General features: G+C 71.2%; 56 protein-coding genes (1 of these 56 cut by a window edge). 49 read left to right on the forward strand and 7 right to left on the reverse strand.

Annotated features, from left to right (window positions below):
* From ABH940_RS26780 to ABH940_RS26945, 34 genes are all read left to right on the forward strand, one after another.
* Positions 1–409: the 3' end of a methyltransferase domain-containing protein gene (locus tag ABH940_RS26780; RefSeq protein WP_370106418.1), read on the forward strand. Its footprint begins 701 nt before the window's first position; only the last 409 of its 1,110 coding nucleotides appear in the window; its start codon lies beyond the left edge, outside the window; its stop codon occupies positions 407–409.
* Between the two features lie 112 nt (positions 410–521).
* Positions 522–692 (forward strand): hypothetical protein, encoded by a 171-nt coding sequence (locus ABH940_RS26785; RefSeq protein WP_370106360.1) that lies wholly within the window; start codon positions 522–524, stop codon positions 690–692.
* Entirely contained in the window at positions 689–1,234 is a 546-nt protein-coding gene (locus ABH940_RS26790) for an ATP-binding protein (RefSeq protein ID WP_370106361.1), read from the forward strand. Before ABH940_RS26785 ends, ABH940_RS26790 begins: the two co-directional genes overlap by 4 nt.
* A 58-nt stretch (positions 1,235–1,292) precedes the next feature.
* The gene (locus ABH940_RS26795) at positions 1,293–2,162 is read left to right on the forward strand and encodes an endonuclease/exonuclease/phosphatase family protein (protein ID WP_370106362.1); all 870 of its coding nucleotides are present in this window, start codon (positions 1,293–1,295) and stop codon (positions 2,160–2,162) included.
* 105 nt (positions 2,163–2,267) lie between these two features.
* Entirely contained in the window at positions 2,268–3,101 is an 834-nt protein-coding gene (locus ABH940_RS26800; protein WP_370106363.1) for a hypothetical protein, read from the forward strand.
* Positions 3,058–4,560, forward strand: coding sequence for a radical SAM protein (locus ABH940_RS26805; RefSeq protein ID WP_370106364.1), 1,503 nt, complete (start codon positions 3,058–3,060; stop codon positions 4,558–4,560). Before ABH940_RS26800 ends, ABH940_RS26805 begins: the two co-directional genes overlap by 44 nt.
* Complete coding sequence (gene tmk / locus ABH940_RS26810; RefSeq protein ID WP_370106365.1) at positions 4,557–5,177, forward strand: dTMP kinase; 621 nt, start codon at positions 4,557–4,559, stop codon at positions 5,175–5,177. Before ABH940_RS26805 ends, tmk begins: the two co-directional genes overlap by 4 nt.
* 32 nt (positions 5,178–5,209) lie before the next feature.
* Positions 5,210–5,539 (forward strand): MazG-like family protein, encoded by a 330-nt coding sequence (locus tag ABH940_RS26815; protein WP_370106366.1) that lies wholly within the window; start codon positions 5,210–5,212, stop codon positions 5,537–5,539.
* 185 nt (positions 5,540–5,724) lie between these two features.
* The gene (murC, locus tag ABH940_RS26820; RefSeq protein WP_370106367.1) at positions 5,725–7,167 is read left to right on the forward strand and encodes a UDP-N-acetylmuramate--L-alanine ligase; all 1,443 of its coding nucleotides are present in this window, start codon (positions 5,725–5,727) and stop codon (positions 7,165–7,167) included.
* Between the two features lie 65 nt (positions 7,168–7,232).
* Positions 7,233–7,934: a hypothetical protein gene (locus ABH940_RS26825; RefSeq protein ID WP_370106368.1), complete on the forward strand. Its 702-nt coding sequence runs from the start codon at positions 7,233–7,235 to the stop codon at positions 7,932–7,934.
* A complete protein-coding gene (locus ABH940_RS26830; protein ID WP_370106369.1) occupies positions 7,931–8,590 on the forward strand; it encodes a LuxR C-terminal-related transcriptional regulator in 660 nt (219 codons plus the stop codon). Before ABH940_RS26825 ends, ABH940_RS26830 begins: the two co-directional genes overlap by 4 nt.
* On the forward strand, positions 8,587–9,099 hold the full coding sequence (locus ABH940_RS26835; RefSeq protein ID WP_370106370.1) for a GNAT family N-acetyltransferase: 513 nt from the start codon (positions 8,587–8,589) through the stop codon (positions 9,097–9,099). The genes ABH940_RS26830 and ABH940_RS26835 overlap by 4 nt, the downstream gene beginning before the upstream one ends.
* A gap of 56 nt (positions 9,100–9,155) precedes the next feature.
* Positions 9,156–9,758: an NUDIX domain-containing protein gene (locus tag ABH940_RS26840; RefSeq protein ID WP_370106372.1), complete on the forward strand. Its 603-nt coding sequence runs from the start codon at positions 9,156–9,158 to the stop codon at positions 9,756–9,758.
* Between the two features lie 6 nt (positions 9,759–9,764).
* The gene (locus tag ABH940_RS26845) at positions 9,765–10,181 is read left to right on the forward strand and encodes a hypothetical protein (protein ID WP_370106373.1); all 417 of its coding nucleotides are present in this window, start codon (positions 9,765–9,767) and stop codon (positions 10,179–10,181) included.
* Position 10,182: 1 nt separating this feature from the next.
* Positions 10,183–10,383 (forward strand): DUF5999 family protein, encoded by a 201-nt coding sequence (locus tag ABH940_RS26850; protein ID WP_370106374.1) that lies wholly within the window; start codon positions 10,183–10,185, stop codon positions 10,381–10,383.
* 256 nt (positions 10,384–10,639) lie between these two features.
* Complete coding sequence (gene fxlM, locus ABH940_RS26855) at positions 10,640–11,842, forward strand: methyltransferase, FxLD system (RefSeq protein WP_370106375.1); 1,203 nt, start codon at positions 10,640–10,642, stop codon at positions 11,840–11,842.
* A 35-nt stretch (positions 11,843–11,877) separates the two neighbouring features.
* The gene (locus ABH940_RS26860) at positions 11,878–12,483 is read left to right on the forward strand and encodes an NUDIX domain-containing protein (protein ID WP_370106376.1); all 606 of its coding nucleotides are present in this window, start codon (positions 11,878–11,880) and stop codon (positions 12,481–12,483) included.
* The gene (locus ABH940_RS26865; RefSeq protein WP_370106377.1) at positions 12,480–14,465 is read left to right on the forward strand and encodes an ABC transporter ATP-binding protein; all 1,986 of its coding nucleotides are present in this window, start codon (positions 12,480–12,482) and stop codon (positions 14,463–14,465) included. Before ABH940_RS26860 ends, ABH940_RS26865 begins: the two co-directional genes overlap by 4 nt.
* Before the next feature lie 41 nt (positions 14,466–14,506).
* Positions 14,507–15,076 carry an NUDIX domain-containing protein gene (locus ABH940_RS26870; protein WP_370106378.1) on the forward strand — a complete coding sequence of 190 codons (570 nt, stop codon included), beginning with the start codon at positions 14,507–14,509 and terminating at the stop codon, positions 15,074–15,076.
* 3 nt (positions 15,077–15,079) lie between these two features.
* On the forward strand, positions 15,080–15,715 hold the full coding sequence (locus tag ABH940_RS26875) for a kinase (protein ID WP_370106379.1): 636 nt from the start codon (positions 15,080–15,082) through the stop codon (positions 15,713–15,715).
* Positions 15,702–16,268, forward strand: coding sequence for an AAA family ATPase (locus tag ABH940_RS26880; protein ID WP_370106380.1), 567 nt, complete (start codon positions 15,702–15,704; stop codon positions 16,266–16,268). The genes ABH940_RS26875 and ABH940_RS26880 overlap by 14 nt, the downstream gene beginning before the upstream one ends.
* A 79-nt stretch (positions 16,269–16,347) precedes the next feature.
* The gene (locus tag ABH940_RS26885) at positions 16,348–18,006 is read left to right on the forward strand and encodes an NUDIX domain-containing protein (RefSeq protein ID WP_370106381.1); all 1,659 of its coding nucleotides are present in this window, start codon (positions 16,348–16,350) and stop codon (positions 18,004–18,006) included.
* Positions 18,003–18,605 (forward strand): NUDIX domain-containing protein, encoded by a 603-nt coding sequence (locus ABH940_RS26890; RefSeq protein ID WP_370106382.1) that lies wholly within the window; start codon positions 18,003–18,005, stop codon positions 18,603–18,605. The genes ABH940_RS26885 and ABH940_RS26890 overlap by 4 nt, the downstream gene beginning before the upstream one ends.
* Before the next feature lie 74 nt (positions 18,606–18,679).
* Positions 18,680–20,041, forward strand: a complete 1,362-nt coding sequence (locus ABH940_RS26895) for a helix-turn-helix domain-containing protein (RefSeq protein WP_370106383.1) — start codon at positions 18,680–18,682, stop codon at positions 20,039–20,041.
* A 4-nt stretch (positions 20,042–20,045) separates the two neighbouring features.
* Positions 20,046–20,759: an SDR family NAD(P)-dependent oxidoreductase gene (locus ABH940_RS26900; RefSeq protein WP_370106384.1), complete on the forward strand. Its 714-nt coding sequence runs from the start codon at positions 20,046–20,048 to the stop codon at positions 20,757–20,759.
* Between the two features lie 235 nt (positions 20,760–20,994).
* Positions 20,995–21,885, forward strand: a complete 891-nt coding sequence (locus ABH940_RS26905; protein WP_370106385.1) for an SAM-dependent methyltransferase — start codon at positions 20,995–20,997, stop codon at positions 21,883–21,885.
* Positions 21,882–23,174: a hypothetical protein gene (locus tag ABH940_RS26910; RefSeq protein WP_370106386.1), complete on the forward strand. Its 1,293-nt coding sequence runs from the start codon at positions 21,882–21,884 to the stop codon at positions 23,172–23,174. The genes ABH940_RS26905 and ABH940_RS26910 overlap by 4 nt, the downstream gene beginning before the upstream one ends.
* Positions 23,171–23,590, forward strand: a complete 420-nt coding sequence (locus ABH940_RS26915) for a roadblock/LC7 domain-containing protein (protein WP_370106387.1) — start codon at positions 23,171–23,173, stop codon at positions 23,588–23,590. The genes ABH940_RS26910 and ABH940_RS26915 overlap by 4 nt, the downstream gene beginning before the upstream one ends.
* Entirely contained in the window at positions 23,587–23,955 is a 369-nt protein-coding gene (locus ABH940_RS26920; protein WP_370106388.1) for a DUF742 domain-containing protein, read from the forward strand. Before ABH940_RS26915 ends, ABH940_RS26920 begins: the two co-directional genes overlap by 4 nt.
* Positions 23,936–24,538, forward strand: a complete 603-nt coding sequence (locus tag ABH940_RS26925) for an ATP/GTP-binding protein (RefSeq protein ID WP_370106389.1) — start codon at positions 23,936–23,938, stop codon at positions 24,536–24,538. Before ABH940_RS26920 ends, ABH940_RS26925 begins: the two co-directional genes overlap by 20 nt.
* On the forward strand, positions 24,535–25,737 hold the full coding sequence (locus ABH940_RS26930; RefSeq protein WP_370106390.1) for a cytochrome P450: 1,203 nt from the start codon (positions 24,535–24,537) through the stop codon (positions 25,735–25,737). Before ABH940_RS26925 ends, ABH940_RS26930 begins: the two co-directional genes overlap by 4 nt.
* A 54-nt stretch (positions 25,738–25,791) precedes the next feature.
* Positions 25,792–27,018, forward strand: a complete 1,227-nt coding sequence (locus ABH940_RS26935; protein WP_370106391.1) for a cytochrome P450 — start codon at positions 25,792–25,794, stop codon at positions 27,016–27,018.
* A 166-nt stretch (positions 27,019–27,184) separates the two neighbouring features.
* On the forward strand, positions 27,185–27,421 hold the full coding sequence (locus ABH940_RS26940; RefSeq protein WP_370106392.1) for a hypothetical protein: 237 nt from the start codon (positions 27,185–27,187) through the stop codon (positions 27,419–27,421).
* 18 nt (positions 27,422–27,439) lie between these two features.
* Positions 27,440–27,562: a hypothetical protein gene (locus ABH940_RS26945; RefSeq protein WP_370106393.1), complete on the forward strand. Its 123-nt coding sequence runs from the start codon at positions 27,440–27,442 to the stop codon at positions 27,560–27,562.
* Positions 27,563–27,819: 257 nt separating this feature from the next.
* On the opposite strand, the gene ABH940_RS26950 is transcribed toward ABH940_RS26945, so the two are convergent.
* A complete protein-coding gene (locus ABH940_RS26950; RefSeq protein WP_370106394.1) occupies positions 27,820–28,317 on the reverse strand; it encodes a GNAT family N-acetyltransferase in 498 nt (165 codons plus the stop codon).
* Positions 28,318–28,320: 3 nt separating this feature from the next.
* Positions 28,321–29,709 (reverse strand): hypothetical protein, encoded by a 1,389-nt coding sequence (locus tag ABH940_RS26955; protein ID WP_370106395.1) that lies wholly within the window; start codon positions 29,707–29,709, stop codon positions 28,321–28,323.
* A gap of 215 nt (positions 29,710–29,924) precedes the next feature.
* On the opposite strand from ABH940_RS26955, the gene ABH940_RS26960 reads away from it, so the two are divergent.
* Genes ABH940_RS26960 through ABH940_RS26985 form a run of 6 tightly spaced genes read left to right on the forward strand, consistent with a single transcriptional unit; the run spans position 29,925 to position 34,954 of the window.
* Positions 29,925–31,055 carry a hypothetical protein gene (locus ABH940_RS26960; protein ID WP_370106396.1) on the forward strand — a complete coding sequence of 377 codons (1,131 nt, stop codon included), beginning with the start codon at positions 29,925–29,927 and terminating at the stop codon, positions 31,053–31,055.
* A 17-nt stretch (positions 31,056–31,072) separates the two neighbouring features.
* Positions 31,073–31,930 carry an isocitrate lyase/phosphoenolpyruvate mutase family protein gene (locus ABH940_RS26965; RefSeq protein ID WP_370106397.1) on the forward strand — a complete coding sequence of 286 codons (858 nt, stop codon included), beginning with the start codon at positions 31,073–31,075 and terminating at the stop codon, positions 31,928–31,930.
* Positions 31,931–31,939: 9 nt separating this feature from the next.
* Positions 31,940–32,419, forward strand: a complete 480-nt coding sequence (locus ABH940_RS26970) for a thiamine pyrophosphate-binding protein (RefSeq protein ID WP_370106398.1) — start codon at positions 31,940–31,942, stop codon at positions 32,417–32,419.
* Positions 32,416–33,000 (forward strand): thiamine pyrophosphate-dependent enzyme, encoded by a 585-nt coding sequence (locus ABH940_RS26975; protein ID WP_370106399.1) that lies wholly within the window; start codon positions 32,416–32,418, stop codon positions 32,998–33,000. The genes ABH940_RS26970 and ABH940_RS26975 overlap by 4 nt, the downstream gene beginning before the upstream one ends.
* Positions 32,997–34,079: a hypothetical protein gene (locus tag ABH940_RS26980; protein ID WP_370106400.1), complete on the forward strand. Its 1,083-nt coding sequence runs from the start codon at positions 32,997–32,999 to the stop codon at positions 34,077–34,079. The genes ABH940_RS26975 and ABH940_RS26980 overlap by 4 nt, the downstream gene beginning before the upstream one ends.
* A gap of 2 nt (positions 34,080–34,081) precedes the next feature.
* The gene (locus tag ABH940_RS26985; RefSeq protein WP_370106401.1) at positions 34,082–34,954 is read left to right on the forward strand and encodes a TauD/TfdA family dioxygenase; all 873 of its coding nucleotides are present in this window, start codon (positions 34,082–34,084) and stop codon (positions 34,952–34,954) included.
* Between the two features lie 205 nt (positions 34,955–35,159).
* Here the strand turns inward: ABH940_RS26985 and murF are convergent, their stop codons facing one another.
* Positions 35,160–36,536: a UDP-N-acetylmuramoyl-tripeptide--D-alanyl-D-alanine ligase gene (gene murF / locus ABH940_RS26990; protein ID WP_370106402.1), complete on the reverse strand. Its 1,377-nt coding sequence runs from the start codon at positions 36,534–36,536 to the stop codon at positions 35,160–35,162.
* Positions 36,537–36,977: 441 nt separating this feature from the next.
* Between murF and ABH940_RS26995 the strand changes: the two genes are divergently transcribed.
* From ABH940_RS26995 to ABH940_RS27010, 4 genes are all read left to right on the forward strand, one after another.
* Positions 36,978–37,715: a hypothetical protein gene (locus tag ABH940_RS26995; protein ID WP_370106403.1), complete on the forward strand. Its 738-nt coding sequence runs from the start codon at positions 36,978–36,980 to the stop codon at positions 37,713–37,715.
* A gap of 65 nt (positions 37,716–37,780) precedes the next feature.
* Positions 37,781–37,975, forward strand: a complete 195-nt coding sequence (locus tag ABH940_RS27000; RefSeq protein WP_370106404.1) for a hypothetical protein — start codon at positions 37,781–37,783, stop codon at positions 37,973–37,975.
* A 230-nt stretch (positions 37,976–38,205) separates the two neighbouring features.
* Entirely contained in the window at positions 38,206–39,303 is a 1,098-nt protein-coding gene (locus ABH940_RS27005) for a hypothetical protein (RefSeq protein WP_370106405.1), read from the forward strand.
* Between the two features lie 296 nt (positions 39,304–39,599).
* Positions 39,600–40,529 carry a hypothetical protein gene (locus ABH940_RS27010; RefSeq protein WP_370106406.1) on the forward strand — a complete coding sequence of 310 codons (930 nt, stop codon included), beginning with the start codon at positions 39,600–39,602 and terminating at the stop codon, positions 40,527–40,529.
* Between the two features lie 60 nt (positions 40,530–40,589).
* Here the strand turns inward: ABH940_RS27010 and ABH940_RS27015 are convergent, their stop codons facing one another.
* From ABH940_RS27015 to ABH940_RS27030, 4 genes are all read right to left on the reverse strand, one after another.
* Complete coding sequence (locus tag ABH940_RS27015) at positions 40,590–41,750, reverse strand: cytochrome P450 (protein ID WP_370106407.1); 1,161 nt, start codon at positions 41,748–41,750, stop codon at positions 40,590–40,592.
* A gap of 22 nt (positions 41,751–41,772) precedes the next feature.
* Positions 41,773–42,993, reverse strand: a complete 1,221-nt coding sequence (locus tag ABH940_RS27020; RefSeq protein WP_370106408.1) for an MAB_1171c family putative transporter — start codon at positions 42,991–42,993, stop codon at positions 41,773–41,775.
* Positions 42,990–43,523 (reverse strand): regulator component, encoded by a 534-nt coding sequence (locus ABH940_RS27025; RefSeq protein WP_370106409.1) that lies wholly within the window; start codon positions 43,521–43,523, stop codon positions 42,990–42,992. The genes ABH940_RS27020 and ABH940_RS27025 overlap by 4 nt, the downstream gene beginning before the upstream one ends.
* Before the next feature lie 370 nt (positions 43,524–43,893).
* Positions 43,894–44,328, reverse strand: coding sequence for a helix-turn-helix transcriptional regulator (locus tag ABH940_RS27030; RefSeq protein WP_370106410.1), 435 nt, complete (start codon positions 44,326–44,328; stop codon positions 43,894–43,896).
* 350 nt (positions 44,329–44,678) lie between these two features.
* Between ABH940_RS27030 and ABH940_RS27035 the strand changes: the two genes are divergently transcribed.
* The 5 genes from ABH940_RS27035 to ABH940_RS27055 form a co-directional block, all read left to right on the forward strand.
* Positions 44,679–45,011, forward strand: a complete 333-nt coding sequence (locus tag ABH940_RS27035) for a hypothetical protein (protein WP_370106411.1) — start codon at positions 44,679–44,681, stop codon at positions 45,009–45,011.
* A gap of 87 nt (positions 45,012–45,098) precedes the next feature.
* Complete coding sequence (locus tag ABH940_RS27040; protein WP_370106412.1) at positions 45,099–46,097, forward strand: hypothetical protein; 999 nt, start codon at positions 45,099–45,101, stop codon at positions 46,095–46,097.
* A gap of 5 nt (positions 46,098–46,102) precedes the next feature.
* The gene (locus ABH940_RS27045; protein WP_370106413.1) at positions 46,103–46,813 is read left to right on the forward strand and encodes an ATP-binding protein; all 711 of its coding nucleotides are present in this window, start codon (positions 46,103–46,105) and stop codon (positions 46,811–46,813) included.
* 80 nt (positions 46,814–46,893) lie between these two features.
* Positions 46,894–47,475, forward strand: a complete 582-nt coding sequence (locus tag ABH940_RS27050) for a WhiB family transcriptional regulator (RefSeq protein WP_370106414.1) — start codon at positions 46,894–46,896, stop codon at positions 47,473–47,475.
* Between the two features lie 23 nt (positions 47,476–47,498).
* Positions 47,499–48,630, forward strand: a 1,132-nt coding sequence (locus ABH940_RS27055; RefSeq protein WP_370106415.1) for a DUF2637 domain-containing protein, incomplete at its 3' end; no start/stop codon positions are given.

Raw genomic sequence — 48,630 nt, forward strand, 5'->3', positions numbered from 1 at the left:
CCAGGGGACCTTCAACGTTCCCAAGGGCATTGAGTATTCGCCCTCAGCCGTCGACCCAACAAAGGCGCTAGGGGCACACGTCGCGACCTTCGCGGCGGGCTTGATCTTGCCCGGCGTACGGACTGCCGATGCATGGTACGACCCGATCAAGTGGGGGACCGCGCGGACCGAGGTGTGGGACGGAACCAGCTATGCGCACTGCCGCTGGGCCGACTGGGAGGCTCCCCATGCTGTGGCCTCGGCAGGACCCCGGCGTTTGTGGGACGAAGTCAGCGCCGTGCATGGCTGGTGGGAGGCTCAGGGCCAGCCGAGCATCGAACAATTCGGTCTAACCGTCACCCCTGACGGAGAACACCAGCTTTGGCTGGACGACCCGGTGAACCCATTGCCTGGCCGCACGCCCGGATAGCGGCTCTGAGTCAGGTCCCGTCCAGACGCCCCATAGCCCCGCTGCCCGGCCGGTGGAACCCCGTCCCCGGCTGGGCAGCGGCTCCACCCCCTTCTTCCGCCAGGAGAAAGCCATGACCCCCACTCCGTACTTCCCTCCAAAGTCCTTCGGCCAGGAACCTGTTCGCGCCGAAGTCACGGCCGCCGACGAGACCAACGCCGTGCCCCCCGGCGCATCTCACTCCGAGCCGGAGCCAGCACCGCCCGCCCTCCAGGAGGCCACCGACACGGCGGTGCAGCGATGACGGGCACGACATCGACCGAGGAGCGCTGGAAGCTCTCCAGGGATGCCTCCGAGGTAGGCGCTGCCCGCCAACGCGTGAGAGACCTTCTCGCCTCGTGGGGGTACGACGCCAGCCGCCAGGGAGCTGGCGGGGACTTCGAGCTGCTGGTCAGCGAGACCGTCACCAATGCCATCCGGCACGGAGGCTCAGATGGTGATCTGCAGGCCGTGCTGAGCGCCGGTGGCGATGCGGTCACCTTCGCCGTCATGGACGGCAACTCCCGCGGGCCAGCCCGACCGGTCGAGACCACCGGGTCGCTGTCGCTCGGAGGGCGCGGGATGTTCCTCATCGAGACGCTGGCCGACGCATCCGGCTGGTACCCCATCCCCGGCGGCAAGATCGTCTGGTTCCAGCTGACCCTCGGCCGCCGGGCACACCCGGCACCAGCCTGCGAGCAAGTCAGCCGCGACGGCAGCCCCCACCTCCATCTGCGCGACCTGGCCACTCGGCTGCGCGCGATGCGACCGCGACCACTCATCACCCCCCTGGCTGCTGCCAGCTGATCCGGGGTGCCCGGCTCCTGGCGGACCGGGCACCCCAACCCCAACGGAGGTGAACGAGATGAGCGAGCTGCGCATCGGCACCTACAACGTCATGAACGGTGGCGGAGCTGAGCTTTTCACCAGCATCAGCTCGATGTTGGACGAGCAAAGACTCGACCTGCTGGCAGTACAGGAGGCCAAACACTGGGACGCCGAGGACGGTTACCGGATGTGGACGCTTGGCCGTCTGCTGGGCATGGTGCCGCTGCTGGCACCTTCGTCCAGCCACGGCTGCCACGTCGTCGTGTACTACCGCCCGTCGCGGCTGTCCTGTCTTGGCTGGAAGCCGGACGCGGCCGAACACACGTTCCACCATACGTTGGCACGAGGCCAGTTCGAGGCTCCGGGCGGCCAGCCGTTCACGGTGCTGGCCACCCATCTCGCGCCCTTCGACGGTGGCAAGCGGCTGCAGGAGGCGGGGTGGTTCACCGAGTACGCGGGCTCGACCCAGCCAGCACTGGCGCTCGGTGACCTGAACACCCCGGGCCTCGGCGACGAGGACCCCGACTGGGGCACCGTTCCAGCCCACCTGCACTCCCGTCACCGCTTGGCCAACCCCGACGGCACGCCTGGTGACTCGGACCGCCGGGCCATGCAGTTGCTGCTGCACGCCGGCTGGATCGACGCCGCCGCCCCGGCCGCTGGAGCGGGGCCCGGCGCGCCCACGGTCGGGCACTGGCCCGGCTCCGAGCGCTGGCTGCACCGCTCCGACTTCATCCTGGCCAACGCCGCCGTACGTGCGGACCGTGCCTGGGTCATCGACAACGATCTCACCCGCACCGCCAGCGATCACCTGCCCCAACTGGCCGAGGTCACCCTGGCGCCGATGAGGTCGCCATGGACGGCCTCGGCCAGCCCGAATCACGACGCACAAGGCGGTGACGCATGACGCCGGGCTGCCCGTTCGGCGGAATCACCGCCGACTACCCGCGCCGCACCGAGACCAGCCCCTACGCTCCTGACTCTGTGCCACCGGGAGTTACAGGAGATCAGCATGGCCGCCACCTCACTGACCGTCGAGCATCCCGCCTGGGTCGAGCACCCCGGCGGACGCGCCCGTCTCATGAAGACCGGTTCCGGGACCTGGCTGGCGGCCTGGAGCCCGAAGCAGGGACTGGGCCTGACCTGCGTGGCCGGCAGCGAGGACGTGAAGCCGCATGTCGACAGCGTCAGCTGCGAGCAGCTTCCCGCGGCCACGGAACCGGCCCTCGTCCGGGAGCTTGCAGGGCTGGGAACTGTGCAGCGCGTCTCGAACCCCTCGCTGTGGGACGCGGTCAGCACCGCGATCCTGCGCCAGGTGGTCCGCGCCGCCCAGGCCAAGATCGTTTATGCGCGTTGGTGCTCGCTGCACGGCGAGACTCTGGACACCACCGTCGGACGGCTGTCGACCGTCCCGCAGCCGCAGCGCGTCCTGGAGCTGCCGGAGGAGGAGTTCAAGGCCGCCGGTGCCGCGTTCCACCGCACCGCCCTTCTGGCTGCCGCCCGCGCCTACCTGGAGCACGGCGTCACCTGGGCGGCCCTGCCGGCGGCCGAACTCGTCGAGGCGCTGGACGCCATCCCCCGGATCGGCCCGTGGACCGCCAAGGCTGCAGCCGCCGACTTCACCGGCGACTTCTCGGTCTACCCGCACGGGGACCTGGCCGTCCGCACCTGGGCGGCCAAGGCCGCCCCGGAAGCCGACTGGCCTAGCACTGACAAGACGTTCGAAGCCGCCTGGCGGGCTACCGCCGGCGGCCCTCGCCAACTGCACGCACTGACCCTTCTGACACTCTCCTGGGGGAGCCATGTCCGCACCGAGCACCACGGAGGCACGGCACCACGCACCTGACCTGATCCGCGGCCACGACCCGGCGCACCCGCTGGACCTGCTGTGCGTCAACGCCCCGCTGCGGGACTACTCCCTGCGGGCGCGCACCACGGACTACACGCTGCCCGTCCTGGGCATGGCCTACATCGCCACCCACGCCGACCAGGCGGGCTTCAACGTCGGTCTCCTCGACGCCGAGGCTGCGGGCCTGGGCATCGAGGAAACCGCCGCGCTGATCAACCGGGCCCGGCCGCGCTGGGTGGGGATGAACCTGCTGGCCCCCACCTACGCCCTGTCCGCCCGCATCGCCTCCCTGCTGGACCCCGGCATCCTGCTGATGGTCGGCGGCCACCACGCCAAGGCCATGCCCCACCAGGTCCTGGCCGACCCGAGGTTCGCCAACCTGCACGCCCTGGTGATCGGGGAGGGCGAACTGCGCGCCACCGCCCTGCTCGGCGACGCGGACCGGCGCGTGGAACTGCCCGGGGTGATGTGGCGCGACCGCTTACTCGGCACCCCGGCCGTCGGCATCGCCCGCGGCCGGCAGGAGGTGAACTGGCTGGCACCGGGAATCGACGACCTGCCGATGGTGGACCGCCGCTTCCTGCCCCAGGACCCCTACCTGGCGTCCAGCGGGCGCCGCAAGGCCCACATCGTCGGCAGCCGGGGCTGCCCGTACGACTGCTCGTTCTGCGGGGCCGCGGTCAGCGCGAACCCGGACATCAAGATCCGCACCCGCTCGCCGGAGGGCATCCTGGCGGAACTGGACTACCTGTCCGCCGCCCACCAGGTGACCGAGTTCCGCTTCGTCGACGACCTGTTCCTCGGGGTGGAGCGCTTCATCCGCGCAGCGAACGAGGTCTTCACCGCCGAGAAGGTCGGCGAGCGCTACCTCTGGGACGCCACTGGGCGCATCAACGTCCTGCACCGCGCCGACGACGCCCTGCTGGACACGCTGAAGGCCAACGGCCTGGGCGAGGTGGCCCTGGGCATCGAGTCGGGCAGCGACCGGATGCTCCAGGCGATGGACAAGCGGATCACCGCGCAGATGACGCTCTCGGTCGCCCGGCGGCTGATGGAACGCGGCATCAACGTCAAGGGGTACCTCATCCTCGGCCACCCCGGGGAGCGCACCGAGGACCTCGAGGCCACCGTCCGGCACGTCCGGGCGCTGTGGGACCTCGACGACGCACTCGAAGGCTCGTTCCGGGCCAGCGCGTTCGAGTTCCGGCCCTACCCCGGCAGCCCGATCTACGACCAGCTGGTCGCCGAGGGCCACGACCCGGCCGCGATGATGGACTACGCGGCCGTGGACCTGACCGAGGACGGCGCAGACGAGGCGATGCGCCAGCGCGACGAGTTCGCGTTCTCCGTCGGAATCCAGTTCAGCCAGACCCCCCTGCCGGACCTGCGCCGGCACCTGGCCGACCTCGCCCGCGAGCAGCACGCCCGCCGCCACCCCGCCGGGGCCGCGGCATGAACGCCACCCGGGGGACGCTGGTCACCATCGACGGGCCCAACGGCGTAGGCAAGTCCACCGTGGCCACCGCCCTGACCGAACTGCTCACTGACCGGGACGTGCCGGTGCACCACACCAGTGAGCCCTCCAAGCACCCGATCGGGGCGTTCATCCGCTCGGTCGTCGAGGGGGTCAGCGGCTACGCCCTGGCGTGCCTGGTGGCCGCGGACCGGTACGACCACCTGGACGCCGAGATCCGACCCAAGCTCGCCCGCGGCTTCACCGTGGTCTGCGACCGCTACCTGGCCTCCTCGCTGGTCCTGCAGCAGCTCGACGGCGTGGATCCCGACTTCGTCCTCGACTTGCACGCCGAGGCCGACCTGCCGGACCTGGCGGTCATCGCGACCGCCGACCCGGAGGAGATAACCAGGCGGATCGCGGCCCGCGGCATGCACGACCGCTTCGACCGCGACCCGCTCGCCCCGACCCGCGAGAGCGACCTCTACACCGGCGCCGCCGACCTGCTGCGCGAGATGAAGATCCCCGTCCTGGTCCTGGACCTCGGGCAGCTGACTCCCGCGCAAGCCGCCGAAGCCATCGCCTGCGCCCTCGCCCAACAGACCACCTCAGCAGCGTGATTGATCCGCGCAACCCGAAAGGCAGCACCAGCATGGACACCGAAACCTGGGACACCATCGGCGAACTCGTCGCCTGGCTGGACGACCACAGCCAGCTCGACCCCTCCACCGAGCGCCTGATGCGCCTCATGAAGCTCAGCGAGGAAGTCGGCGAGGTCGCCCAGGCCGTCAGCGGCGCGATGGGCACCAACCCGCGCAAGGGCCAGACCAACGACTGGGACCACGTCGAGAACGAGCTGTGCGACGTCATCCTCACCGCCATGGTCGCCCTGCAGACCGTCAACCCCAACGCCGGCAAGGTCTTCGCCACCCGGCTGGGCTACGTCGCCGACCGCTCCCTGAACCGACCCCCGAACACCTGACCATCCGCGCCGGCCACGGCCGGACGGTGCGGTGCCCGGCCATCGTCGACCGGGCACCGCCCCACCCGGCCTCCACACCGAAACCTGCCCCGCCAGCGACCAGAAGGCCGGACCGGCCGACGCGCCCCCCAGGCCCACGCCGACAGCCAGCACGTCCCCGCAGCACCCCACACCCAAGGAGCCCGATGACCGACGCCGTCTACCGTCCCGTCCCTCCTGCCGAGGAGGACGCGGACCTGTCGAGCCCGTACTTCATAGGCATCGGCGGCACGGGTATGTCCGCGCTGGCCATCGCGCTGGACGAGCGCGGATCCGCCGTCCGCGGCTCGGACATCGCCGAGAGCACCTTCGCCGAGGATCTGAGGGACCTCGGCATCCCCGTCGAGATCGGGCACTGCCCCAGCAACCTGGTGCCCACCCCTTCGGTCGTGGTCTACTCCAGCGCCATCGCCGACACCAACCCCGAGCTGCGCGCGGCCCGGGCCGTCGGCATCCCCACCGCCCACCGCTCCCACATCCTGGGCCAGCTCCTGGATGCCGCCGGGCAGTCCGTCCTGGTCACCGGCACCCACGGCAAGTCCACCGTCACCGCCATGCTCGCCACCACCCTGGGCGGCGGCACCGCCTGGATGGGCGGGGGCGCGATCCTGGGCGGATACAACGCCTCCGGCGGCAGCCGGGACGCAAAGGTCCTGGTCGCCGAGGGCGACGAGAGTGACCGCAGCCTGGAGAACCTGTCCGCCGACACGGTGGTCGTGCTCAACCTGGACGACGACCACCCCGAGGCGTACGTCGACCGCAACGACCTCCTCAGCGTGGTCGAACCGCTGTGCCGCCGCAGCCACCTGCTGATCGTCTCCGCCGACGACCCCGGAGCCCGCCAGCTGACCGCCCGCCTGCACGAGCGGCCCCAACCGGGCCAGCGCATCGTCACCTACGGAGACGACCCCTCGGCGGACCTGCGCATCGCCCAGGTCCGAACCCGCACGAACGGCAGCAGCGTCGTCGCCGTCCACGACCTGGACGAGACCACGGGCCAGATCACCTTCGAGGTCGCCGTCCCCGGTGTGCACAATGTCGCCAATGCCGTCGCCGCCTACGCCGCCGCCCGCGCCCTGGGCGCCCCGGCCGTGCCAGTGGCCGACGCCCTGTCCGCCTTCCCCGGCATTGAGCGCCGCCTGTCGGTCACCGGCCAGGCCGCCGGCGTCACCGTCGTCGACTCCTACGCCCACCACCCCACCGCCATCGCAGCCGACCTCGCCGCGGTGCGCCCGCTCACCGCCGTGCGCCTGATCGTGGTCTTCGAGCCCTCCGGCTGGGCCCGCACCGCGATCCTGGGGGCCGCCATGGGACACGCGCTGGCGGCTGCCGACGACGTCCTGCTGCTGGAACCGCACTCCACCAACACCAGTGCGCTGACAGGGGTGAGCAGCCAGGGCATCGCCGAGCGCATCAACGCCTGCCGGGGCCGGGCCCGCCTGGTCGCCGACCGAGACGAGGTGCCTGCGTTGGTGGCCGCGCTGGCCAAGCCCGGCGACCTCGTCCTGACCATGGGCACCGGACCGGTCTCCGCGCTGGGCCCGCCCATCCTGGAGCACCTCGCCCACAGCAGCGACCGGGCCAGGTAGCCGAGCCTCCAGCAACTCACCATCCGCCGCGAAGACATGCTCCTTCGCATCCGCCAGGGGGACCCTTGACCAGCACCACACCGCCGCGCACCCGCAGGGACCTGCGGGACGTGCAGGCGGCCGTGCCCTACATCACGGCCTGGAGCCGCGAGGTAGAGCTCGCTCCCAAACTGCTGGTGCTGCCCGGGGACGGGTTCACCTTCGAGGGAGCCGTCCGTGGCGACCGGGACGCTGGCGGTGCGCTCTACCGTCGGCAGGCCATCATCAGCAGCGGTGACCGCGGCGTGCCGGACCTGGGGAAAGTCCACTCGCGCCGACAGCGCCGCTGCATGACCCGGCTGCTGTGCCAGGTCTGCGCCGGCCCGCCCTCGGTCACCAGCGAGGGCGTCCTGTTCCTGGACCAGAACCGCCGCAGCGACTGGAAGGGCTGGCCCGAGACCCTGGGCACGGTCCACCCGCCCCTGTGCCTGCCCTGCGCCGAGGTATCGGTGCAGCGCTGCCCCCATCTGCGCCGGTCGAGCACCGCCATCCGTGTCCGTGATCCCCAGCCCTGGGGAGTCTTCGGAATGCAGTACACCCTGGACCCCGACAACTCCCTGCAGCCCGACAAGCCAGTCGAGCTGGAGTACGGCGACCCCCGCCTCGGCTGGACCATCGCCTCGCAGATGATCATGCGCCTGATCGGCTGCACCATCGTCGACCTGGAGGCCGAACTCGACCGCCACCGGGCGCTGCCGGCGGGCGCTGACGGCGAGGGGTCCCGATGAGCGCGCACGCCGCGCCGCAGGCGCACCGCGGTCACGCCCACAGGCCGCAGCAGGCGGTGCTGGCAACGGCTTTGACCGACCGGCCGCTGGTGCTGCCCGGCCAGCACCAGCTGTCCGGCACCGACCGCAATCTGCTCTGCCCGCTGTCCATGGGCCTGCCCAACCTCGCGCTAGCCCGGCTGGTCCACCTGTCGGAGCACACCGTCAAGACACACTTGGTCCGCATCTACCGCACGCTGCGCGTCAACGGTCGCGTCCAGGCAGCCAGCGCGGTCAGCGCCGCCGGTCTGCTGTGCCCGGCCCACGTCGAGCCCCTGCTGAACCGGGGCGTACCGGAGCTGAACGACCGGCAGAAGCAGATCATTCGGCTGCTGGTACGCGGTGAGAGTGACCAGGCCATCGCCGACCAGCTGCACTTCTCCCTGGACGGTGTGAAGTGGCACCAGATGGCCCTGCGCCGAAGGCTCGACACGAGCGACCGCACCACCCTGGCCACCCTGGTGGTGACGCACCGGCTGGTCGAGCCCGGCGACATCACCCCCCTGTGGCGGGGCCGCCGCTGGCCTCGGCAGCACACCTTCGACGGGTGGGCCCGCGACCGGGTCCACCAGTGCGCCGAGGCGGTCGTGCAAGCCAGTCAGCAGGTGCGCCGATGACCCCGAACCCCGGCCCCGGTCCCGGTCCCGGTGACGCTTCCGCACGGTGCCGCCGCGCTACCGCGGCCGACGCCGCGGACCTCGCCCGCCTGCGCGTGATCATGCTGAGCGCGGAGCACCCCGTCACGGACAGCACCTGGAAGCAGTCGGCCGTCGCCTGGTTCCGCGACCAGCTCCTCGGCAACGCGGGCTTCGCCGCGTTCGTGGTCCCCGGCGAGCAGCACCTGGTCAGCTGCGCGGTGGGACTGCTGCACCACCACCCGCCGCGGCCGGGAGCCGACCCGTGGCGCGGACTGATCGTCTCGGTGGCCACCGACCCGCTGCACCGTCGCCGCGGGCACGCCCGGTCCTGCGTCACCGCCGTACGGGACTGGCTGGTCGAGCAGGGTGCCGCCGCGGTGGCCTTGACGCCCTCGCCCGACAGCCGGGCCCTGTACCTGGACCTGGGCTTCACCGACGACCGCGACCCGAACATGCTCTGGCGCCCCCCGCCGCCCCCGCGGCGATGAAGAGGCACCAGAGCCACCGACCGTCCCACACCGACCCTCGTCCCCAGGAGAGTTCAGTGACCGATCCCGAACCGGGCCCCGTGCGCGAGGCCACCGCCAGTGCGCTGCTGCTGCACCGCAGCCACGGCCAGTGGCTGGTGGGCCTGATCCTTCACCCGCGCTACGGGGTATGGATGGCCAGCGGCGGCCACATCGAAAGTGCGGAGCCGCCGTCCGACGCGGTACTGCGCGAGGTCCGCGAGGAGACGGGGCTGCGCGTGCGGCTCATTCCCGGCCCTGCCCTGCTCGCCCCCGCGGGCTGGCCGCACCCCAGCGAGCCGGCCCCGTGGCTGACCGCGAGCGTGCGCGTCGACCCGGACTCGCACACCGCCGAGCCCCACATCCACATCGACCACATGTACCTCGCCGTGGCCACCGACGTGCACGAGGGCCTGGGCGAGCAGGGCGAGGCCGACCACCCGCTGGGCTGGTTCGGTGCCGCGCGGCTGCAGACCACCCCCGGCATCGGCCCCGACTTCCGCGCGCTGGCCCTGGATGTCCTGCACCGCCTGGGCACCTGCACCGCCAGCGACCCCGAGGCCCTGGCCGCGCACCTGGCCGACAGCACCGCCCCGGAACCGGCGGGCGACGGCGCCCCCGCCGGAAGCTGCGAGAGGTAGGCGACCGTGGCCATCGAACCAGTCGCCCTCGACGACATCGACGCGATACCCGACTGGGTGCCTCGCGCACTGCCGCTGCCGGTGCCGTGCGGCGTCCACTTCGATGCCATCCGCCTGCCCGCGGACCTCGGCGTCCTGGTCGTGGACCGGATGGCCCGCGCGTGCGGACCGGTGGTGGTCAACACCTACGCCGGGTTCTGGGCCGTCCTCATCGCGCCCGGCAGCGCCCCGCACTGGCGGGTGCACCGCACCCGCCTCCTGCGACCGGGCACGCTGCTGGCGCTGCCGCCGCTGCACGCCCCCGAGGGCCGCGACATCCACTGGGCCGTCCCGCCGACCACCGGCTGGCCCGACCCGGACGAGATCCGCCACACCCTCACCGCCCCCATGTCGAACACCCTGACGACCCGCCTTGGAGCCTGAGATGTGCCAGCACCGGCCGGACTGCCCGCACTACGACGCGCCCGACCGGGAGGCGGCCGTCGTCGTGGCGAGCTGCCCCGCGCAGGGGTTCAGCCTGCTGTGCAACGGGGTGGTGCTGTTCGAGGACCTCGGGGCGATCCTGCCCGACGGCCGGGTCCTGGAGCCGCGCCGACAGGTCCTGGCCGAGGCCGGCGCGGCATGACGGCCATGGCGGCCTGCCTGGGCCGGGGCATGGCGGGGCCGGGCCTGGTGTCCACCAACTCGCCGGACGCGCCACGAGTTTGCTCACATCGGGTGAGGGTCGCTCCGACACGCCGAAGGTCGCCGCGTGGTGCTGCCAGGATCGTCGGCACCACCCCCGGCAGCGCCTCCTCCACCGCCCTGTCCGCCCGATCCGCGGATTCGAACAGGGCCTGGTTCCGTGCGCCCGAGCAGCCGACCACCGGAAGGACCCGCCGATGAACACCCCTGTGCAGACCGCCCCCGCCGAGGAGCTGCGCCGGCGCATGGTCGCCGACCTGTCGAGGCAGGGCTGGATCCGCAGCGCACCGGTCCGCGCGGCGATGTCCGCTCTTGCCCGGGAGGCGTTCCTGCCGGACACCGACCTTGACCTGGTCTACGCCCCGCACGAGGTGGTGCGCCTTCGGGCCGACCAGCAGGGGCGGACGACCAGCTGCACCACCGCGCCGTGGCTGGTGGCCGCTGGCCTGGAGCAGAGCCGGATCCGTCCCGGGGACACGGTCCTGGAGATCGGCACCGCTATCGGCCTGAACGCCGCCTACCTCAGCAGCCTGGTCGGCCCGCACGGGCGGGTGGTCAGCGTGGAGATCGACAGCAGCCTGGTCGAGGGCGCCCGCAGGGTGCTGGCCCAGGTCGGCGCGGACAACGTCGAGGTCCGCCAGGGGGACGGCGAGCACGGCGCGGCCGACCGGGGACCGTTCGACGTGGTGATCGCCACCGTGCAGGCCGCGGACCTGCCCTGGATGGACCAGGTCGCCGAGGACGGGCGGATCGTGGCCGCGGTGCGGCTGCGCAGCCTGGTGCGCCAGTTCGTCTTCGAGCGCGAGGGCGACCACTGGATCGCCACCGACCAGCTGTTCTGCGGCTACGTGTCGATGCAGGGCGCCGGTGCCCGCCCGCAGCAGGTGGTGCAGGTGCGCCCGGACGTCGTCCTGCGCGTGGACGGCGACCCGGTCGACGCCGACACCATGACCGCGCTGGTGGAGCAGGAGCCCGTCCAGGTGTGGACCGGGGTGACGGTCGGCAACCAGGAGCCGGTCCTGCCGCACATGGACTTCTACCTGGCCGCCGTGCTCGACGACTACGGCCGGTTCCACGCCACTAAGGACGCCGCGGCCGACGGCCGGATCACGTGGACGCTGGGCGTGGGCCACTCCGCGACCTGGTCGGCGACCGGCTTTGCCGTCGTCGCGCTGCGGCGCCTGGACGAGGAGAACCACGAGATCGGAGCCTTCGGCCACGGACCGGACGGGCAACGGCTGGCCGACGACCTGGCCCAGCACATCCGGGACTGGGACACGCGCCACCGCGGCGGCCCCGAACCGGTCGTGCGCGCCTACCGCGCCGGCACCCCGGACGACGCCCTCGCGCTGGGGCGCGTCGTGGACCGCACCCACGCGCGCTTCACCATCAGTTTCTGACCCCGCCCCGTTCCATGCCGCCAGGAGCTGCCGCCGTGTCCAACCCGCCCCCCACACCGCCGCCGCCGACCTCCGGGGCACCCGCTGACGACTGGGTGCCGGTCGAGCAGTACGTCGAGCTGATCCCGCACGCCACGATGTTCGCCTGCCTGTACGTCACCGACGCCCAGGGCCACCCGCTGCAGCTGCACACGGCCAAGCCGCAGCACCCCCAGGCGTGGCAGTACCCGGGCGGCAACGTCGAGCACGGCCAGACCCCCTTCCAGACCGCGGTCAGGGAGATGGAGGAGGAGATGGGGCTGACGTTCAGGGGCGAGCCGAGGCTGCTGGCGATGCACTTCATGCTGCCCAGCACGGCCTGGCCGTTGGCGAAGATCGGGGTGGTCTTCGACGGCGGCGTCCTGGACGCCGAGGAACTGGCGCAGGTGCGCCTGGACCCCCGGGAGCACTCGCACTGGCAGGTCCTGCCGCTGGAGCAGTGGCAGCCCCTGATGGGAACCCGGTACTGGCGGCGCCTGCAGGCTAGCCACCAGGCCCGAGCCACGGGCACCGCCGTCTACTTCAGCGAAGCCGACCACACCCCCGCCCACCGGCACGAGCAGGACGGCACCGCCGCACCTCACACGGGCAGTGGCCGGTGAGGCGGCTTCGGCGCACGACCGCGGCACCGGGGCCCACGGACAGCGAGGACCTGCTGTTCGGCGGCCCGCTGCGCTACGACTACGGGTTCAGCCGGCACGAGCTGGCGCTGGCCGGGCTCTCGTTCCCGGCGATGGCCCGCCGCATCCCGCAGATGTTGCTCCTGGCGATGCGGCTGGCCTGGCGGGCCGACCGCGGCGCCCTGGTTGCGGTGTGCGTCGCCGAGGTGGGCATGGGTCTGGCGCGCGGCTTCGGACTGGTGGCCACCAACCGGGTGCTGCTGCAGCTGTTCGCCAGCGGAGCCACCCCGGACCGGATCCGGGCCGCCCTGCCGGCCCTGGTCTGGGTCGGGCTCCTGAGCGGTGTCTCGGTGGTGCTCGCGGCCGTGTCCACGGCGGCCACCGGGCGGCTGGAACCGCGGATCGAGGGCGTGGCCACGGTCGAGTTCCTGCGCCGTGCGGTACGGGTCGAGCTGTCCGCCATCGAGGACGACGAGTTCCACCGGCTGCTGGACAGCGCCCAGTTCGGTGCCGCCGAGGCCCGGCGCACCATCGGTGAGGCGGTGGCGGTGGCCAACGCGGCGATCAACCTGGCGGCCTCCGGCAGCGTGCTCACCGTCCTGGCGCCGGTCCTGTTCCCGCTGCTGGTGTTGATCGCCGTCCCCAGGGCGTGGGGCGCGGTACGCACCGCCCGGCGCCGGTACGCCTCCGTGCAGGCATGGCTGGGCCACATCCGCGCCTCCCGGCTGATCACCAGCCTGCTCACCAGCCAGCAGGCCGCCGCCGAGGTGCGAGTGCACGGGGTGGGGGCGTGGCTGCTGAAGCACTTCACCGTGATGACCCGCGCCTCGGAGACCGAGCAGACCCGGCTGGCCCGGCAGCGGGCCGGCACCGACCTGGTGTCCTCGGCCCTGTCGGGCCTGGCGGCACTGGCCACCTACGGGGTGCTGTACGAGCTGCTGCGCGACGGGCAGCTGCCGCTGGCCGTGGCCGGGACCGCGGTGCTGGGCATCCGCAGCGGGGTCGCCAGCATCACCGCGATGGTCAGCCAGCTCAACTCCCTGTACGAGTCCGCGCTCTACGTCGGAGACCTGGACCAGCTGTGCCGGGTCGGCGACCAGCTGGCCATCCCGACCGGCGGCACCGACCTGCCCGAGCGCGCCGGCGCGTTGGAACTCAAGGACCTGACCTTCACCTACCCCGGCCGCACCCGACCCGCGGTGGACCACGTCAGCCTGACCATCGCGCCGGGCTCCGTCGTCGCCCTGGTCGGTGCGAACGGCTCGGGCAAGACCACCTTGGCCAAGCTGATCAGCGGCCTGCTGAGAGCCGACAGCGGAACCCTGACCTGGGACGGTGTGGAGGTCGGCCAGGCGGACCGGGACCAGTGGCAGGGTCGGGTCGGCCTGCTCGCCCAGGATTTCCAGAGGTGGCCGTTCACCGCGCTGGCGAACCTGGTCATGGGACGGCCCGCAGACGAAGTCGACCAGGACCGCGTCGACCAGGCAGCCCGCTTCGCCGACGCCGACGACGTGGTCGCCTCCCTGCCCAACGGCTGGAAGACGATCGTCGCCCGGGGCTACCGCAACAGCGTGGAGATCTCCGGCGGCCAGTGGCAGAAGCTCGGAGCCGCGCGCGTGGCCTACCGCGACCCGGTCCTGCTGATCGCCGACGAGCCCACCTCGGCCCTGGACGCCCGCGCGGAGGTCGAGGCGTTCCAGCGGATCCGGGGCCTGACCGCCGGAGGCACGACCGTCGTGCTGATCACCCACCGGCTGGCCGCCAGCGCAGGCGCCGACACGATCTTCGTCCTGAACCGGGGCCGCCTGGTCGAACAGGGCACCCACCACGACCTCATGGCCGCCGGCGACGCCACCGGGCCGGACGGATACGCCGCGCTGTACCGCTTGCAGGCCGCCCAGTACAGCGCCGAGGCCCGCATCGGGGCGCAGCGCGACGCCGCCGAACAAGCCGAGCCGGCATGACCACCATGCCCCAGCTGCCTGCCCTACCGACCGGAGGCGTGATGACCACCAGTTCCCCCTCGCAGCCGCAGGACCGCATCCCGGAACCCGCGCACCCGAAGGACCGGCCCCACCCGGTCGCCGACGCGGCACCGGCCCGCGCGCGGCGGGCGCTCTTCCCTGCCGTCTCGACGGTTCTGATCCTGCACCCCGAGCAGCCCGACCGGTTCCTGCTGGTGCGCCAGGCTGCATCCGGTGCGACCGTCCTTCCCGGGGGCAAGGCGGAGTGGGGCGAGTCGCCCAGGCAGACCGCTCGGCGCGAGGCGGCCGAAGAGACCGGCGTCGAGGTCGAGGTCCTGGACCTGCTGGTCCTGAACTGGCTGAGCGAAGCAGCAGGCAAGTCGCTGGGCGGGACGGCGTACCCCTGCTTCCTGTCCACGTTCGCCGGCGTCCTCCGCCCCGACCAGGTCGGGCAGCTCGTCGTGCCGGACGGCGAACTGCGCGACCACCTCTGGCTGACCTACGACCAGGCCGCCCAGCCCGGACGGATGGAGCCGCTGGTCCTGAACCACCTGCGCACCGCCCTGAACGCGCGGGCCGACGGCCGCGGCGCCCACTACCTGGAGTCGTAGACCATGGCCACGACCGAACACCCCGCCGCCACAGGGCCTGTGCCGATCGACCAGCCCCAGCCGCAGCGCACCACACTGCCCGCGGACGACCGGGTCCTGATCGTCCTGCGGGGGCCCAGCGCGGTCGGCAAGACGACCATCGCCAAGGCGATCCGCACCGCCTACGCCCACCGGCACCTGGCGCTGGTGCACCAGGACGTGCTGCGGCGAGAAGTGCTGCGCGAACGGGACGTCCCCGGGGGCCACAACATCGAACTGATCCGGCAGACCGCAATGTTCGCCCTCGGGCACGGATTCCACACGGTGGTCGAGGGCATCCTCGACGCCGGCCGGTACGGACACATGCTCGGCGAACTGAGCGCCGCTCACACCGGCCCCCAGCACTGGTTCTACCTGCACGCCCCCTTGGAGGTCACGGTCGCGCGCCATGCCACCAAGGCCCAGGCTGCCGAATACGGGGACGTGCAACTGCGCGAGTGGTACAGGGAGCTCGACCTGCTGCCGGACGGGCGGGAAACCGTCATCGGACCCGACAGTACCGCTGAGCAGACCCTCGACCGGATTCTGCAGGCCACCGGGCTACTCGACCTCAAGGCACCGCCGGTGCCGTCGGAGGGTGGGCACGATGTCCGCAGGTGAGCCTCCAGCGGCGGTCCTGGTCAACGGCCTTCCGGGCGCCGGGAAGACCACGGTGGCCACCGAACTGTCCCGGGAGCTGCGGCTGCCGCTGTTCAGTAAGGACGTGATCAAGGAGATCCACGCCGAACTGCTGGGCAGCCACGCGATCGGCTACTCCCAACGGGGGTGGAATTCGGCCCTGGGTGCCGCCGCCAGCACGACCATGTGGGCGCTCCTCGCCCAAGCCCCGGCCGGAGCAGTGCTGGAGTCCAGCTGGCGGGCGGACGTACGGGAGCTGGTAGTGCAGGGCCTGGCAGGTGCCCCGCGTCTGCGGGCGGTCGAGGTCTGGTGCGAGGTGCCGCTGCAGGTGGCACGGGACCGGCTCGAAGCGCGCCTGCCGCGGCATCCGATCCACGGCGAGCTGCCCGGCGACACCGAATGGCAGAGCTGGCGCGAACTGGCTCGGCCCCTCGCGGTCGGACCGGTCCTGCGCGTGGACACCACGGCGCCGGTGGACATCGCCGTCATCGCCGCCTGGGTCCGGGAGCAAGCCCGCGCAGGCCCCCCGGGATAGGGCCGTCCGCGTGCCCCCGCTGCTGCCGGCGCGCCTCGGCACCTCGCGTCCGCCACCGACAACGATCCTGGAGGTTCCCGTGCCACCGATCAGCACCGCCCAGCACGGCGATGCGCACTACTGGTCCACCGTGTACGACAAGGGCGAGCACTTCATCCAGCTCACCGACGACGAGCGGCACGTGCTCGCCGCCCTTGCGCCCGCGCCCGGCGCCAGGGCTCTGGACCTGGCGTGCGGCACCGGGGCCGTCACGCGCTATCTGGCCGAACTGGGCTACCAGGCAACCGGCCTGGACTTCTCCGAGACGGCGGTGCGCCGCGCCCGGGGCGAGACCGCGCCGGGCACCGCGGCCACCTACGTGTGCGCGGACCTGCAGGACGTGCCCGACTTGGCGCCGCCGGGAGCGGTGGACCTGGTGGTGTGCCGTCTGGCCGCCTCGTTCCTGGACCAGACGCTGCTCATCGACCGGGTCCGCCACTGGCTCACCCCGCAGGGGCGCTTCGTGGTCGTGGTGCCTGACCCGCAGTACCTCAATCCGGCCCGGCGCAGCATCTATCTGGACGAAGCCCAGCTGGCGGAGCTGTCCCGCGGTTGGCGCAGCATCGAGCAGCACCGCAGCGGGCAGCTGCTGGTCCTGGTTCTGGGCGACTGGGCGCCCTCCCACGCCTCGGCCGAGAAGCGCACCCCGACCCCGAACGCCCTGTTCGGGGTCGGCATCGTGGTGCAGCACCCGCAGACTGGGAAGATCCTGCTCGGCCGCTCCGCCCGCTTCGAGGGACTGCTGGAGGCGGTCGGCGGCAAGCTGGAGACCGGCACCGTGGTGGAGGAGCTGCGGCACACCGCCGCCAGGGAACTGTGGGAGGAGACCGGCCTGAAGGCCGACCCCGCCGACGTGCAGCTGCGGTCGGTGCTCATCGACCAGCGCGGCGTGCCCCGCATCACCATCGCCGCCTACGTCAACGCGTTCAGCGGTGAACCGAGGGCAACCGAGCCCCACCTGATCGAAGCCTGGGACTGGTACACGCTCGGGGAGCCGCTGCCCGGACAGATCTTCAAACCGACGCTGGACGTGCTGGCGGTCGTCTTCCCCGAGCACTTCCACGCCGCCGGGCCTGCGCGCCGCTACGACCTGCACCGCGCCTTCACCGCGCTGCCCGCCGCGCGCACCCCGGCGGCGCCGGGGACCTTGAGTCCGCAGGACTACGCCGCCAGCCGCGCGGCGACCTGGTCCTCGGCCGCCGTGCTGTTCACCGACCGGCGCGGCCGGGTGCTGGTGCTGGAGCCGACCTACCGCGATTCGTGGGTGCTGCCCGGAGGCGGCGTCGAACTGGGCGAGCACCCCGACCAGGCGGCCCGCCGCGAGGTGGGCGAGGAGCTGGGCCTGGACCAAACCTTTACCCGGCTGCTGGTCATGGACACCGTCCTGCACAACACCCCCGAGGCCGACCCGCGCTGGGGATTCCCCGGCGCCACCCACACCGTCTGGGACGGCGGGGAGCTGACCGACCAGCAGATCGCCGACCTGCGGATGAGCGGCGAGCACACGGCGCCGCGGCTGCTGGCACCCGATGACCTGCACGAGCGGATGACGCCCGGCGAGACCCGCCGCACCCTGGCCGCGCTCCAGGCCCGCCGCCACGGCACCGCCACCGTCCTGCGCGACGGCCACCCGCTGGCACCCGGCGCACCTGCCTGCAGCCCGGCCGCGCCGACCAGCCCCAAGGCAGGAACGGTATGACGGGGAACGGCGCGGACCGGCAGCGGGCGGCCCGGCTCGACCTCCAGCTCCTGCTGGAGCGCATCACGCCGTTCGACGTCGTCGAGGAGCAGGACCTGGCCACCGTGCGGCTGTGGGTGGCCAGCGGGGCTCCGCTGTGGCGCACCGCCGCCCCGGACGAACCTCCGATGCACCTGGTCAGCTACGTCGTGCCGGTCGACCGGCGCACCGGGGCGATGCTGCTGGTCGACCACCGCAGGGCCCGGCTGCGGCTGCCGCCGGGCGGTCACGTCGAGCCGCTGGAACACCCGTGGACGGCAGCGGCCCGGGAGACCAGGGAGGAACTGGCGGTCGAGGCCGTCCCCTCACCGATCACCGGCCGCGACCCGCTGTTCGCCACGGTCACCGTCACCCGAGGGCCGGGCGTCCATACCGACGTCTCCTTGTGGCACGTGCTGGCCGTGGACCGCGACTGCATCACCGACCCGGACCGAGGCGAGTTCTCCGCTGTCCACTGGCTCACCCCGGAACAGGTACTGGCCAGCGACCCGGCCGGCCTGGACCCGCGGATGCACGCCTTCACCCGCAAGCTCCAGGCCCTCTGGGACCTGGGCGCCTGAGCACCCTGTCCACGGCCAGCCCCGGCCGCGCGCCCCGCAGCAATCCGACACACGGCGAAGAGGAGGACGAACCGGTGGGCCGAGACCTTGAGGTGTTCGCGCACCCGCTGGCCTGGGTGCGCTGGCAGCGCGACTGGTCCCAGCGCGACCTGATCAACCGGCTGGCCCGGCGCCTGGGCATTCCCCCGGACCGCAAGCAGCCGAGCAGGTGGGAGGCCCGCGGCGTTACACCCCGGGAGGACGTCCAGCGCGCTCTGGCGGCCGAGCTGGAGATCGACGTCGCCCAACTCAAAGCGCGGCCGTGGCCCCAGTGGCTGATCCCCAGGGGTGACGATCTCGCGCTGCGGGCACCGTGGACCGTGGAAGGACTGCAGTCCGTCCTGGACCACACGGCCGAGGGGGCGCCCATGGACCGCCGGGGATTCCTGGTACTGCTCACCGACGCAGCCGCCGCCTCGCTCGTGGGCACCTGGGCGCGGACCCCCGCTCCCGCCCCGTTACCGGCGGCCGGGGACGGGGCCGGAGGGATGGGCGCCGACCTGTTGGGGTCCATGGAGGATCGGCTGGCCCTGCTGCGCGCACGCGACGACGTGGTCGGCGGCGGCCGGACCTGGCAGCTGGTGGAGAACGAACTGCGCGGGGCCCGCGCACTGCTGCGCACCGGGGAGTTCACTGGTGCGCTGCGCACCCGCCTGCTGGCCCTGATCGGCGAACAGGCCCGCGTCGCCGGATGGTCCTGCGTGGACGCCGGCAGGCTGGCTGCCGGGGAGGTCTACCTGGTGCAGGCGCTTCGGGCTGCGCACGCCGCCGGTGACGCCGCCGCCGGTGCCAACGTGATCAAATCGCTGTCCCTGGTGGTCCTGGAAGACGGTCGACCGTGGGAGGCACTCGAGATGGTCCAGTGGGCCCGCGCCGTCACCCGCACCGCTCCGGCGCGCGTCCGCGCCATGCTCGCCGTCCGCGAGGCGAGGATCCGGGCCACCATGCGCGACACAGCCAGCCACACCCGGATCGTCAACGAGGCAGCAGCGCTGATGACGCAGGCCGACCGCGAGGCGCCAGAGGAACTGCCCGTCTGGGCGCGGTACTTCGACGCCGCGGAGTTCGCCGCCCAGGTCGCCGCCGGACACCTGGCCGCCCGCCAGCTCGACCCCGCCCAGCACCACCTGGACCACGCCCTGCAGGCCCAGCCCGGCGAGCGGCGGCGCGACGCGGTGACCTACGGCCTGTGGGGAGCGGAGATCGCCGCCCGCCGCGGCGACGCCGACCAGGCGGTCGATCGCCTCGGCGACCTCCTGCCGGACGTCGGCTCCTCCAACTCCGGCCGCAACCGGGCCCATGTGGCCCGCGTGCAGGCGCTGCTGAAGCAGGGGGGCTTCGCGGCCCTGCCGCAGGTGCGCGGACTGGACGAACAGGTCCGCACTCTGCTCGCATAGAGCCATGAGCACACCGCGCGTCGCCCTGGTCACCGGTGCCACCTCCGGGCTGGGGCTGGCGCTGAGCGGCGCCCTGGCCGACGCCGGCCTGGCCGTGGCGCTGACCGGCCGCAGCCGCCAGGACGCCGAGGCCGCAGCAGAAGCCCTGCGGCAGCGCGGGCACCAGGACGTGGCCGGCTTCGCCCTGGACGTCACCGACCCGCTGTCGGTCTCCCGCGCCGTCACCGAGACCCGCCGCCGCTTCGGCACGGTGGACGCTCTGGTCAACAACGCCGCCGTGGCCGCCGACCCCCGCGCCACCGCCTCCACCGTGTCCCTGGAGGTCTTCGAGGCCACCCTGGCGGTGAACACCACCGGCCCGCTGCGCGTGGCCCAGGAGGTGCTGCCGCTGATGCGCGAGGCCGGGGCGGGGCGGATCGTCAACATCGTGTCCCACATGGCCAGCCTGGGCGCGATGACCACCCCCACCAGCCCCGCGTACACCGTTTCCAAGACGGCGCTGCTGGCCGTCACCCGCAAGCTTGCCGCGGAACTGGAAGCCGACGGCACCGGCATCACCGTCAACGCCGTCTCGCCCGGGCAGGTCGACACCAGGATGTCCTACCGCCCCGGAGCCCAGAGCCCGCAGCAGGCGGCCGAGACGATGCTCTGGCTCCTGCTGGAGGAGCAGGTGCCGACCGGAGGGTTCTTCCACGGCCGCGAACCGCTGCCCTGGTAACACCCCGGCGGTACGCCCGAATCATGCCCGCAACCAACGCTTTGCGGTGATTCAAAATACGACACGAATACCCCACCTGCGGCGTAGCGGTCCGGGTGCGACCGATGGTGCGATAGAGGCATCGAACAGAGCACCGAAAGGTGCCCCCTTCCTCGTCCGGGGCCCGACTGGTCGCCCCGCACGGCCGACCAGGGCGCGGCCCGACGCATCCTGCCCCACCCATCGGGGGACCGCTATGCCCGAAAACGACGACCCGCCCGCGCCCGGCTTCACCGACGCCCCTTCCACGAAGCTGCTCACCGACCAGCCGCAGCCGGCCCGGGTCTACAACGCTCTGCTCGGTGGCAAGGACAACTTCCCCGCCGACCGGGAAGCCGCCAAGGAGGCCCTGGCTGCGTTCCCCACCGTGATGACCGGTGTGCGGGAGAACCGCGACTTCCTGCGCCGGGCCGTGCGCTACTGCGCCGAGCAGGGCGTGCGCCAGTTCCTGGACATCGGAACCGGCGTCCCTGACGAAGGCAGCACCCACGAGGTCGCCCAGGCCGCCGCCGGCGAGGACCCGACGACGGTGGTCTACGTCGACAACGACCCGATCGTCCTGGTGCACGCCCGGGCGCTGCTGCAGGGGACCGGCCCCTGCCGCACGTTCTACCTCGACGCAGACCTGCGCGACCCGCAGCTGATCCTGGAGCAGGCGCGCAGGCACCTGGACTTCGAGCGGCCCCTCGCCCTGATGCTGGTGGCCGTCCTGCACTTCCTGGAAGACAGCGACGACCCGTACGGCATCGTGGCCCACCTGCTCGCCGCCCTGCCCGCCGGGAGCCTGCTGGTGATCAGCCACGTCACCGCCGACTACCGCCCGGCCGAGATCAAGCGCCTGATCGCCACCTACCGCGAACGCGGGATGAGCGCGCAGGCCCGCAGCCGCGAGGAGATCGACCGGTTCGTCGAGGGCCTGGAGCTGGTCGCGCCCGGGGTGCAGTCCGTCGCCCGCTGGAACCCCGATCCGGATCCCGACCGGGTGCTGCCGGACGCAGCCGCCGTGTCCTGCTTCGGCGTCGTCGCCCGCAAGCCCGGCGCTGCGCCGTCGACCGCCCCCGCCAGCGCCGCCGGGGGACTGACGTGACCACCATCTCCGACGTCGCCGCGCTGTGCCTGCTCCCAACCGTCCTGGTCCTGGCAGCCGTGCTGGTCGCCACCGTGCGTCGGCTGCGCCGCGCCCGCGCCCAGGCCGGGGACCTGGGCGAGCGGGTCGCACGGATGGACGCCGAGCACCAGGCACTGGTGGAGCAGTGGTCGATGGAGAGCGAGGAGTTCGGCTTCTTCGTCGACGTGCGCCTGCCGGCGTGGGCCAGGGCACTGGAGCACCCGCGGCTCGCGGTCCCCGGGCTGCGCGACCCCCGCCTGGCCGGGTCCGCCGTCGACCAGCGCTTCGAGCGGGTCCAGCAGCAGCTCGCCGACTCGGTCAGCACGGCGCGCAGCCGGGTCGAATCGGCGGCCGAGACCGTGGTGCGCGAGGCCGCGCGCAGCGTCCAGACGCTCGGCTACCAGGTGCAGGAGAACCTCGCCGGACTCCAGGAGAAGGTGGACGACCCCTGGCTGGCGGGGCAGCTCCTGGCCCTGGACCAGCTCAACGAGCAGCAGTTGCAGCGGCTGCAGACCCTGGCCGTGCTCTGCGACACCTGGCCGGGACTGAGCCGCCAGGACTCCCACCTGTCCGACATCCTCGCCGCGGCCCAGAGCCGGGTGCGCGACTCGGGCCGAATCCAGCTGGTCAACATGCTCCAGAGCCCGCTGGGTGTGCAGGGCCGAGTCGTGGAGGCGGTGATCATCGCCCTCGCGGAACTGGCCGCCAACGCCCTGTACTACTCGCGCGGCTCCCTGGCCGTGCAGGTGACGCTGCACCAGGTCGCCAGCGGGGTCTGCATCGTGGTCGACGACGCGGGACTGGGGCTGCACAGCGACGACCAAGCCTTCGCCGACCGGATGCTGGACTCCCGCTACCGGGCCCCCGCCAGCGAACTGGGCGACCCTCCGCGCATCGGCCTGGCCGCCTGCGGGCGCCTGGCCCGGGAGTACGGGTTCACCGTCACCGTACGCACCGGCAACGCCTTCGGCGGGGCCCAGGCGACGATCCTGGTGCCGCAGGCGCTGACGGTGACCATCGACCCCGCCCAGCAGCCGCCCTCTCCCTCGGCTCCCGCCCCTGTCCGCGCCATCGTGGACGCCGCGCCCGCGGCGGACGAAGGCGGCCTCTACCCCCGGCGCACCAGCCGCCGCACAGCCAGCCACGCCCCTGCCGAGTCAGCGACGCCATCGCCGCCGGCAGCGACACCCGAGCAGAGCGCCCACGCCTGGGCGCAGTTCCAGCAGGGCTCCCAACATCCGACCGACCCGCAGGGAGAACACCGATGAGCAGCCCCACCGTCCCGGACGAGGAGTGGGTCACCTCCGTGATTGAGATCATGGCGGGGCAGAAGGGCGTCACCGACGTCATCGTGCTGACCGGCGACGGCCTGATGCTCGGAGCCACGACCGCCCAGGCCGACCAAGGCGACGCCGAGGGCTGCGCGGCGGCGGCCTCCGGAATCCTGAGCTGCGGGAAGGCCATCGCCAGCAAACTCACGGGAGGCCAGGCGGTAGCACGCCAGGCGGTGGTGGAGACCGACGAGGGCTTCGTGGTGGCGCTGCCCGCCGGGGAGAACGCCTATCTGCTGGTGCACACCGACACCAGCACCGACCTGGGCCTGGTGACCTACGAGGCCAAGCGCCTGGTGAAGCGCCTCGGCGAGCGCGTGCTGGCCAGCGCTCCACGGGACCGGATCACATGACCGTGCCAGGCGGACGCCGCCGCCTGGTCCCCGCCTACCTGGCCACCGGGGGACTGGCCACCCCCAGCCGCAACACCCTGGACCGCATGACTGTCCTGACCTGCGAGCCCGGCCCGCGCCCCGCCGACCTGACCGCACCGGCCCGACGGGTCCTGGACCAACTCGGCGGTGGCGCACTGACGCTGGTCGAGGTCGCCGCCTACGTCGGTCTGCCGCCCAGCATCACCCGCGTCATCGCCAGCGACCTGGTCGACCGCGGCCTGTTGCGGGCCCACGCCTCCCTGCTGCAGCCCCGAAGCACGGTCGCCAAGGCCGAGCGCATCAGCGTCCTCGAAAGGGTGCTCCATGGCCTCCGCCGGCTCTAACCGATCGCTGTACCTGGCCAACCCCAACCTCACCCTGGTCAAGATCCTGGTCGCCGGCGGCTTCGGAGTCGGCAAGACCTCCTTCGTGGGCAGCGTCTCCGAAATCGCCCCCCTGCGCACCGAGGAGGTCCTGACCGCCGCCGGGACCCTGGTCGACGACCTGGCCGGCCTGGCCGACAAGACCCACACCACCGTGGGCATTGACTTCGGACGCGTCACCTTCGACCAGGACGTGGCCCTGTTCCTGTTCGGCACCCCCGGGCAACCGCGGTTCCGCCTCCTGTGGGAAGGGCTGGCCCAAGGCGCGATGGGCGCGATCGTCCTGCTCGACACCCGTCGGCCCGCGGACTCGTACTGGGCCATGGACGAGATCGAGGACCGCGGCATCCCCTACGTCATCGCAGTCAACCGCTTCCCCGATTCCCCACCGCTCCACCCCGAGGAGCTGCGCCGGGCCCTCGACCTGGACGACGCGACACCACTGCTGCTCTGCAACGCCCTGGACCTGCGCTCCTGCCTCACGCTCCTGGATCGCCTGATGGTTCACCTGATCGACTACTACCGGCAGGAACCGACCGCATGACCCTCCTCGACACCCACCCCGGACCGGCCCCGCTGTTCGGCGCCGCCTTCGACGCGGACCCCCAGGCCACCTACCGGATGCTGCGCCAGTACAGCCCCGTCGCCCGCGTCCAGCTGACCCCGGCCTTCCAGGGGTGCCCCAGCGGGATCACCGGCTGGCTGGTCCTGGACTACGACGTCGCCCTGCACCTCTTGCGCGACACGCAGACCTGGAGCAAGGACCCGCGCCCCTGGGAGGCGACCCTGCCCGCGACCAATCCGCTGCAGCCGATGCTCGGCCACCGCCCCAACGTCCTGTTCTCCGACGGCCCCCAGCACACCCGGCTGCGTGCCGTAGTCACCGACTCCCTCGCCCTGATCGACACCGGCCGCCTGCGCACCGACGTCCAGCGGCTTGCCGACCAGCTGATCGCCCGCTTCGCCCGCGACGGCCGCGCCGACCTGATCGCCCAGTACACCGTCCCGCTGCCCGGCCTGGTCTTCAACCAGCTCTTCGGCGGCGAGCAGTACGGCCCCGACCTCGTCGAAGCACTAGGCGGCATGCTCGACGCCGACCCCCAGCGCGCGGTCGCCGCAGGCGGCAAGTTCTTCCAGTACGTCACCAACATCGTCACCGCCAAACAAGCCCGCCGCGGAGCCGACCTGGCGTCCTGGTACATGGACCACCCCCACGCCCTCACCACCGAGGAGGTCACCCACCAGGTCGTCCTGACCCTCGGGGCCGCGCTGGAACCGCTGTCGGCCTCGATCGGCAACGCGATCTCCCGCGCCCTGGCCGACCGCCAGCGGTACACCGACCTGACCAACGGCACCGTCGCCGCCCGCACCGCCGTCGAAGAGGTGCTGCGCAGCGAACCGCCCATGGCCAACTACGGCTGCCACTACGCCCGCTACCCCGTCACCTTCTACGGAGCGCCGATCCACCCGGCCGAACCCGTCCTGATCTCATACGCGGCCATCAACGCCGCCCTGCCCACCACCGAGGGGTCCGGCGGCGCGCACCTGGCCTGGTCGGCCGGCCCGCACGCCTGCCCGGCCCGCCAGCCCGCCACGCTCCTGTCCGTCACCGCCGTCGAACGCCTCCTCAACGCCCTGGGCGACCTCGACCTGGCCGTGCCGCGCGAACAACTCACCTGGCGCCCCGGCCTGTTCCAACGATCCCTGGCCGCCCTGCCCGTCAAGTTCAGCCCCCTGCACTGACACGAACCGCATCCTGCGCACGCCCACACCAGCCCGCCGAGGAGCCCCGCCGCGATGACCCGTACACCCAGCACCCTGGAACTCACCGCCGTCGACGACATAGCGGCGCTGCAGACGATCGGCGACGCCGTCATGGTGCAACTGCCCGACGGCATCACCGCCTGGGCCGTCACCGGTCACGAGACCCTCAAGACCCTCCTGCTGGACCCCCGGGTCTCCAAGGACCCCCAGCAGTGGCCCGCCTGGACCGGCGGGCAGTACCACGACACCTGGATCAGCATGTGGGTGGGCGTGGTCAACATGCTCAGCACCTCCGGCGCCGACCACGCCCGACTGCGCCGCCTGATCGCCCCCGCCTTCACCAAACGCCGCGTAGCGACCATGCTCCCCGCCATCGAGGCCATCGCCAACGACCTGCTCGACAGCATCGACCAGACCGCCCCCGGCACCGCGGCCGACCTGCGCAGCAGCTACGCCCACCCGCTGCCCATGCGCGTGATCTGCGAACTGTTCGGCGTCCCCGCCCACCTGCAGGCCGAGGTCGGAACCCTGGTCGCCGCATTCATGGACCCCCAGGCCGACCCCGCCGCAACACTCGGCGCCATGCGCACGATCCTGAACGGCCTGATCGCCGACAAGCGCGACCACCCCGGGGAGGATCTGACCACGGCCCTGGTCAACAGCCGCGACGAGGAGACCGGCGACCAGCTGACCGAAGCCGAACTGATCGACACCCTGCTGCTGGTCATCGGCGCCGGGTTCGAGACCACGGTGCACCTGATCGGCAACGCCATCCACGCCGTCCTGACCCACCCCGACAACCCGAACGTCCGCCAGGCCCGCGCCGGAACCAGTCCCTGGGACGCGGTGGTCGAAGAGACCCTGCGCTGGGCCCCCTCCATCGCCGCCCTGCCCATGCGGTTCGCCACCGAGGCCATCACCCTGACCGACGGCACCGAAATCCAGCAGGGCGACGCCATCCTGGCCGTCTACGCCGGCGCGGGCCGCGACCAGCGCGCCCACGGCCCCGACGCCGACACCTTCGACCCCGGCCGCACCATCGGCGAGCACCTGGCCTTCGGCTACGGCGTCCACCGCTGCATCGGCGCCATCCTCGCCCGCCTGGAGGCCGTGACCGCCCTGCACCTGCTGTTCGCCCGCTTCCCCGACCTGACCGCCGCCCCGGCACTGGCCCAGACCGAAGCCGTCCCCGGCTTCATCGCCAGGGGCTGGTCCGCCCTGCCGGCCATCCTCCACCCCCAGAACAGCGACCTGCCGTAGAGCACCAGGGCGCTACTGCTACGGGGACCGGCACGCACGCCCCGAACCTCACGACCGATTGCCTCCTCGGCCCCGACCTCGTGTCACACCGCAGCGCGGCACCCCGGCCCGCCGCGGCAGAGCTACAGTTCAGGCGGCCAAGGACCGGACGCAGAAGGGCAACGCCTTGCGAATCGTCACCTTCAACATGCTCTTCGCCGGCCACAGCGGCTCCGGTTTCGGAGCACCAGAGCGGTGGGAGGCCCAGATGGCCTTCCTGCGCGGCCCGGCCCCCGACGTACTGCTGCTGCAGGAGGCAACCGGCTTCGACCTGCTGGGACGCAGGCGCCTGCACCAAGCCGTCAACCAGGTTTCGTCGTACTCCGGCGGGCGGGTCAGTTCCTGGAACAGCTTGACCAGCTGATCGTCCTGGTCCTCCGACATGGACCTCCCATCCGAGTTCGCACCCTGGACCGGCACGAACTTCGCACTCGCTGTCAGCCGCCTGAAGCAGGTGCTGCCCGCCTACTTCAAGCCCGACCCCCGGATTCCACTAGTCCAGTAGGGACTTCCACCCCGTCCTTCCGCGCGGGCGGAAGGACGTCTGCGGTAGCTCCCCTGCGAACTGCGGCAATCGCCCCTGCCCGTGCCCCCGCCTCCGCTCACCGGTCCGCGGGTCTCAGCCGCCCTGCTCCCCGGGAGGCCATCCGCGTCGGGGACCCGTACCGGCATATCCATGACGACGACGAGACCTGGTGCCTTGCCTGGATGCCGACCAGGACCAGCGACCCTCTACGACCTCCGGTAGTCGCCTGCGACTGTTCAGGCCAGCGCTTTCGCCATCGCACGGTTGATGTCTGGGTTGCGTCCAGGGACGTAGCTGGGGACCGGGTGGTAGCCACTGCGGGCGTAGAGCTGCAGGGCGGCGTGGTTGTCGCGGCCGGTCTCCAAGACCATGCGGGTGGCGCCAGCGCTGCGTGCGTCGGCTTCGAGGGTGTGCAGGATGGTGTGACCGAGCGAGTGGCCGCGACGGGCGGGAGCGACATACATGCGCTTGATCTCGGCGGTGCCTGGCATCAGGGTGCGCCAGCCGCCGCATCCGACGGGAGCGCCGTCGCTGTAGGCGACGAGGAACAGACCGCTGGGCGGGTCGAAGCCTTCGTCGCCGGTTGGGGCGACGTCGTCGGCGAAGCCGTAGAGGTCGCTCTGGTACCGGTGGAGCTCCCGCGCGAGGAACTGCGCGTCCAGATGCTCGTAGGGGACGGGCCGTAGGTCGGCACCGGGGGCCGGGAGGGTGAGCGCAAGTCGCGGGTGACTCATGGGTCACATCATCGCGCGGCCGAGGCCGGCGGCGAGGTCCGGGGGGAGCTGGCGGATGATGCTTCGCCGGACGCTGGTCAACAGGTCGCGGCAGCGCAGAGACTGGACGGTGGGGATGTTCTTGGCGAGGAGTGCGGCCGTGGCCACCGTCTGTTCACGCTCTTTCAGCAGTGCGTAGGCGCGGGTCAGGTGGAGGCCGTGCAGTACGGCGCTGCGGCGGCTGGTGGCGTCGTCGGGGTCGGTCAGGCCGGCTTCGACCAGGGGGGCGAGTTGGGCGATGGCCTGGTGGAGGAGATGCCGGTTGGGCCGGGTGCTGGTGGTGGCCAAGTCGACGAGGGCGTGGCCGGTCTCGGCGTCCAGTTGTGCGGGGGTGAGGTAGTAGAGGGCGGCAGGGTCGTCTTCGCGGCGGGGCTGGTCCAGGAGGGTGCGGCAGGTATCCGTCGCGGCCTGGAATCCGGCCTGGTTTCCGGCGACGGCGCACGCGGTGGCCAGGCGCCCTTGGGCGCGGGCGCGTACCGAGGGCGCCAGGCGGCTCGCGTGCTCGACGGCGGCCGTGGCCAGGCGCAGGGCGTCTTGGGCGTTGTGCTCGGCGGCGGCCTGGTAGGCGAGCATCCCGAGGTTGTTGGATATCTGCGCGGCGTCCTCGCCGGCATGCGCCAGTCCGATGCTGAGCAGGTGGAACTGCTGCGCGCCGCCCGACTTGGCGGCGTCGAACGACATCCATCCGGCCAGTTGAGCTAGGCCGGAGGCGTTGCGAATGAGTGCGAGCTGGGCGGGGCGGGTGTAGCGGCCGAACTGGAGGATGTCGAGCACGTCCTCAAGGCCCCGGCGAACCGAGCGCAGCGACAAGGGGCCGCCGCCGACCTGGTCGTCGAGGCGGCGCAGCTGGGCGAGATGGGAGTCCAGCATCGCCAGCATGGGCTCGGTGACCCACTCGGCGCCCTGCGTAGGCGGCTGCCAAGGGTCTGGGGACCCGCTGGACTTGTCCCACGCTGCGGTAAACAGTTCGGGTCCGCTCTTGGCTGGCGGCGTGGCGGTCGCGCGGGTCGCCAGCCTTCTGCCCGGGTCGAGCAAAGCGGGACCTGGCCGGGCGGCGAGCAGTCCGCGCCAGTGGTCGTCGGCTGGGGCGTCGGTGGGGGTCTCCGGCCATAACTGGGCCGGACTGCGCGGCTGCCCCAGGGCCTGGGTGAGCACCGTGGCAGTCGCCTGTCGGACTTCCGGGTCGCGGGGGACGTGGTTGTCCGTGAGCCACTTGCAGGGCGTGGTCTCGTTGACGGTGGCGTGGGCCATGGCAAGCAGCTGCTGGTTGACGGCGCGTCCGAGGTCACGGCCACTCCACCCCAGAGCGGACAGGTCTCGGGCGAGCGGGCTCTCGGGGCCGGGCGCGGTCATCTCGCCTCCTCCGAGCTGTCGCGTGCGGAACTTCACGCTACCGCCTGTGAAGTGGCATGGCTGTCGGTCACGGATTTTCACGGTTGCAGCCCTGCATCTGTCGATGTTCACGGCTGGCAGGGCTGCCGGTGGCTGGCCGGTGGCGGGTTGGCTAGTGGTGTTGAGGGCGACGCAACTGCCCGTCCGGGCAGCCGGTCCCTTGGGGGAGGATCCTCATGCATTCACCACGGTTACCGCTGGCAGACGAAGGCGTCGAGCCTGCCGCCAGCTTCGAGATCACGTACCGCGCGGCGCGCGTCGCCGCGGCCTTCGACAGCCCCGGGGTGGCGCAGCGGCTCGCTGGCGCGTTCACCGCATCCGGGGCCGAGGTCGGGCCGCTCTCGCCCGCCGGAACCGACCCGAGGGTCGAGTTCCGTACCGTGAGCGGCCTGGCTACTTTGCCGCAGCGCAGCCGCATGAAGGTGCCGCACGGGGGCGGATACCTCACCCTCCCGGCGGGAGTGACCCTGCTGCACGACGGTCCGCCGCGCGCGCTGGTCTCAGTCGCCCGCCCGACGATCACGCTCACGCAGCTCGACGCGGGTGCACCGCACTGGCCGTTCCTGCACTACCTGCTCAAGTACCCGCTGCGCCGGCAGGTCGAGGCGCAGGGGTCGGTCCTGGCCCATTCCAGCGCCGTCGAGTTCGGCCCGGACCTGGCCTGCCTGTTCCTGGGGCCCAGCGGGGCGGGCAAGACCACCGCCTTCGTGGAGCTGGTCACCCGGGGGCTGCGTGCCCTGGGCAACGACGCCACGCTGCTCAGTCCGAGTGGCGACCTCGGTGTGGAGGCGGCGGTGTGGCCGCACCTGGTGCGGATCGGCGGCAGCACCCTCGCCCGCAACACGGTGCTGTCCTCGCTGCCCGAGGACTGGTGTCGGCGCAACCCGCTCGACGGCAAGGCCGAGGTGTTCTTCGACGACCTGGACCAGGTCTTCGGGCGGCCGATCGCCGCGCCGCCCTCGCAGGTGGCCGTAGTCGTCGACCTGGGCGTGGATGCGGCTGGGGAGGGGCTGGCGGTCCGCCGTCTGGACGCGAGCGAGGCCCACCGCGTCCTGCAGGAACGGCTGGTCGAGGACCGTCCGCAGACCGGCTGGCTGCCCGGCTGGTCCTGGCAGCCCTCGGCCACCCCGGTGCTCGCTATCGCCGACCGGCTGGCCTCCTCGACCGCGATGTACCAGGTGCGCGCTGGGCTGGCCAGCTCACGGTGGGCCGATCAACTCGCCGACTGGGTCCGCGCCCTGCACGGCCCAACTCACCCGACCGACACCGCACTGCCTTCCGCCTTTCCCACTGCAGCGCCCATCTGATGAGGAAGCAGACGACCATGAGCAGCACCACGTTTCGCACCGCCCTGTCCGCCGCCAGCGCCGAGGGCCGACTGCTGCGCGCTCTAGGCGCGGTCAACGCCATGGCCGCGCGGGTGGCCTCGGACTGCGACTTCGACGCCCTGTGGGTGTCGGGTCTGGAGGTTTCCACCGCGGCGGGCTTGCCCGACGAGAACGTGCTCGGCCCGCGCGACCTCGCCGACGTCGTAGCTGCCCTGGGCCGGGTGAGCGACCTGCCGGTGATCATCGACGTCGACAACGCGGGGGGCTCGGCCCCCACGGCTGCCCGCTTCGCCACGGACCTGGCCCGCGCCGGGGCGGCGGCGCTGTGTCTGGAGGACTCCGGGTACCCGAAGGTCAACTCCTTCGCTCTGCACCGCGAGCAGCAGCTGGCCGACCCGGGGCTGATGCGCGACCAGCTCAAGGCGATGCGCGACGCTGCGCCCGAGATGGTGCTGGTCGCCAGGACCGAGGCGCTGATCTGCGGCGAACCGCTGGCCCACGCCCTGCAGCGCGCCGTCCTGTACGCAGAGGCCGGAGCCGACGCGATCCTCATCCACTCCAAGGACGCCAGCGGCGACCAGGCCCGGCAGACGGCAGCGGCGTGGGACGGCCGGTGCCCGCTGGTCACCGTCCCTACCGCGTTCCCGGACGTGATCTGCGAAGAACTGGCCGCGGCCGGGTTCACCCTGGCGATCTACGCCAACCAGATGAGCCGGGTCAGCTACGCCGCCATGACCGCCGCCGCCAACCAGTTCACCATCAACGGCAGTTTCACCTCCCCCGGCGCCCCGCCGCTGGCCCCCGTCCAGGACCTGCTGCGCGTCGCCGACCGCTCCGCGCGGGCCTGCGTGTAGGGGGCCGTGATGACCACCTTGACCGTCGCCGAGGGCCTGCTCCGCGCGGGTTTCGACTGCGCCGTCGGCGTGCCCGACTCTCACCTGACCGCGCTGCTGGAGCAGCTGCACCGTCCTTCCCTGCCTGTGTACTGTCCGCCGCGCGAGGACTGTGCGGTCGCCGTGGCGGTGGGCCTGACCCTCGCCGGTGCCCGCCCGCTGGTGTTCATGAAGAACGCCGGCCTGTTCACCACCGGCGACGCGCTGACCTCGCTGGCCCGCGACGCAGCCGTCCCCTTGGCGCTGCTGGTGGGCTGGGCGGGCACCGGCAGCGACCGCCTGCCCCACCACGTCGTCACCGGTGAGCGCACCACCGCCCTGCTCGACGGCCTCGCCATCTCCTGGACCACCCCCGCCGACACCGCCGACCTCGCAGGCTGGTTCGCCGGCCACCGCGCCGCCGGGCACCACAGCGCCCTGCTGATCGAGCCCCAGGAGGCGCACCGATGACCAACCGCGACGACATCGCCACCGCCGTGCTGGCCGCGGCACGCGCTCACCATCTGCCGCTGCTGGTCGGCAACGGCTTCCTGTGCCGGGAGGTCATGGCGCTGACCGCACCCGGCGAGGACCGTGCCCTGCCGCTGCAGGGCGGCATGGGCCTGGCCGCCGGAGTGGCCGCCGGGTACGCCCTGGCCACCAACAGCACCGTGATCGTCCTGGAGGGCGACGGCAACCACGTCATGGGCTGGGCCAGCGCCCAACTCATCGGCGCCCAGCGACTGCCCGTGGTCCACGTCGTGGCGTGCAACGGCGTCTACCGCTCCACCGGCAGCCAGCCCCTGTCCGCCACCACCACGGACGCCGCCGCGGCAGCCGCGTGCCTGGGCTACGCCCACGCCTTCACCCCCGCCACGAACGCCGAGCTGACCGCCTGCCTGGAGCAGGCCCTCACCCTGGAGGGCCCGACCCTGATCTACGCCGCCGAGCAGGACGGTGGGCGGCCCCCCGGTCGCTCCCCCCACCGCACCAGCGAATACGCCGCCGCGCTCGCCCGCCACGCGGCACCCAGCAAGGAGGCACGAGCGTGAGACTGGACGACCTCAACGCCCTGCAGGCCACCACCATCCGCGGCGACCTGGGCCCCTACGACTGCCAGATCGCCGACGGCCTCGGCACAGAGGGCGACGTAATCGCCGTACGCGTCACCGACCCCGGCGGCATCACCGCGCTGGTGGACCACCGCGAGCAGCAGCACCCGGTCAAGGCCGGCACCGTGCTGCTCGGCGTGCTGGCCAACCGGGACTCCACCACCCACGCCAGCGGCCACATCCCCCAGGCCGGGCTGCCCATCATCGGCGGCACACCACTGGCCTGGCTCGGCGGACAGTCCGGCCTGATCGGCACCCTGGACTGGTCCCCCGCCCCGGACAACCAGCTCGGCCAGCAGGCCGCCGGTCGCGTCGAGGCAATCGGGCTGGTCCACACCCAGTTCGGCGTCCTGAACATCGCCCAGCTCTCCCGCACCCCCACCACCGAGACCGATCCGCACACCCGGCTGCTCGTGGTCGCCGGCACCGCCGCCGAAGTCGGCAAGACCACCCTCGCCTCCCGGATCATCCGCCACCTGACCGCAACCAAGCTGCGCGTGGTGGCCGTCAAACCCACCGGCTCCGGCGGCATCACCGACTCCCTCGCCCACCGCGCCGCCGGAGCAGTGGCCGCCTACGACCTGGTCGACTGCGGACTGCCGTCCTCCTACACCGACCCCGGCCGCTACGCCCGCCACATCCGCCAGTGCCTGGCCTACGCCGCACAGCACCGCCCCGACGTCGTCCTGGTCGAACTCGGGGGCGACCTCCTGTGGGGCAACAACGACGTCTTCCTACGCCAGCCGGGACTGCGCGAGCAGGTCACGGACGTGCTGTGCGTCTGCGCGGACGCCACCGGGGCCCTGGGCGTCGACGCCTTCCTGCGCCAGCGCGCACTGCAGGACCTGCCGGTCACCTACACCCCCACCTACACCCGCAATCCCGCGACCTTCACCAGCCGCCTCCAGCAGCTGCTCGGCCCCGCCACCGCGGTCCTGGACAGCACCACCGACGACGCCCTGACCACCTACCTGCGCGTCCTCACCGCCGTGTCCGCGACCGCCAATGAGAGGACCTGACCATGCCCAGCACCCTCGACCGCACCCACGGACGCCCCGGAACCGACCTGTTCGGCGAACCCATCAACGCCCGCGCCGTGCACACCAACCCCACCGACGTCCTCGACCAGACCACCGCCCGCCTCGCCCAGCACCACGCAGCGCTGCTGGACGGCTTCCCCCTCGACGCCAAGCTCTACGTCGACTTCCTCTCCCACCTCGGCGAGCCCCTCGACAACTACGGAGCAGGCTCGAACTCGGCCGCGTTCACCCTCCACCCCAAGATCAACGTCGTGCGATGCCAGCCCGGCGGCTCCCGCGTCCAGGAGCAGGGCGGCCCGCTGACCGCCCACTCCGGCCGTGCCTTCGCCAAGGTGCGACCCGCCTACACCGCCATGCTGATGACCACCGCTGGCTGGCCCGGTACCCCCGGTCAGGCCGGCGAGTCGATCGCGGTGCTGTGGAGCGACGCCATCGCCCGCCACCGCGAGCTCCACCCCGATCACGCCGCCGACGACCTGGCGCTGCTGACCGGCACCCCGATCACCATCACCACCACGCACGTCACCAGCGAGCTGTCGAACCTGCCGCTGCTCTACCCCCTGACGGACTCCCGAGGACCGGACGACCTCGGGGCCAGGTTCTCCCTCGTGATCCGCGACCAGCTTCCCGCCATGGGCCTGGACACCGAGACCGAGCAGCGCTACGGCGCGGCCCTGGAGCGCTTCGCCGCCGCCGCCAACGACCCGGCCGCCCGCCACGTCCACCTGCTCGCGCCCGGGCAGCTCCTCATCGTGGACAACAACCGCGTCGGCCACGGCCGACTGCCCACACCCACCGACGGACCCGCCGGGCAGACGAACCCCCGGGAGCTGTGGTCGGCCACCGTCGCCTGACCTCGCTCCCTCCATCGCGGTGGGGCGGGGGGGGGCGCCCCCCCCCCCCCCCCCCCCCCCCCCCCCGGCCCCCCCCGGACCCCCGCCCCCGCCGGGCACCCCACCCCCCGGGCGCGGTGGCCGCCCCCCGCCGCCCCCCCCCCCCCCCCCCCGCGCGGGGCGCCGTGGCGACCCCCCCCCCCCCCCCCGGCGCACCGGCGCACGTTCACACCTGCACGAGCTGCTGGACCAGCTGCTGCAACCCCACCGACAGCGACGCCTTGACGATCACCAGGTCCCCCGGGCGAAGCAGCTCGCTCAGAAGCTCGGCCGCTGCCGCCCGGTCCGCCGCAAGGTGGGTCTCGCCGCCACCGCTGCGGGCTCCGGCCGCCAAGGCCGCCGCGTCCTGGTCGCCGCCGACCGCGACCAAGACGTCCGTACCCAGGGCCGAGGCAAGCTCCCCAATCGCCCGGTGCTCGTCTTTCGAGCCCGCACCCAGCTCACGCATCTCCCCTAGCACGGCGACCGTACGGCGTTCACCCCTCATAGCCGCCAGTGCCCGCAGGGCGGCGGCCATGGAGTCGGGGTTGGCGTTGTACGCATCGTCGATGACGGTCACGCCGTCGGGGCGGTCGTGGCGCTGCATGCGCGAACCCGTCGTCGCGACCGCCTCGCCCAAGGCAGCAGCGATCTCGGCAGTGGGGATGCCCACGTGGTGGGCGACGGCTGCGACCGCGAGCGCGTTCGCGACGTGGTGCTCGCCCAGCAACTGCAGTGCCACCGGCGTGGAGCCGGCCGGCGTGGTCAGCACGAAGCGGGCCCGGCCCTCGCCGTCCACGGCGACCTCGCTCGCACGGACCTGGGCCTGGGGGCTGCGGCCGAAAAAGAGCACCGGGGCCGCCGAGCGGGCAGCCATCCCCGCCACCAGCGGATCGTCCAGGTTCAGCACGGCCAGACCGTCCTCGGCCAGGGACGCCACAAGCTCGCCCTTGGCCTTCGCCGTATCCTCCTTGCCGCCGAACTCGCCCGCGTGCGCGGCCCCGACATTCAGCACGACCGCCACGTGCAGCGGCGCCATGTCGGTCAGGTAGGTCAGATGACCGGCACCCCGGGCACCCATCTCCAGCACGAGGAACTTCGCGTCCAGCGGGCAGTTCGCGACCGTCATCGGGACGCCAATCTCATTGTTCTGCGAGCCGACGGTCGCCCCGGTCGTACCGGCTCGGCTGAGCACCTGTGCCATCAGGTCCTTGGTGCTGGTCTTACCGGAGCTGCCCGTCAGGCCGATCCGAGTCACGCCCGCCATCCGACCGATCTGCCAGCGGGTGAGCAGAGCCAGAGCCTGCATCACGTCCGGCACGATCACCGCAGGTGTGCCGCATTCCCGAGAAGCCAGAACGCCGCTTGCTCCGCCAGCCGCAGCCGCTGCTGCGAAGTCGTGGCCGTCGACGTGCTCGCCGTCGAAGGCCACGAACAGGGCCCCCGGCTTGGCCTTGCGGGAGTCGACCACCAACGGACCGGTGACGATCGCCCCCGGATCCGGCGCCTGGTCGAAGCGTCCGCCAACGGCCTCGGCGATCTCGCCCAACGTCATCGACTGCATCTACAGCTCTCCAGTCCTCGGCACCAATCCACTGAACCTACCGGCCAGGGCGCGACCCGGGTGGATCACCATGCCGTCGCCGCGGCCAAGACGTAGAGGACTGCAGGTGCCCTTCGGCGGAAGGATCTGCTTCGGCATGGGCCCCCAGCCGCCGTAAGAACTTGTCGACCTGCTTTATGGCCAAGGGTGCGGCTGGCGCGCTGCCGGGCATCTGCAGCGAGAACACGGCGATTGACCGCCCGCGCGTCCCGCAGTTCTGCCGAGGCTCCTTATCCGACCAGTGTGCCGGGGCCGGCCATGGCCCGTCCCCTGGTTTGGCGTCACCGTGTGACGACCCAGTCGAGTCGCCTTGCGGGCACGAACAAGGGACAGTTGATGAGGGGTGCCCACGCCAGGAACGGGGTGCCCATGGGACGTAAAGCACTGGGGATTCTTCTCCACATGCCCAAGAGATTCGTCACGGTCGCCGCCTTCGTGTCGGCGGCAGGCGCCTTCGTGATCAATGCGTCAGCTTCTGCAATCTCCGGAAATGCAAAGGACTGCTTGATTGGCGTTGCATCGCTGCTCTTCCTCATCAGCATTGGCAGCGTAAAGCTGAACGAGCACAGGAATGTTTTGCAGGCCGAGGAGGACAGGCAGGATGCAATCAGGGAAGCGACCGAACTGCGATCTATACTCGATGGATGGCTGGAACCCTATGCATTTAACCTGCTCCGGGCCAAGACATTCAAAGGCAACGCCAAGGCAGTGCAGATTGGCGTCGTGAAGAAGGTCCTTCTAGGTGTCCAAAAGATCCTCGAAAGGCGCGTGCACGACGAGGTGCGCATGTGCTTCTTCAAGCTAGAGGTCAAGGAGCCCAGGACTCTATCCTGCGACATCTGGGAAGGCGGAGCGAAGCCGCGGGATGACTTTGTCGAGGGCACGGAATCTGGAGATTTTGCCTTTCGTTCCCTTGAGGTCGACGACGTGACCTACGTATCGGAGGCTTTCGAGTGTGTGAAGCCGCCACTGTGGGCCGATCGCAGTTACAAGTGCTACATGTCCTCGCCGGTTAAGTACGGCGAGGAACTTCTCGGAATGCTGACCGTGGACTCAGCCAACACGGATGCCATTACCGAGTTCGATAAGATTTTTGTGAAGGCCATCGCCTCGCTACTTGCAGTGACACTCCGTGTTTGAGCGGCGCATCTTGACGCGTGCAACACTGGAACCTAGAGTCACGTTCCCACTCGCAAGGAGTCATCATGGGAGCACCGACGCCCCCGGCTGTCACCTCGGAAGAAGCGAAGGTCTCCAAGATCATGGAAGACCCGGGCGCCTACTACGACGAGGTGTACGAGGCGGCCCTCCGCTCGGTCATGGGCCAAATCGATCATCGTCGGAGCAAGAGGGCCAAGGACGCCAAGGCTGGAAAGCGCCGCGAGGCTGCCACCCACTGAGGATCCTGCGGCTGGTCGAGCACATGGACAGGCGCTCGTTCACGCACACGTTTGGTTATGCGAGCACGGAGCAGCCCGTACCACCGTCCTGCTCAACGTGGCCGTTCAAGCCTCCGGAGGAAGCGGCCCTGGATTCCGGGAACCCAGCGGGAATTCCAGAGCAGCAAGGTACTGCACGGCGGTAAGCTGCACTCTTCGCCCGAGGGCGGAGTCACCAGCGGGGGAATCTCATGACGCAGCCGCCCACTGCCTTGTTCCCGGTCACCGACCCCGATCGGCACGCCAAGGGCCGGCAGAAGATGCACGGCCTGGCCCTGTACATCACCCATATCTGGGAGGCCACCGCTTCCACCGACACGGCGCTCCTTCCTGGCGTCGGCCTTGATGTGGACGTTGAGCGCGTCGCCCTGGAGATCGCGCCGGCCCTCGCCGCTGTGCGGACCCTGGACCTTGAAGTGATCCGGCATAGCCAGAACCCGGCCAACGACCAGCTCTACCAGGACCTGCAGAAGACCGACTTGCAAGGTCTAGTCGTGCGCGGCCTGCTGCTGGCGCGCAACGCCGACACCCATCTTCCCGCCACCCTCGACCTCCATGTCGACCGCGTTGTGGACACGAGCGGCGAGTGGCGCGTGATGCCCTCCTGGCAGCCGTATGCTCACCTGCCCGCCGCTATCCGGTCCAGCACGGGCACCTCGCCCTTGGCGCACGCCGCCTACCGGACGGCTGTCGGCGGCCATCTCATCGTTGAGACTCTCCTGGATGCCTTCGCGTTCTTCCTGCGCTGCGACCCCACCCTCGCCTTGCGTCGGGCAGACGGTGAGTTGGCGTACTTCCCGCTGTCCCCGTACACCGAGCACGACTACGAGCGCCGCCACCCGGACCAGCCCAACCGGTCTGAGATCGCACTGAAGGTCCGCCGCGCTGCCGAGGACGAGCTGCCCTCGGGGACGAGCCGGGAGATCCTGTATCGCCTCACTAGCGACGGCGTCCCGGTGTACTGCGGATGGATGGATGACCGCGGGATCCGTACCACGTTCACCGAAGCCAGCTCCCAGATCGCGCGCGACCTTCAGGCCGGATACCGATACTCGGCCGTCGCCTCCGAGGGCACCCACCATGACGTCAGCGTCGACCCCGATGGACTCCTGCGTGCGGACGGTGTGGCGCTTGAGGACTATCCCTTCGCCCAGCCCCACCGCAATCCACCACCGGAGACCTGGCTGGCCTGGTGGCAGCTGACAAGAGAGGACGCGTTCCTGTACCGCAACCAGCGCCAGAGGACGGGAACGCCCCACGTTGTAAGTGGTCCCGGCGATACCGCTTAGATCGCCCCATGGCAGTTCACTTACTAATCCTGCGCCCGTACGCCCCGGCCGAGGTCGCAGGTGCCCGCAGCGGGGTGGGGAGATCCACAAGCCAGCGAGACGAAGGAGCAGCCGTCAGGCTCCGGTGAGATCGGTCATTCATCGGTGAGACCAGATAGCGGAAGTGTGATCTAGATCTCTCGCGGGAAGCGCGATGGGCCGAGTTTGTGTGCTAGCTTCCGTGGTCCACAACTGCAAAGGTGACCCCGGCGGTGCGCTAACACCCCGGGGTCCGGCACAAGGAGCTTGCACTCCCCATGCGGATTCATCGTAGCGCGCACGCGCACGGGTTCACCGTCCTGCCCAACACCCTCCTCCAGGACCGGCGGCTGTCCTACACCGCCCGCGGCATCCTCGCTGACCTCCTTTCCCGGCCTGATGGATGGCAGGAGGACGGCAAGCGCATGGCCGACAGCAGCCCGCAGGGTCGGATGGCCGTCGGCCGGGCGTTGCGCGAGCTGACCGACGCCGGTTACTACCGGGTTTTCCGTGTGCAGCAGGCGGACGGCACGTGGATCAGCGAGGCCCATGTCTGGGATACGCCGCAGGTGGAGCCGAGTCTCCCCCGTCCGGTCTCCGGTGAGTCGACCGTCGGGGAATCGGGCACCAACCCCGTAAAGGACCTGGTGAAAGAATCTCCCCTCCCTCCCCAACCCGAGGATGAGGCTCCCGCTGCGACAGCGGCGCGTGAGGACGACCGGGGTGTCGAGGGGTGGGCGGGCGGGGAATCCATACCCGATTTCAAGCTGCAGGAGGCCGCTGACGTGCTCGTTCGTGTGACGCGGCGGGAGCCGCGGCTACGGCTTGGGCAGCGCGAGGCGGCGGAGGTGGCGCCGCTGGTCGCCCAGTGGCTGGAGCGTGGCGCGGGCGAGGCGGATCTCGCTCAGGCCCTGCTGCCGGGGCTTCCGCCCCGAGTCCACGCAGCGCTGGCCTTGGTCAGGACCCGTCTGGAGCGGAAGATGCCGCCGATACCTGCGGCACGGTCCCAGGAGGCCGCTGGTGCCCGCGTGCGGCCGGAGTGCGACGACTGTGGCCGTCCGGTGCTTGAACAGGGACTTTGCCGCCCGTGTGCCGACGTAGCGCCGCGCGGGGCAGCCCCGTCGGACCCCCGGGCGGAGCTGGCGGCACGGGGCGCGGCCCTGGTGCGGGCCTCTCTGCGCGGACTGGTGCAGCCTGCCCTGGCCTGAGCCCGGACAGGGGTTCGGCCGGACATGCCGATGGGGACACGTCCGGCCGGTGCGCCGTCGTTACAACTGCACAGGGAGCGCCACCAGGCCCCTGACCAGTCTCGTTGCCTGCCACTGGAGTTGGTCCGGTTCGACGGCCAGCTTCAACTGGGGGAAGCGGGTGAGCAGGGCGCGCAGCACGATCTCCAGCTCGGCCTTGGCCAGGGGAGCGCCGAGGCAGCGGTGGATGCCGTGCCCGAAGGCGATCTGCGCGCTCGCATTGCCGCGCTCAAGGTCCAGCCGGTCCGGATCCGGGAAGGTGGCGGCGTCGCGATTGGCCTGGCCCAGGGCGACAAGGACCGGGCGCCCGGCAGGGATTTCCTGTCCGGACAGGCTGACGGGAGCGGTCGACCAGCGGAAGGTGCTGACAGCGACCGGGGAGGCCAGGCGCAGCAACTCGTCGATGGCGGGAGCGATGGCGTCCGGGTTGCCGGCCAGGTGGGCGAGGGTGGCAGGGGCTCGGAGCAGTTCCAGGACCGCGTTGCCGATGGCGTGCGTGGTCGTCTCGTGTCCCGCCACCAGGAGCAGTGCGGCCAGGGACGTCAGCTCGAACTGGCTCAGCTGCTCGCCGTTGCCGTCGCGGGCAGCGATCAACCGGCTGACCAGGTCCTCGCCGGGGTGTGCGCGGCGGTCGTTGACCAGGTCGTTCATGTACCGGGCCAGCTCGTGGCTGGCGGCGTCAGCGTCGACTGGGCGGCCGGCCGCGAACAGCCGGGCCGACAGCGTGCCCAGCTGCGGCCGGTCGGACGCGGGCACCGCGAGCAGCTCGCTGATGACGGCGACGGGCAGCGGCACAGCAAGGGCCTGGACGAGGTCGACGGGTGCGCTCACGTCCATCTGGTCGAGCAGCTGGTCGGTGAGCTGCTCGATCCACGGGCGGAGCCCCAGGACCGTGCCGGTGCTGAAGGCTCCGGCCACCAGGCGGCGCAGGCGCCCGTGCTCCGGTGCGTCGGTGGCCAGCATCGAGCGGGAGATGACCGGGTGGACGTCGCGCGTGGAGGAGGTGCCTGCGAAGAACGCGTTGGTGTCCTTCGACAGCGCCGGTTCCTGGAGCGCCTGCCGGGCTTCGGCGTAGCCGCTGACCACGAAGGAGGTGCGACCGGGGGACCCGGTCTCCTGGACGGGGGACGGGCGGCCGGAGTGCCGCGCGACCTCCGCTGATACGCGGGTGTGCTCGCTCATGGGGGAAGTACCTTCCGGAGGATCAGGCGCTGACGGGCGGCGGAGCCGACCACCTGGGCGACGTGGTCAGAGCTGCTGCCACCGACAGTAGCCACTCGGTCTCTTCGCGCAGGTTGCCCTCGCTTGCGGCGGCGCTGGGCGGTAGCGGTGCGTGCTCCAGCTGGAAGTCCCGGCCCTCGCGCATGCCGTCGAGGGCGTCGGCCAGGACTGCGGCCTCGACCTCGGGGCTGTCAGCCGGGTCGCCGGCCCAGTCGGTGAGTGCCGCGGCGGCCAGCTGCTGCACGCGCAGCGAGCGGTGGTGGCGGCTGGCGATCACCCCGTCGAAGATCTCGATGACCCGGCGGTGCAGGAGGTAGTCGGACGCCTGAGACTCGGGCGTCACCTCGTCTGGCGGCAGGACGACGGCGGGTGATGCGGAGGTCACGGACAGCCACAGCGGCTCCAGGGCCGCGAGCGCCCTCTTCTCCCAGCGCCGGCGCAGGACCTGCTGGATCGTCCAGGCCACGACGGGCATCGTCAGTCCGATGATGACCAGCAAGATCGCGAGAGCTGGGACCGTCACGCCCATGGCGCACCCGATGGGGCTGATGGCGCTGGTGCACCGCTCGTTGTGCTGGCTGCCGCCAACCTGGGTGAAGGTGCCGATGGCGTCGTAGACCTTGTAGAGCGAGTAGGAGAGCGCGAAGGCGAAGCCGGTGCCGGTGATGCGCAGCCCGATGCGGGTGGCCCGGCGGGGGTTGTCCTTGGAGTTGATCCACATCTGGCGCAGGCTGTCGGCCAGTGCCGCGGTGAGGTAGAGGCCGTAGGTGATGGCGTAGATGACCATGGCCAACGGCTCGACATGGTGGCCGTTGTGGTCAGGCGCGAACCGGGCGTCCGGGGTGGTGGCGAAGAAGGTGACGAACATGGCGAGCAGCACCAGGCCGAGGGCGATGACGCGCGGTCGCATCATGCGACGCCGTTTGTGGTCGTTCTCGACGTTCAGGGTGAGCAGGAAGCCCATGCTGGAGACGGCCGCCACCAATGTGGCGCTGTTGTTGACCAAGTGGGCGAAGTGCGGGGCGATTGCTTCCTGGACGCTGTGCGTCAGGGTGCTGTAGGAACCCAGAGCCACGGCGAAGGAGGTGGTCAGCACCACCATGATCCAGGCACCCGGCGTGCCGGCCCGTCGGCTCCCGCGGTACCAGTAGGCGGTGGCGATGAGCATGGCGAGGGGCAAGCCCGTGAATATGACGTCGATCATCTGCGGCGTTCCTTGATGGGTCGGGTGAAAGCCGCCTCCCATCGCTCCGCGGAGCCGGACGGCTGAGGAGGTGGGAGCAGACGGCTGCGGTACATGCGCTGGCGGATCAGGCTCGCCAACGTTTCTGCTTCGACTTCCTGGATCGAGCTGTAGCCGGTGCGCCCCGATACTCGGATGATCTTTGAGGGGTCCCGCCCCTGAGACCGGGCCTCTTCCTGTGCGACGGCGCGCAGGGAGGGGTCGTCCGGGTGCTCGAACAGGAGGTGCCCGACCTCGTGGGAGACGGAGTGCAGTTGGTGAAGCTGGTAAGTGGCCGGCTCGTACATGATCACGTCGAGGTCTTCGAACTGGTGAAGCTGGCCGTGCACGACGACGCCTGGAGGAGGAGGCTCCATGGCCACGAGATCGATCGGCTTCCCGCGAAGGGCCGCGACCGCGTCGATCAGTTCGTCCGTGCCGAACCGGTAGGGCAGCCTCAGACGCTCCAAAAGCTCGATGCAGCGCTCCTGCAGCCCCCGCTCGTACGCCACCTGAACCACCCCCAGCGACAGCAGCCATGCGGAACCTAGTCAGTCACTTTTACTAAAGCTCCTGGTCAAGGCCCTGCTGAATGCCGGGATCGTTGCACGGATACCGGTGTCCGTCGTCCGGTTTCACATGCTGAGATGAGAACGATCTTGACATTCCTTGATCACTTCAAGGAATGTCACCGTGGGTAGTTGATCACCGTTAGTCAAGGTCGCCCGGAGGCCCTGGAATACACCGCTCGCGGACGAACGAAAGTAAGACCTACTCGCGGGTAGAGACGATCAGTAGTCGCCTGTGATGTGTGCCACACGTGTCTAAATTGCCCCGTGCTGTCGCATTCTTGCGACAGATGGCCGGGCGGGCGACCGGTGTCTAGTTCCGGAGGTTTAGTCCAGTTCGCGCCGGGCCGAGGCCCTGGGCCTTGCGGGCCTGGTCGATGCTCCGCCTGACGTAGTCCATGCCCTCGGCGTCCAGGCCCTCGGCCCGCAGGGCAATCGAGACCACGCCAGCGTCCACCTTGGTCTGCTCCAGGCGGTGCCGGGCGATGACCGAAGCGGGATCTGAGGGGTAGTGCCACACCTCGGCTGGGACGTCGAAGAACTCGGCCAGGTTCTCCAGTGTCGCGAAGGTGGGGTTGCCCCTGCCGTTCTTGATTGCCTTGAGGGTGCTCTCGCTGACCTCGGCGCCAGCAGCAGCCTCGGCCATCGTGTACGGCCCGCGGTTGTCTGGGTGCACCTCGGCGAGGAGGTAGCGCAGCACCGCAGCGATGCCGGCACTGCCGACCTTCCCGCTGTCCTGGTCGCTCATTCTCTCTCCGCCTTCGTGTCGGGCTGTGTCGCTGAGGACAGTTTAGTGCCGGTCCGTCCAGAGTAAGGCTAAGTTCAAGGTGCTTTATTGACCAACTCGGCGTCGGTTTGATGTACGGTCATGCTCGCAGGGGGTCAGTAAACTGACGGTCGCTGGAAGGCGGCCCGTCTGCCTTGCTGTGCGATCCAGAGCACAGACGGGGGAGAAGCCCGGCATATCCGCAGGTCAGAACCACTACGGACCGCAGTGCCCGGAGGTTCCCGCCTCCAGGCACCGCGCCGTTCCACCGAGCGGGCCAGCCAGCTTCTTGGCGGTCGCAGCTGGCGCGCTCATGCAGCAGGAAGTGTCGCATGAACATGCCTCTTTTCGCAGGCCCTCGCTTGCAGGACCTCACCAACTCGCCGGATGTGCCGGAGGAGAGCAGCCTCGTCGCCGCCACTCTGTGCCTGGCGCTGCCCGATGCCTCGTACATCCGGGTGCACGCCATCGGCGCTCCATCGCAGTGGCTCGCACGAGCCTACGACCAGTACGGACGGCGCACCGACCTCCCCATGGCCTCGGCCTGGGCCGGCCGCCTGGTCCGCGCCAACCCCCAGGCCGACTGGAGCCAGACCCTCGACTTCGCGCTGGCCACCGGGGCATTGACGCCCGCAGGAGTCGCAGCGTCCGGCGCAGCCGCATGAGCGGCCTCCCGGCCGCGGCCTCTCGGTTGCCCTGGCGCTCGCGTCGGGATGGGCAAGCGGGCCGCGCTCTTCGTCGGAGGCGCTGACATGGCGCGCATCAGGTCCGTAAAGCCTGAGTACTTCGAATCCGAGGACATGGCCAAGGTCAGCCTCACGGCCATGCTTACGTTCATCGGCCTGAGTGGCCAGGCTGACGATCACGGCCGTTTCACCGCCAACAGCAAGATCCTCTACGGCAAGATCTGGGTTCTGCGCGATGACACCAGCCCGGCCCAGACGGAGGAGGACCTGGACCAGCTCGAAGCGGTCGGCGTCATCTGTCGGTACACCGGCTGTGACGGACGTCGCTACGTCCACCAGCCGAATTGGTTCAAGGACCAGCGGATCGACAAGCCCAGCGTGTCCCGACTGCCAGCATGCCCCCACCACGCCGCTGAACGTTGTGGCGTATGCAAGGGCCCCTGCGTCAACCGCGGCACCCAGGCACCAGAGCCGTCGAGCGTCCAGCAGCACGCGCCCGAACCGGTGCACCCCATGGCCGCAGATGCGGTGTGCCCGGCGGCTGAGGAAGCTGCTCTTCTCAGACGGGACCTGGCAGGCGAGGGCGATGCCGTCCCCGCCGCGATCAGCGCCAAGCTGCAGGCTGAGGTGTCCCTCGGTGAGGACTCCGCGAAGGCTCCCGGAGTGTTCGTGGAGCCCTCGACGCCTGGATCTAGGATCTTGGATCCTGGATCAACTACTCCTTCGGGGCGCACAGCGCCCGATGCCTCCGTCTCGACGCCGCAACTCATCGCCGAGTACGCGGCCCGCTTCCCGAAGGACCGGCAACCTCCTGGGGACGTCCGCGGTCACCTCGGCCGCATCGTCAAGAAGCTGCTCGCCGAGGGGATCGACGCGCGCTACATCCGGGCCGCCCTCGGCGACTTTGCCGAGGCCCCCGGCCATCCCAGCCGTTTGCCCAGTCTGGTCAACGAGGCGATGAACCCGGGCACCCGCCGGGCTCTGCGAGCCTGGGCGCCGAGCACCGGGCACCGGGCGTGGACTAATCCTGACGATGTCGCCGCGGCCTACGGCGGTGCGCTTTGATCAAGATGCACTCGCCGCGGCAGCGGACCGGTCGCGACCCGCAACTGGCCTCGTCGGCGCTGCAGCTGCGTATGGACCGGATCCTGGCCGAGCGTGGAATCGACCTGGCCCTGCGCCAGGAGCAGGCCGAGCCGGCGGAGACAGTGAGCGCCCTCGACCTTGCTCAGGCCCGAATCCCACTCCGCTTCCAGCACGCGGAGGCCGAGCATCCCGACGTGCGAACCTGGGTGCGCCGGGTCACCGGCTCATGCCGCCAGGGGCCGGGCGGCATGCCCGGCATCGCGACCGGCCCCTCGCTGCTGCTGGCCGGCCCCACGGGCGTGGGGAAGACCTTCACGGCGTACGGCGCGATCCGGGCCCTACTCGCCGACGGAGTGCGGCTGCAGTGGCAGGCCATCACCGCCGCCGACCTCTACGCAGACCAGCGGCCGAAGCTCGGACACGACACCGAGCGCGACTTCAACGCTCTCGCGCGGACCCCGCTGCTCATGCTGGACGACCTTGGCGCTGCGAAGACCTCGGAGTGGACCGAGGAGCTGACGTATCGGCTGGTCAACTACCGATACGACCGGCTCCTGCCGACGATCTTCACGACGAACCTGCCCATCGGCGAACTGCGCCAGGTCCTGGGTGACCGTGTCGCCTCGCGCCTCGCGCAGATGACCGACCGTGTCGTTCTGACCGGCCCCGACCGCAGGCGCCAGTCCGCCGTCTGAGCGGTTCTCCGCGCACCAACCCCCTTTATCTCCCAGGACGCCTGTATTCGGCGCCGCCTGCCCTTTTGCCCGGAGCCACCATGCCCGTTCCCACGCCCATCGACGAACCCGGCTCGCAGTATTGGAGGTTCGACGCAGCCTGCCGAGCCCATTCCGACCCGGACCTCTTCTTTCCGAAGCCGCGCCAGCACCGCCAGACCGCCAAGGCCAAGCGCATTTGCGGTACCTGCCCGGTTGTCGCTGAGTGCCTCGAGTCAGCGCTCCGCAACGGCGACGAGTACGGCATCCGCGCCGGCCTGACAGAGCAGGAGCGCGAAGCCCAGCACCAGCGTCGGCTGTACGAGCCTCATCAGCGACCGCCCGCCAACAGGCTGTCGTACCAGCGGGTGCTGCTGGCTGCCCGAGGCGAGGAGATCGAACTCAGCGACCGGGAGGCAGACCTGCTCTGCGCGTTCGCGGACGCCGACGAAATCCCGTGGCGAACCTGGTCGGTCTCACTCGGCATCACGAGCAAGTCCGGTGCCTGGAAGCGGAAGGTCCGGGCCAGAGTCGACCCGGCCGACCCCGAGGTCGGACCCCAGCGGCAGCAAGAGCTCGCTGACCTCATCGTCCTGGCCGACCTCCAGGCGCCGCGCCGCGTCGGTCAGCAGGCAGCCGCGTGAAGACCACCACCAGAATCTCCTGGATGGATGTGGTGTCCATCGCCGCCCTGGGGATCGCGGGCTGCGTGCTGTCGTACGACGCACTCCGCCAGATGGGGACTGCCATCCACATCCGGCCCAACCTGACCTACTTGTTCCCCATCGTGATCGACGGCTTCATCGCCTACGGGGTGAGGGCCTTGGTGCTCCTGCGCACCGCGCCGTTGCGAGCACGGCTCTACACCTGGTCGCTCTTCAGCGGCGCTACCACGGCGAGCATCTGGGCCAACGCCTTGCATGCCGTGAGGCTCAACCAGGAGGACGGGAAGCTCCCCGGATTGCACTTGGGCAACATCACGGTCGGCGTGCTGAGCACCCTCGCCCCCCTGGCGCTGGCCGGTGCAACACACCTGTACATCCTGGTCTCCAGGTATTCCGGACAGCCCGAGCCGCGTCCCTCGGCGGATGCAGATGAGTCGTCATCAAAGCGCGGCCGGTGGTCGAGGCTCCTCCGAAGCCGGGGGAAGGCCGTAGCTGCAGCGCACCGAGCAGTCGAGGCGCGGGCAGCTGTCCGAGACCTCGATGCCGCGCACGAGGTCGAGATCACCCTCGACCGTGCCGCTGCACACCCGCACCCGGCGGTCGGCAACGAGGCGGCGATCAGCCTCGCCAAGGGCAGTCCCGTCCCCGGCCGGTCGGGAACCGAGCCTGTCCCAACATCGGTGGTCGGGCCCGCGCCGACTTCCGGGACGGGGACGGGGACTGTGCCGACCAGCACGGGGACGGGGACGGTGGCGGGGCCCGCATCGACTTCCGGGACGGGGACGGCGACTGCGCCGACCAGCACCGGGACGGGGACGGTGGCGGGGCCCGCATCGACTTCCGGGACGGGGACGGGGACTGAGCCGACCAGCACCGGGCCGGGGACGGGGACGGGGCCCGCATCGACCTCCGACACGGGGACGGCGTCTGCGCCGACCAGCACCGGGACGGGGACGGGGACGGCGACTGTGCCGACCAGCACGGGGACGGGGACGGTGGCGGGGCCCGCATCGACTTCCGGGACGGGGACGGGGACTGAGCCGACCAGCACGGGGACGGGGACGGTGGCGGGGCCCGCATCGACCTCCGACACGGGGACGGCGTCTGCGCCGACCAGCACCGGGACGGGGACGG

The organism is Streptacidiphilus sp. BW17, from assembly GCF_041262485.1.
Taxonomy (GTDB): Bacteria; Actinomycetota; Actinomycetes; order Streptomycetales; family Streptomycetaceae; genus Streptacidiphilus.

What these genes read in the sequence shown, in the direction of transcription:
- ABH940_RS26950 (WP_370106394.1), bottom strand. Translation starts at nt 28,317, where the DNA reads ATGAGTCACCCGCGACTTGCGCTCACCCTCCCGGCCCCCGGTGCCGAC.
- ABH940_RS27035 (WP_370106411.1), top strand. Translation starts at nt 44,679, where the DNA reads ATGAACATGCCTCTTTTCGCAGGCCCTCGCTTGCAGGACCTCACCAAC.
- ABH940_RS26930 (WP_370106390.1), top strand. Translation starts at nt 24,535, where the DNA reads ATGACCCTCCTCGACACCCACCCCGGACCGGCCCCGCTGTTCGGCGCC.
- ABH940_RS26795 (WP_370106362.1), top strand. Translation starts at nt 1,293, where the DNA reads ATGAGCGAGCTGCGCATCGGCACCTACAACGTCATGAACGGTGGCGGA.
- ABH940_RS26975 (WP_370106399.1), top strand. Translation starts at nt 32,416, where the DNA reads ATGACCAACCGCGACGACATCGCCACCGCCGTGCTGGCCGCGGCACGC.
- murF (WP_370106402.1), bottom strand. Translation starts at nt 36,536, where the DNA reads ATGCAGTCGATGACGTTGGGCGAGATCGCCGAGGCCGTTGGCGGACGC.
- ABH940_RS27020 (WP_370106408.1), bottom strand. Translation starts at nt 42,993, where the DNA reads ATGATCGACGTCATATTCACGGGCTTGCCCCTCGCCATGCTCATCGCC.
- ABH940_RS26960 (WP_370106396.1), top strand. Translation starts at nt 29,925, where the DNA reads ATGCATTCACCACGGTTACCGCTGGCAGACGAAGGCGTCGAGCCTGCC.
- ABH940_RS26850 (WP_370106374.1), top strand. Translation starts at nt 10,183, where the DNA reads ATGTGCCAGCACCGGCCGGACTGCCCGCACTACGACGCGCCCGACCGG.
- ABH940_RS26905 (WP_370106385.1), top strand. Translation starts at nt 20,995, where the DNA reads ATGCCCGAAAACGACGACCCGCCCGCGCCCGGCTTCACCGACGCCCCT.
- ABH940_RS26925 (WP_370106389.1), top strand. Translation starts at nt 23,936, where the DNA reads ATGGCCTCCGCCGGCTCTAACCGATCGCTGTACCTGGCCAACCCCAAC.
- ABH940_RS26915 (WP_370106387.1), top strand. Translation starts at nt 23,171, where the DNA reads ATGAGCAGCCCCACCGTCCCGGACGAGGAGTGGGTCACCTCCGTGATT.
- ABH940_RS26815 (WP_370106366.1), top strand. Translation starts at nt 5,210, where the DNA reads ATGGACACCGAAACCTGGGACACCATCGGCGAACTCGTCGCCTGGCTG.
- ABH940_RS26875 (WP_370106379.1), top strand. Translation starts at nt 15,080, where the DNA reads ATGGCCACGACCGAACACCCCGCCGCCACAGGGCCTGTGCCGATCGAC.
- ABH940_RS26920 (WP_370106388.1), top strand. Translation starts at nt 23,587, where the DNA reads ATGACCGTGCCAGGCGGACGCCGCCGCCTGGTCCCCGCCTACCTGGCC.
- ABH940_RS26970 (WP_370106398.1), top strand. Translation starts at nt 31,940, where the DNA reads ATGACCACCTTGACCGTCGCCGAGGGCCTGCTCCGCGCGGGTTTCGAC.
- murC (WP_370106367.1), top strand. Translation starts at nt 5,725, where the DNA reads ATGACCGACGCCGTCTACCGTCCCGTCCCTCCTGCCGAGGAGGACGCG.
- ABH940_RS26900 (WP_370106384.1), top strand. Translation starts at nt 20,046, where the DNA reads ATGAGCACACCGCGCGTCGCCCTGGTCACCGGTGCCACCTCCGGGCTG.
- ABH940_RS26835 (WP_370106370.1), top strand. Translation starts at nt 8,587, where the DNA reads ATGACCCCGAACCCCGGCCCCGGTCCCGGTCCCGGTGACGCTTCCGCA.
- ABH940_RS26830 (WP_370106369.1), top strand. Translation starts at nt 7,931, where the DNA reads ATGAGCGCGCACGCCGCGCCGCAGGCGCACCGCGGTCACGCCCACAGG.
- ABH940_RS26880 (WP_370106380.1), top strand. Translation starts at nt 15,702, where the DNA reads ATGTCCGCAGGTGAGCCTCCAGCGGCGGTCCTGGTCAACGGCCTTCCG.
- ABH940_RS27010 (WP_370106406.1), top strand. Translation starts at nt 39,600, where the DNA reads ATGCGGATTCATCGTAGCGCGCACGCGCACGGGTTCACCGTCCTGCCC.
- ABH940_RS27015 (WP_370106407.1), bottom strand. Translation starts at nt 41,750, where the DNA reads ATGAGCGAGCACACCCGCGTATCAGCGGAGGTCGCGCGGCACTCCGGC.
- ABH940_RS27045 (WP_370106413.1), top strand. Translation starts at nt 46,103, where the DNA reads ATGCACTCGCCGCGGCAGCGGACCGGTCGCGACCCGCAACTGGCCTCG.
- ABH940_RS26985 (WP_370106401.1), top strand. Translation starts at nt 34,082, where the DNA reads ATGCCCAGCACCCTCGACCGCACCCACGGACGCCCCGGAACCGACCTG.
- fxlM (WP_370106375.1), top strand. Translation starts at nt 10,640, where the DNA reads ATGAACACCCCTGTGCAGACCGCCCCCGCCGAGGAGCTGCGCCGGCGC.
- ABH940_RS26805 (WP_370106364.1), top strand. Translation starts at nt 3,058, where the DNA reads ATGTCCGCACCGAGCACCACGGAGGCACGGCACCACGCACCTGACCTG.
- ABH940_RS26790 (WP_370106361.1), top strand. Translation starts at nt 689, where the DNA reads ATGACGGGCACGACATCGACCGAGGAGCGCTGGAAGCTCTCCAGGGAT.
- ABH940_RS26785 (WP_370106360.1), top strand. Translation starts at nt 522, where the DNA reads ATGACCCCCACTCCGTACTTCCCTCCAAAGTCCTTCGGCCAGGAACCT.
- ABH940_RS27000 (WP_370106404.1), top strand. Translation starts at nt 37,781, where the DNA reads ATGGGAGCACCGACGCCCCCGGCTGTCACCTCGGAAGAAGCGAAGGTC.
- ABH940_RS26890 (WP_370106382.1), top strand. Translation starts at nt 18,003, where the DNA reads ATGACGGGGAACGGCGCGGACCGGCAGCGGGCGGCCCGGCTCGACCTC.
- ABH940_RS27005 (WP_370106405.1), top strand. Translation starts at nt 38,206, where the DNA reads ATGACGCAGCCGCCCACTGCCTTGTTCCCGGTCACCGACCCCGATCGG.
- ABH940_RS26935 (WP_370106391.1), top strand. Translation starts at nt 25,792, where the DNA reads ATGACCCGTACACCCAGCACCCTGGAACTCACCGCCGTCGACGACATA.
- tmk (WP_370106365.1), top strand. Translation starts at nt 4,557, where the DNA reads ATGAACGCCACCCGGGGGACGCTGGTCACCATCGACGGGCCCAACGGC.
- ABH940_RS27030 (WP_370106410.1), bottom strand. Translation starts at nt 44,328, where the DNA reads ATGAGCGACCAGGACAGCGGGAAGGTCGGCAGTGCCGGCATCGCTGCG.
- ABH940_RS27050 (WP_370106414.1), top strand. Translation starts at nt 46,894, where the DNA reads ATGCCCGTTCCCACGCCCATCGACGAACCCGGCTCGCAGTATTGGAGG.
- ABH940_RS26870 (WP_370106378.1), top strand. Translation starts at nt 14,507, where the DNA reads ATGACCACCAGTTCCCCCTCGCAGCCGCAGGACCGCATCCCGGAACCC.
- ABH940_RS26945 (WP_370106393.1), top strand. Translation starts at nt 27,440, where the DNA reads ATGGACCTCCCATCCGAGTTCGCACCCTGGACCGGCACGAACTTCGCA.
- ABH940_RS26955 (WP_370106395.1), bottom strand. Translation starts at nt 29,709, where the DNA reads ATGACCGCGCCCGGCCCCGAGAGCCCGCTCGCCCGAGACCTGTCCGCT.
- ABH940_RS27040 (WP_370106412.1), top strand. Translation starts at nt 45,099, where the DNA reads ATGGCGCGCATCAGGTCCGTAAAGCCTGAGTACTTCGAATCCGAGGAC.
- ABH940_RS26995 (WP_370106403.1), top strand. Translation starts at nt 36,978, where the DNA reads ATGCCCAAGAGATTCGTCACGGTCGCCGCCTTCGTGTCGGCGGCAGGC.
- ABH940_RS26800 (WP_370106363.1), top strand. Translation starts at nt 2,268, where the DNA reads ATGGCCGCCACCTCACTGACCGTCGAGCATCCCGCCTGGGTCGAGCAC.
- ABH940_RS26965 (WP_370106397.1), top strand. Translation starts at nt 31,073, where the DNA reads ATGAGCAGCACCACGTTTCGCACCGCCCTGTCCGCCGCCAGCGCCGAG.